50 protein-coding genes and 2 tRNA genes (1 of these 52 running past the window's edge) are annotated in these 57,671 nt (G+C 58.5%); 21 read left to right on the forward strand and 31 right to left on the reverse strand.

Going from position 1 to position 57,671, the window contains the following annotated elements:
* Positions 1 to 173 precede the first annotated feature (173 nt).
* From msrQ to H8S56_RS13840, 6 genes are all read right to left on the reverse strand, one after another.
* Entirely contained in the window at positions 174 to 794 is a 621-nt protein-coding gene (gene msrQ / locus H8S56_RS13815) for a protein-methionine-sulfoxide reductase heme-binding subunit MsrQ (RefSeq protein WP_187518958.1), read from the reverse strand.
* Complete coding sequence (msrP, locus tag H8S56_RS13820) at positions 794 to 1,807, reverse strand: protein-methionine-sulfoxide reductase catalytic subunit MsrP (protein WP_024689075.1); 1,014 nt, start codon at positions 1,805 to 1,807, stop codon at positions 794 to 796. Before msrP ends, msrQ begins: the two co-directional genes overlap by 1 nt.
* A 63-nt stretch (positions 1,808 to 1,870) precedes the next feature.
* Entirely contained in the window at positions 1,871 to 2,728 is an 858-nt protein-coding gene (gene pssA, locus H8S56_RS13825) for a CDP-diacylglycerol--serine O-phosphatidyltransferase (RefSeq protein ID WP_024689076.1), read from the reverse strand.
* Positions 2,729 to 2,875: 147 nt separating this feature from the next.
* Positions 2,876 to 3,892: a ketol-acid reductoisomerase gene (gene ilvC, locus H8S56_RS13830; RefSeq protein WP_024689077.1), complete on the reverse strand. Its 1,017-nt coding sequence runs from the start codon at positions 3,890 to 3,892 to the stop codon at positions 2,876 to 2,878.
* A 46-nt stretch (positions 3,893 to 3,938) separates the two neighbouring features.
* Positions 3,939 to 4,430, reverse strand: a complete 492-nt coding sequence (gene ilvN, locus H8S56_RS13835) for an acetolactate synthase small subunit (protein WP_004879902.1) — start codon at positions 4,428 to 4,430, stop codon at positions 3,939 to 3,941.
* Positions 4,431 to 4,432: 2 nt separating this feature from the next.
* Complete coding sequence (locus H8S56_RS13840) at positions 4,433 to 6,157, reverse strand: acetolactate synthase 3 large subunit (RefSeq protein WP_024689078.1); 1,725 nt, start codon at positions 6,155 to 6,157, stop codon at positions 4,433 to 4,435.
* Between the two features lie 399 nt (positions 6,158 to 6,556).
* Between H8S56_RS13840 and H8S56_RS13845 the strand changes: the two genes are divergently transcribed.
* Positions 6,557 to 6,988: a DUF4124 domain-containing protein gene (locus H8S56_RS13845; protein ID WP_187518959.1), complete on the forward strand. Its 432-nt coding sequence runs from the start codon at positions 6,557 to 6,559 to the stop codon at positions 6,986 to 6,988.
* Between the two features lie 12 nt (positions 6,989 to 7,000).
* On the opposite strand, the gene H8S56_RS13850 is transcribed toward H8S56_RS13845, so the two are convergent.
* The 3 genes from H8S56_RS13850 to mrcB are packed head-to-tail and all read right to left on the reverse strand — an operon-like array spanning position 7,001 to position 10,414.
* The gene (locus tag H8S56_RS13850) at positions 7,001 to 7,330 is read right to left on the reverse strand and encodes a YqcC family protein (RefSeq protein ID WP_187518960.1); all 330 of its coding nucleotides are present in this window, start codon (positions 7,328 to 7,330) and stop codon (positions 7,001 to 7,003) included.
* Positions 7,330 to 8,037 (reverse strand): tetratricopeptide repeat protein, encoded by a 708-nt coding sequence (locus H8S56_RS13855; RefSeq protein WP_214654099.1) that lies wholly within the window; start codon positions 8,035 to 8,037, stop codon positions 7,330 to 7,332. The genes H8S56_RS13850 and H8S56_RS13855 overlap by 1 nt, the downstream gene beginning before the upstream one ends.
* A gap of 55 nt (positions 8,038 to 8,092) precedes the next feature.
* Entirely contained in the window at positions 8,093 to 10,414 is a 2,322-nt protein-coding gene (gene mrcB, locus H8S56_RS13860; protein WP_024689081.1) for a penicillin-binding protein 1B, read from the reverse strand.
* A gap of 131 nt (positions 10,415 to 10,545) precedes the next feature.
* On the opposite strand from mrcB, the gene H8S56_RS13865 reads away from it, so the two are divergent.
* A complete protein-coding gene (locus tag H8S56_RS13865) occupies positions 10,546 to 12,084 on the forward strand; it encodes a bifunctional aminoglycoside phosphotransferase/ATP-binding protein (RefSeq protein ID WP_187518962.1) in 1,539 nt (512 codons plus the stop codon).
* 95 nt (positions 12,085 to 12,179) lie between these two features.
* Positions 12,180 to 12,524 (forward strand): pentapeptide repeat-containing protein, encoded by a 345-nt coding sequence (locus tag H8S56_RS13870; protein WP_024689083.1) that lies wholly within the window; start codon positions 12,180 to 12,182, stop codon positions 12,522 to 12,524.
* A 335-nt stretch (positions 12,525 to 12,859) separates the two neighbouring features.
* On the opposite strand, the gene deoC is transcribed toward H8S56_RS13870, so the two are convergent.
* Positions 12,860 to 13,630: a deoxyribose-phosphate aldolase gene (gene deoC, locus H8S56_RS13875; protein ID WP_187518963.1), complete on the reverse strand. Its 771-nt coding sequence runs from the start codon at positions 13,628 to 13,630 to the stop codon at positions 12,860 to 12,862.
* Positions 13,631 to 13,886: 256 nt separating this feature from the next.
* Between deoC and H8S56_RS13880 the strand changes: the two genes are divergently transcribed.
* Complete coding sequence (locus tag H8S56_RS13880) at positions 13,887 to 14,225, forward strand: Rieske (2Fe-2S) protein (RefSeq protein WP_187518964.1); 339 nt, start codon at positions 13,887 to 13,889, stop codon at positions 14,223 to 14,225.
* Positions 14,226 to 14,254: 29 nt separating this feature from the next.
* Here the strand turns inward: H8S56_RS13880 and sfsA are convergent, their stop codons facing one another.
* Positions 14,255 to 14,968, reverse strand: coding sequence for a DNA/RNA nuclease SfsA (gene sfsA / locus H8S56_RS13885; protein WP_187518965.1), 714 nt, complete (start codon positions 14,966 to 14,968; stop codon positions 14,255 to 14,257).
* The gene (locus tag H8S56_RS13890; protein ID WP_024689087.1) at positions 14,968 to 16,140 is read right to left on the reverse strand and encodes a pyridoxal phosphate-dependent aminotransferase; all 1,173 of its coding nucleotides are present in this window, start codon (positions 16,138 to 16,140) and stop codon (positions 14,968 to 14,970) included. Before H8S56_RS13890 ends, sfsA begins: the two co-directional genes overlap by 1 nt.
* Before the next feature lie 350 nt (positions 16,141 to 16,490).
* Here H8S56_RS13890 and dksA point away from each other — a divergent pair, with 350 nt between their 5' ends.
* The 16 genes from dksA (at position 16,491) to H8S56_RS13970 (ending at position 36,726) form a co-directional block, all read left to right on the forward strand.
* The gene (dksA, locus tag H8S56_RS13895) at positions 16,491 to 16,931 is read left to right on the forward strand and encodes an RNA polymerase-binding protein DksA (RefSeq protein WP_024689088.1); all 441 of its coding nucleotides are present in this window, start codon (positions 16,491 to 16,493) and stop codon (positions 16,929 to 16,931) included.
* 166 nt (positions 16,932 to 17,097) lie between these two features.
* Positions 17,098 to 17,985, forward strand: coding sequence for a tRNA glutamyl-Q(34) synthetase GluQRS (gene gluQRS / locus H8S56_RS13900; protein ID WP_024695672.1), 888 nt, complete (start codon positions 17,098 to 17,100; stop codon positions 17,983 to 17,985).
* Between the two features lie 258 nt (positions 17,986 to 18,243).
* Positions 18,244 to 21,198, forward strand: coding sequence for a sensor histidine kinase (locus H8S56_RS13905; protein WP_024689090.1), 2,955 nt, complete (start codon positions 18,244 to 18,246; stop codon positions 21,196 to 21,198).
* A gap of 22 nt (positions 21,199 to 21,220) precedes the next feature.
* Complete coding sequence (locus H8S56_RS13910) at positions 21,221 to 22,654, forward strand: sigma-54-dependent transcriptional regulator (protein WP_187518966.1); 1,434 nt, start codon at positions 21,221 to 21,223, stop codon at positions 22,652 to 22,654.
* Positions 22,655 to 22,680: 26 nt separating this feature from the next.
* On the forward strand, positions 22,681 to 23,031 hold the full coding sequence (locus H8S56_RS13915) for a hypothetical protein (protein ID WP_187518967.1): 351 nt from the start codon (positions 22,681 to 22,683) through the stop codon (positions 23,029 to 23,031).
* A 323-nt stretch (positions 23,032 to 23,354) separates the two neighbouring features.
* Positions 23,355 to 24,758 carry a polynucleotide adenylyltransferase PcnB gene (locus H8S56_RS13920; protein WP_187518968.1) on the forward strand — a complete coding sequence of 468 codons (1,404 nt, stop codon included), beginning with the start codon at positions 23,355 to 23,357 and terminating at the stop codon, positions 24,756 to 24,758.
* Between the two features lie 4 nt (positions 24,759 to 24,762).
* Positions 24,763 to 25,272 (forward strand): 2-amino-4-hydroxy-6-hydroxymethyldihydropteridine diphosphokinase, encoded by a 510-nt coding sequence (gene folK / locus H8S56_RS13925; protein WP_187519031.1) that lies wholly within the window; start codon positions 24,763 to 24,765, stop codon positions 25,270 to 25,272.
* Positions 25,273 to 25,505: 233 nt separating this feature from the next.
* Positions 25,506 to 26,306 (forward strand): 3-methyl-2-oxobutanoate hydroxymethyltransferase, encoded by an 801-nt coding sequence (gene panB / locus H8S56_RS13930; RefSeq protein WP_024685482.1) that lies wholly within the window; start codon positions 25,506 to 25,508, stop codon positions 26,304 to 26,306.
* Positions 26,303 to 27,154, forward strand: coding sequence for a pantoate--beta-alanine ligase (gene panC, locus H8S56_RS13935; RefSeq protein WP_187518969.1), 852 nt, complete (start codon positions 26,303 to 26,305; stop codon positions 27,152 to 27,154). Before panB ends, panC begins: the two co-directional genes overlap by 4 nt.
* A gap of 7 nt (positions 27,155 to 27,161) precedes the next feature.
* Complete coding sequence (gene panD, locus H8S56_RS13940) at positions 27,162 to 27,542, forward strand: aspartate 1-decarboxylase (RefSeq protein ID WP_187518970.1); 381 nt, start codon at positions 27,162 to 27,164, stop codon at positions 27,540 to 27,542.
* Positions 27,543 to 27,739: 197 nt separating this feature from the next.
* Positions 27,740 to 29,404 carry a glucose-6-phosphate isomerase gene (pgi, locus tag H8S56_RS13945; RefSeq protein ID WP_024685479.1) on the forward strand — a complete coding sequence of 555 codons (1,665 nt, stop codon included), beginning with the start codon at positions 27,740 to 27,742 and terminating at the stop codon, positions 29,402 to 29,404.
* 383 nt (positions 29,405 to 29,787) lie between these two features.
* Positions 29,788 to 30,654 (forward strand): oxygenase MpaB family protein, encoded by an 867-nt coding sequence (locus H8S56_RS13950; protein ID WP_187518971.1) that lies wholly within the window; start codon positions 29,788 to 29,790, stop codon positions 30,652 to 30,654.
* A gap of 124 nt (positions 30,655 to 30,778) precedes the next feature.
* Positions 30,779 to 31,957 (forward strand): acetyl-CoA C-acetyltransferase, encoded by a 1,179-nt coding sequence (locus H8S56_RS13955; protein ID WP_187518972.1) that lies wholly within the window; start codon positions 30,779 to 30,781, stop codon positions 31,955 to 31,957.
* Positions 31,958 to 32,293: 336 nt separating this feature from the next.
* Positions 32,294 to 33,310: a class I SAM-dependent rRNA methyltransferase gene (locus H8S56_RS13960; RefSeq protein WP_187518973.1), complete on the forward strand. Its 1,017-nt coding sequence runs from the start codon at positions 32,294 to 32,296 to the stop codon at positions 33,308 to 33,310.
* Positions 33,311 to 33,419: 109 nt separating this feature from the next.
* Entirely contained in the window at positions 33,420 to 36,392 is a 2,973-nt protein-coding gene (locus H8S56_RS13965) for a DUF748 domain-containing protein (protein ID WP_187518974.1), read from the forward strand.
* Positions 36,352 to 36,726, forward strand: a complete 375-nt coding sequence (locus H8S56_RS13970; protein ID WP_080265946.1) for a DUF2845 domain-containing protein — start codon at positions 36,352 to 36,354, stop codon at positions 36,724 to 36,726. Before H8S56_RS13965 ends, H8S56_RS13970 begins: the two co-directional genes overlap by 41 nt.
* A gap of 137 nt (positions 36,727 to 36,863) precedes the next feature.
* Here H8S56_RS13970 and H8S56_RS13975 read toward each other — a convergent pair whose 3' ends face one another.
* The 16 genes from H8S56_RS13975 to rlmE form a co-directional block, all read right to left on the reverse strand.
* Positions 36,864 to 37,217 carry a BON domain-containing protein gene (locus tag H8S56_RS13975; protein ID WP_024684884.1) on the reverse strand — a complete coding sequence of 118 codons (354 nt, stop codon included), beginning with the start codon at positions 37,215 to 37,217 and terminating at the stop codon, positions 36,864 to 36,866.
* A 288-nt stretch (positions 37,218 to 37,505) separates the two neighbouring features.
* Positions 37,506 to 39,611 carry a polyribonucleotide nucleotidyltransferase gene (gene pnp / locus H8S56_RS13980; RefSeq protein WP_024684883.1) on the reverse strand — a complete coding sequence of 702 codons (2,106 nt, stop codon included), beginning with the start codon at positions 39,609 to 39,611 and terminating at the stop codon, positions 37,506 to 37,508.
* Between the two features lie 175 nt (positions 39,612 to 39,786).
* Positions 39,787 to 40,056 carry a 30S ribosomal protein S15 gene (gene rpsO / locus H8S56_RS13985; RefSeq protein WP_024684882.1) on the reverse strand — a complete coding sequence of 90 codons (270 nt, stop codon included), beginning with the start codon at positions 40,054 to 40,056 and terminating at the stop codon, positions 39,787 to 39,789.
* Positions 40,057 to 40,215: 159 nt separating this feature from the next.
* The gene (truB, locus tag H8S56_RS13990) at positions 40,216 to 41,133 is read right to left on the reverse strand and encodes a tRNA pseudouridine(55) synthase TruB (protein WP_024684881.1); all 918 of its coding nucleotides are present in this window, start codon (positions 41,131 to 41,133) and stop codon (positions 40,216 to 40,218) included.
* Positions 41,134 to 41,136: 3 nt separating this feature from the next.
* A complete protein-coding gene (gene rbfA, locus H8S56_RS13995) occupies positions 41,137 to 41,553 on the reverse strand; it encodes a 30S ribosome-binding factor RbfA (RefSeq protein ID WP_024684880.1) in 417 nt (138 codons plus the stop codon).
* 159 nt (positions 41,554 to 41,712) lie between these two features.
* Positions 41,713 to 44,244, reverse strand: a complete 2,532-nt coding sequence (infB, locus tag H8S56_RS14000; protein WP_024684879.1) for a translation initiation factor IF-2 — start codon at positions 44,242 to 44,244, stop codon at positions 41,713 to 41,715.
* A gap of 27 nt (positions 44,245 to 44,271) precedes the next feature.
* The gene (gene nusA / locus H8S56_RS14005) at positions 44,272 to 45,753 is read right to left on the reverse strand and encodes a transcription termination factor NusA (RefSeq protein ID WP_024684878.1); all 1,482 of its coding nucleotides are present in this window, start codon (positions 45,751 to 45,753) and stop codon (positions 44,272 to 44,274) included.
* Between the two features lie 59 nt (positions 45,754 to 45,812).
* Positions 45,813 to 46,271 (reverse strand): ribosome maturation factor RimP, encoded by a 459-nt coding sequence (rimP, locus tag H8S56_RS14010; RefSeq protein WP_024684877.1) that lies wholly within the window; start codon positions 46,269 to 46,271, stop codon positions 45,813 to 45,815.
* 130 nt (positions 46,272 to 46,401) lie between these two features.
* Positions 46,402 to 46,478 (reverse strand) — tRNA-Met (locus H8S56_RS14015).
* Positions 46,479 to 46,574: 96 nt separating this feature from the next.
* Positions 46,575 to 46,660, reverse strand: a tRNA-Leu gene (locus H8S56_RS14020).
* 45 nt (positions 46,661 to 46,705) lie between these two features.
* The gene (gene secG / locus H8S56_RS14025) at positions 46,706 to 47,086 is read right to left on the reverse strand and encodes a preprotein translocase subunit SecG (protein ID WP_004879981.1); all 381 of its coding nucleotides are present in this window, start codon (positions 47,084 to 47,086) and stop codon (positions 46,706 to 46,708) included.
* 4 nt (positions 47,087 to 47,090) lie between these two features.
* Positions 47,091 to 47,846: a triose-phosphate isomerase gene (tpiA, locus tag H8S56_RS14030; RefSeq protein ID WP_187518975.1), complete on the reverse strand. Its 756-nt coding sequence runs from the start codon at positions 47,844 to 47,846 to the stop codon at positions 47,091 to 47,093.
* Between the two features lie 66 nt (positions 47,847 to 47,912).
* Positions 47,913 to 49,256 carry a phosphoglucosamine mutase gene (gene glmM, locus H8S56_RS14035; protein WP_024688919.1) on the reverse strand — a complete coding sequence of 448 codons (1,344 nt, stop codon included), beginning with the start codon at positions 49,254 to 49,256 and terminating at the stop codon, positions 47,913 to 47,915.
* A 16-nt stretch (positions 49,257 to 49,272) separates the two neighbouring features.
* Positions 49,273 to 50,124: a dihydropteroate synthase gene (gene folP, locus H8S56_RS14040; protein ID WP_187518976.1), complete on the reverse strand. Its 852-nt coding sequence runs from the start codon at positions 50,122 to 50,124 to the stop codon at positions 49,273 to 49,275.
* Positions 50,125 to 50,132: 8 nt separating this feature from the next.
* Positions 50,133 to 52,037, reverse strand: a complete 1,905-nt coding sequence (gene ftsH / locus H8S56_RS14045) for an ATP-dependent zinc metalloprotease FtsH (RefSeq protein ID WP_024688917.1) — start codon at positions 52,035 to 52,037, stop codon at positions 50,133 to 50,135.
* A 193-nt stretch (positions 52,038 to 52,230) separates the two neighbouring features.
* Positions 52,231 to 52,881: a 23S rRNA (uridine(2552)-2'-O)-methyltransferase RlmE gene (rlmE, locus tag H8S56_RS14050; protein ID WP_004879989.1), complete on the reverse strand. Its 651-nt coding sequence runs from the start codon at positions 52,879 to 52,881 to the stop codon at positions 52,231 to 52,233.
* 104 nt (positions 52,882 to 52,985) lie between these two features.
* Here rlmE and H8S56_RS14055 point away from each other — a divergent pair, with 104 nt between their 5' ends.
* Positions 52,986 to 53,294: a YhbY family RNA-binding protein gene (locus H8S56_RS14055; RefSeq protein WP_024688916.1), complete on the forward strand. Its 309-nt coding sequence runs from the start codon at positions 52,986 to 52,988 to the stop codon at positions 53,292 to 53,294.
* A gap of 166 nt (positions 53,295 to 53,460) precedes the next feature.
* On the opposite strand, the gene greA is transcribed toward H8S56_RS14055, so the two are convergent.
* The 3 genes from greA to carA form a co-directional block, all read right to left on the reverse strand.
* Positions 53,461 to 53,937 (reverse strand): transcription elongation factor GreA, encoded by a 477-nt coding sequence (gene greA / locus H8S56_RS14060; RefSeq protein WP_024688915.1) that lies wholly within the window; start codon positions 53,935 to 53,937, stop codon positions 53,461 to 53,463.
* Positions 53,934 to 57,155, reverse strand: a complete 3,222-nt coding sequence (gene carB, locus H8S56_RS14065) for a carbamoyl-phosphate synthase large subunit (protein ID WP_024694647.1) — start codon at positions 57,153 to 57,155, stop codon at positions 53,934 to 53,936. Before carB ends, greA begins: the two co-directional genes overlap by 4 nt.
* Positions 57,156 to 57,291: 136 nt before the next feature.
* Positions 57,292 to 57,671 carry the 3' portion of a glutamine-hydrolyzing carbamoyl-phosphate synthase small subunit gene (gene carA, locus H8S56_RS14070; RefSeq protein ID WP_024688913.1) on the reverse strand. The gene runs 757 nt beyond the window's last position, so 380 of the gene's 1,137 nt are visible here — the last part of the coding sequence; its start codon lies beyond the right edge, outside the window; it ends in the stop codon at positions 57,292 to 57,294.

Here is a 57,671-nt window from a genome sequence, read left to right on the forward strand (position 1 = left end):
TGTCAAACTCTTTTTTCTCACCGCTGCCGATTCAAACAAACTCGACCTACTTCCTCGCTGACCTCATTCGATAAACCCTTGTAACTCATTGAATAACAAGGCTTTTTCGTTTCCGTCTGCGCCGGAAGTGGGGCGAATTATAGACACATCACAGAGCGCGTCAACAGTTAATTTCAGCTTTTTACCGATCGATTCGCCCGGACCGTACCAAGACGGGGGATTCGCCTAGCAATCATTGGGATTCTAAGGATCAGCAGCCCTCCTCCGATTACCGCATATAAGGCCCATTCCTTGAGATCGGCACGGACAATCCAGAACATATGCAGCAAACCCAAGCCTAGAATCACGTAGATCAGCCGATGCAGCTTCTTCCATCGCGCGCCCAATCGGCGCTGACTATAGCGATTGGAGGTCACAGCCAGCGCCAGAAGACAGATAAATGCGAGCGCGCCAACAATGATGTAGGGCCGCTTGACCAGCTCCACACCCAATTGCCCGAAATCCAGCCCCAGAACAAAAAGCGTGTACATGGTCATATGCAACACAACATAGGCAAAGCACCAAAGCCCTAGCTGCCGGCGTACCACGATCCAGAAAGGCCAGCCGCTTAGTCGCTGCAACGGCGTCATGGCCAACGTGATCAGCAACAGTATCAGCGCCCCTAACCCGAAGTTCTCAACCAGCGCCTTGCCCGGATCAGGACCGAGCGCAAATATCCAGGCCTGATAGAGCCAGAGAACGGGCGCAACGCATGCAGCTAGAAATACGCAGAGACGCAGTAACGGATAGCGCATCAATAGTCCTTCCGCAGATCCATGCCGGTATATAAAGAGGCAACCTCTTCCTCATACCCGTTGAACATCTTCGTATCTCGGACATTGGGACTGAACAGACCGCTCGGCAGCCGTCGCTCACGTGCCTGCGTCCAGCGAGGGTGATCGACAGTCGGGTTGACGTTGGCATAGAAGCCATATTCATTGGCCGCAATACTTTGCCACGTGGTTTTAGGCTGCTCACTGACCAGGCTGATGCGCACAATCGACTTCACGCTCTTGAAGCCATACTTCCAGGGCACGACCAATCGTAGCGGCGCGCCGTTCTGATTGGGCAGCTCTCGCCCATACATGCCCACCGCGAGGATCGCCAGAGGGTTCATCGCCTCATCCAGACGCAACCCTTCTACATAAGGCCAGTCGATCAGCGCGAAATCAGAACGCTGCCCAGGCATGGACTTGGAATCCTCCAGCGTTTCGAAACGAATGTACTTGGCCTTGGAGGTCGGCTCTACCTGCTTGAGCAAGGCCGAGATGGGAAACCCGATCCAGGGAATAACCATCGACCAGGCCTCTACGCACCGCAGACGATAGATGCGCTCCTCCAGTTGATAAGGCTTCATGAAGTCTTCGAGGGCATAGCGACCCGGCTTGCCGACCTCACCATCAATCACCACGCTCCACGGCTCGGTTTTCAGGGAGCCCGCGTTTTTCGCAGGATCGCCCTTGTCCGTCCCGAACTCATAGAAGTTGTTGTAGTGGGTCGCATCCTTGAAGGGTGTAATCGCCTCATCTTTGACATTAACCGCCTGCCATTTCGTCGCAGGAAGTTTGTCGGCAAACCATCCTGGCGCTTTGCCTGCTTCGACATCGGCGTAACGCGAGGGGTCGGCAGCACCGGCCCAGCGCGGCAAGGCGCTCACCGCCAATCCGGCAAGGGAGCTTGCCAACAGCGTACGGCGAGAAAGGTAGATGGATTCAGGCGTTACGTCGGACTCTTTGGAGTCGGACGCAGAAGGAAGCTTGATTAGCATGATGACTCCGCAGCCTAGGGGAACTGATGCACCAATAGACTACGGAGTATGGAGGAAATTAGATCAATTTGAGGATTTGTGGCGACGAAGGCGCAACAAATACTGAGCAGGGCCAGATAGCGCGTAACCGAGGAATATCAGCAGCAGAATGCGAGGCGGATCACTGAACACCACCGCGAATACCAGGACTACTGCAAGGATGGCAACGAACGGCACGCGACCTCTCAGGTCCAGCTCCTTGAAGCTGTTGTACTTGATGTTGCTGACCATCAGCATGCCAGCACCGGCAACCAGCAGCGCAACCAGGAACGACAGCTTGGACCCCTGAATGCCGAAGTCACTGAACGCCCAGACAGTACCCGCCACCACACCTGCGGCAGCCGGGCTGGCCAGACCGATGAAGTAGCGCTTGTCGGCCTTGCCCACTTGAGTGTTGAAGCGCGCCAGACGCAACGCCGCGCCTGCAACATAGATGAAGGCAACCATCCAGCCAACTTTGCCCATGTCCCCGAGTGCCCAGCCAAAAGCCAGCAAGGCGGGGGCCACACCAAAGGCGACCATGTCGGACAGCGAATCGTATTCGGCGCCGAAGGCACTTTGCGTATTGGTCATGCGCGCCACACGACCATCAAGCCCATCCAGCACCATGGCCACGAAGATGGCGATGGCGGCAAAGGCAAAGTACTTGCTGGCTCCAGCCGTATCGCCGGCACTTAGAGCACTTTGAGCGCTCATGGAGCTGATGATGGAGTAGAAGCCCGCAAACAGATTCGCGGTAGTGAACAGGTTCGGCAGTAGATAGATACCGCGATGACGGACCTTGCGCCCTTCGGCGTCGTGCCCTTCTTCAACGTGTTCATCGATAGGTAGCAGACTTTCAGCGTCAGAGGCCTTGATCGGCTCTTCAGGACGTTCGCTCATGGACATTACCTTGCAGCGGTTTGAAAAGGTTCGACAGATGTCTGCGACGAGGGTTCGTCCGCAAACGATGCAGCTTTATACCAGAGCCTGACCCCATAACGAAAAAACGCGGCCCATTGGCCGCGTTTTTTCATGAACCGGAAAAGATCAGTTCTTTTCTTTGTCGACGATTTTGTTCGCCGCGATCCAAGGCATCATCGAGCGCAGTTTCTCGCCGATGATTTCGATGCCGTGCGCAGCGTTATTACGACGCTTGGCGGTCATCGATGGGTAGCCGGTAGCGCCTTCGCTGATGAACATCTTGGCGTACTCGCCGTCCTGGATGCGCTTCAGAGCGTTACGCATGGCCTGACGGGATTCGGCGTTGATGACCTCAGGGCCGGTCACGTACTCGCCGTATTCGGCGTTGTTGGAGATCGAGTAGTTCATGTTGGCGATACCGCCTTCGTACATGAGGTCAACGATCAGCTTCAGCTCGTGCAAGCACTCGAAGTAGGCCATTTCTGGCGCGTAGCCAGCTTCAACCAGCGTTTCGAAGCCAGCCTTGACCAGCTCGACAGTACCGCCACACAGAACAGCCTGCTCGCCGAACAGGTCGGTTTCAGTCTCGTCCTTGAACGTGGTTTCGATGATACCGGTACGGCCGCCACCAACGCCCGAGGCGTAGGACAGAGCGACGTTCTTGGCGTTGCCCGATGCGTCCTGATAAACAGCGATCAGGTCAGGAATACCGCCGCCTTTGACGAATTCGGTACGCACGGTGTGGCCTGGAGCCTTCGGCGCGATCATGATCACGTCCAGGTCAGCGCGTGGCACGACCTGGTTGTAGTGGATGGCGAAACCGTGGGAGAAAGCCAGCGTTGCGCCCTTCTTCAGGTTTGGCTCGACTTCGTTCTTGTACAGTTGGGACTGGAATTCGTCCGGGGTCAGGATCATGACCAGGTCAGCAGCAGCAACGGCAGAAGCAACATCAGTCACTTTCAGGCCATGAGCTTCAGCTTTGGCGACAGTGGCCGAACCTTTGCGCAGGCCAACAGTGACATCAACGCCGGAGTCTTTCAGGTTGCACGCTTGAGCGTGGCCCTGAGAACCGTAACCGATGATGGCAACTTTCTTGCCCTGGATGATCGAAAGGTCGCAGTCTTTGTCGTAAAAAACTTTCATGGAATTCCCCTGTTATCTTGGCCGTTCAGGCCATTTGCTTAATGAGTTAAACGCTCAGCACTTTGTCGCCACGGGCAATGCCCGTCACGCCACTGCGTACTGTTTCCAGGATGGCGGCGGTGCCGATGGCCTGAATGAAGCTGTCCAGTTTGTCGCTCGTACCGCTCAACTGCACGGTATAGACGCTGGCGGTCACGTCGACGATCTGCCCGCGGAAGATATCCGTGGTGCGCTTGATCTCGGCACGCTGTGCACCGGTAGCCTTGACCTTGACCAGCATCAGCTCACGCTCGATGTGCGCGCTCTCCGACAGGTCGACCAGCTTGACCACTTCAACGAGCTTGTTGAGGTTTTTGGTGATCTGCTCGATCACCTCATCGTGGCCCACGGTGGTCAGCGTCAGACGCGACAGGGTCGGGTCCTCGGTTGGCGCAACCGTCAGGCTTTCGATGTTGTAGTTACGCTGCGAGAACAGTCCGACGACACGAGACAATGCACCCGGTTCGTTTTCCAGCAGTAGGGAAATGATGTGCCGCATGATTATGTCCGCTCCGTCTTGCTCAACCACATATCGCGCATGGAGCCGTCCTTGATCTGCATCGGATAGACGTGCTCGGTTACATCGACCTGGATGTCGAGGAAGACCAGACGGTCTGTCATGGCAAACGCTTCTTCCATCTTCGGCTTCAAATCTTTCAGGTCAGTGATGCGCATACCGACATGGCCATAGGCTTCGACCAGTTTGACGAAGTCAGGCAGCGATTCCATATAGGAATGCGAGTGACGTGCGCCATAGCTCATGTCCTGCCACTGGCGAACCATGCCCAGCACACCGTTGTTGAGCAGGATGATCTTTACAGGCAGACCGTACTGCAGGCAGGTCGACAGCTCCTGAATGTTCATCTGGATGCTGCCTTCACCGGTCACACACGCGACGTGCGCGTCCGGGAAATTCAATTTGACGCCCATGGCCGCCGGAAAACCGAAGCCCATCGTGCCCAGGCCGCCAGAGTTGATCCAGCGATTAGGCTTGTTGAAACGGTAGTACTGAGCCGCGAACATCTGGTGCTGACCCACGTCGGAGGTGACGTAGGCGTCGCCCTTGGTGACTTCGCACAGTGTTTCGATCACGGTCTGTGGCTTGATTACCGAGCCATCGCCGCGGTTGTAAGGGAACAGGTCGCCACCGGCGCGCCATTCGTCAATCTGCTTCCACCAGGCAGCGACAGATGCCTTGTCCGGGGTCTCACCGATTTCCTTCAACGTGGCGACCATCTCGGTCAATACGCTTTCGACAGGACCCACGATTGGCACATCGGCCTTGATGGTCTTGGAGATCGATGCCGGATCGATGTCGATATGAATGATCTTGGCATTCGGGCAAAACTTGCTCGCGCCATTGATCACTCGGTCATCGAAGCGCGCACCGACTGCCAGGATCACGTCGGTGTGGTGCATCGCCAGGTTGGCGGTGTAGCTGCCATGCATACCAAGCATGCCGACGAACTGACGATCCGTGCCCGGATAGCAACCCAAACCCATCAAGGTATTGGTGACCGGCGCATTGAGCAGTTGAGCCAACTCGGTCAGCGGTGCTGAGCCGTTGCCCATCACCACCCCGCCGCCGGCGTAGATGATTGGACGTTTGGCAGCCAGCAGCATCTCGACCGCCTTGCGGATCTGGCCGGAGTGGCCACGAACCGCCGGGCTGTAGGAGCGCAGCTTGGCTTTCTTGGGGAAAACGTATTCGAATTTCTCGGCCGGGTTGGTCATGTCCTTCGGGATGTCGACGACGACAGGACCGGGACGGCCGGATTGCGCCAGATAGAACGCTTTCTTCAGGACTTCCGGGATTTCCGAAGCGTGCTTGATCATGAAGCTGTGCTTCACGATCGGGCGGGAGATACCGATCATGTCGGTCTCCTGGAACGCGTCGGTGCCCACCAGCGTACTGGCGACCTGACCAGACAGAACCACCATCGGGATGGAGTCCATGTAGGCCGTGGCGATACCGGTAATTGCGTTGGTTGCCCCCGGACCGGAAGTCACCAGCACCACGCCCGCCTTGCCGGTTGCACGGGCATAGCCATCGGCCATGTGCGTGGCAGCCTGCTCGTGACGGACAAGGATGTGGCTTACGGCCGGTTCTTTGAACAGCGCGTCGTAGACATGCAGAAGGGCACCACCCGGGTACCCGTAGATGTGCTCAACGCCTTCGTCACGCAAAAAGCGGACGATCATTTCAGCGCCAGATAAAAGCTCCACGTTGTTCACCTCTAAAACGCCAGAATACCGCCCACTATGGGACGGGTCTTTATAGGTTTACTGCCAAGCAGAGCATGAGCGACGGTGGTCGCCGACTACGTCAGCACTGACTGAGCAAGTATTGGGATGTCCCTGAGTGTTGCGGAACATTCCCACCCAGCGCGAGGTAACGCGTTGCGGGTGTTACAGGTCGGCGCGGGTGTGCGCCTCATGATCTACCGAGAGGGTCTGCTTCTGGCAGTCCTTCTACAGCGAACTTTGGATTGTTGTGATTCGCCCTCCTCAAGTCAAGTCATCGTTGAGCTTTCTTGCGAGCAAGTTCCTGAAATTGCACTGTTTCAGACGCACGCGCACCGTTATGGTAGCGTTTGGGGGGCATAGACATTTCAAGGAAACACCATGCAATGGATGATATTCGCTGCCGCACTGGCAATGTCAGCGAGCGCAACCACCCAGGCCGCGTCCATCTACAAGTGGGTAGACGCCCAGGGCGTGACGCATTTCGACGCCCAGCCACCGACCGGCAAAGACGCACAACAGATCAATGTGCAGACACCTCAGCCTGCCGTGACGCCTGCAGCCCCTTCAGCCCCGACACGGCCGATCGACACGCAGCAACGCGCCGCGGACGAAAAGGTGCGGGCACAAGTGAAAGCCGAGGAAGCGAAACGGGAAGAGAACTGCGCGACCCTGCGCACCAATCTCGCGCAACTGCAAATCAATCCGCGAGTGCGCGAGCAGGTGGACGGTGAAACGAGGCGCCTGACGGACGAAAACCGCAAGACCCGTATTGCCGAGACCGAAAAGGCCCTCTCCGAGTACTGCCATTAAGCAGTAACCCGGTCAACTGGCCTCGGTGATTAAATGGTCGAATCGCGCCAGGCTTTGTTGCAGCAGCCGGGTTTCACCCAGACGCCCGGAATAGACCATCTCGGCCATCTCCAGAATGCCCGAGGCATTGGGCAGCGGAAGATCCCGTTCGAGGATGATTTTCATCCTCGGCAGGAAAATCCATTGCAGCCATTGCGCGAACTCAAGGGTATCCACACAGAACGGCTCCTGACTGGACAGGGCCTGTTCGCTGGGTGGTGTGGTATCCCACCAGCCCAGCACACGCAGCTCTCGCTCGATCAGCAACAACTGCTCGGCAACTTCCGGGAAACGCTTGTCCATTAGCGAGCCTTTTGACGCGCCAGCGCAGCGCCTGCCGAATCACCCTGCTTCTCGCGGGACTGAGCGATCAGCTCCCACAAGCTTGTCTGAAGACTCGCACGCCCGTTGGCGTAAGTCAGACCACGGCGAGCCAACTGCTCAGCCTGAGCGGCGTCGCCCTGGGCCAGCCGCACCTGCGCGAGACGATAAAGCACTTGCGGCTCACGAGGTGCCAAACGTTGCGCACGCTCAAGGCTCGACGAAGCGCCGTTGAGATCGCCACCACTCTGTTGCTGCTGCGCTGTTGTCAGCAAAGCCAGCACCGGGCCATCCAGTTGCTCGTCCTCGGAAAGGCCGCCGCTATTACCGGATGGAATTCCGCTCGGCGCAGAGGCAGCAGGGATGCTGTAACTGTTGTTGTTCATCGGCGCGGAATTGATCGGCGGCTGATTCACAGGTGCTGTGTCGATAGGCTGGCTATCCACGCTGAAAGGCGCCTGACTGGCCGGAGCTGAAAAGCTCTGACCCGAATCGCTGCCGCCTGCACCCGGAACCATCACCACCACACCCGAATCCTGAGGCACGGCCTGAGGTTGCTGGGCCTGTACGGTATTAGTCCGGTTCACGCCGCTACGCGATGCCGAAACACGCTCGCCGTTGGAGACTTTCGAGCTCGAATCCACAACCGGAATCGAGCCGCGTTGCACGCTGGCACAGCCGTTGAGCAATGCCAGAGCCGTTAAAGCGGGTATCCACCATTTATTCACTTCAAACCCTCATTGCTTAGTTCAACCAACCCTTGACCCAGTCCATCACCTCAGTGGCAGGTGCCGGAGTGCCGCCACATGTGGCGCCGGGCTGGGGTTCACTGCCGCGAATATACGGCATCTGTACAGCATTCGGGCAGCTGGCATCGGATCCCTGACCAGTCTGGGCGTTGACCCAGGCCTGAACCACGTTATCCGGCATCGCCATGTCCAGCGGCAGTGGGTCGGCCTTGCGCATGAAACTGGTCCAGACCTGCAAGGCACCTGTGGCACCGGTAAACGGCGTCTTGCCGTTGTCGTCGCGCCCCATCCATACCACGGCCAGCAAGTCCTGGCTGAAGCCTGCGAACCAGCTGTCGCGAGAATCGTTACTGGTGCCGGTCTTGCCCGCCAGGTTCAACGAACTCGGCAATACGCTGTAGACCGACTTGCCGGTACCTTCACGCATGACGCGCTGCATTGCATTCTGGACCAGATAAATGGCACCCGGATCGAAGCGTTGTTCAATCTGGAACGGATAGCGCTTGAGCGGCTCGCCTTCGGCGGTCAGTACGCTGCGAATACCGCGCATTGGCGTGTTGAAGCCGCCACTGGCGATGGTCTGGTACATGGTGGCGACTTCCATCGGGCTCAGGCCGCCAGCCCCCAGCAGCATGGACGGATAAGCAGGCCATTCACGCGTCACGCCCAGCTTTGCAAGGGTCTTGAAGACACTTGGAATTCCCAGTTCGAGACCCAGCTTGGCAGTGGACAGGTTGTAGGAATGCGCCAGTCCCTGATAGAGGAAGATGTTGCCGTGGGACTTGCGATCATAGTTCTGCGGCTTCCAGATCTGGCCATCTGCGCCTTTGACCTGAAACAGCTCGTCGGCGATCCAACTGGTCAGCGTGTACTGGCTCGGGCGCTCCAGCGCAGTCAGATAAATGGCTGGCTTGACCAGCGAGCCAATCGGGCGGACCGCGTCAATGGCGCGGTTGAAGCCCGCGAACCCGGCCTGACGACTGCCGAGCAGGGCTTGAACTTCGCCGGTTTCAGGGTTTGTCACGACCATCGCTGCTTCGACCTCGTCCGCCCCCTTGCGCCCGGACAGACGCTTGAACGTATCGTCCATGGCCGCCTGAGACTTCATCTGCAGGATCGGATCGAAGCTGGTAAAGATACGCAGCCCCTCCTCGGTCAAGTCTTCGTCTCGATAGTCTTCACGCAACTGACGCTTGACCAGATCCAGGAAGCCTGGGAACGAGCTGTCGGCCAGGGAGCCGGTCTTGGTCACGCCCAAAGGCATTTTCTTGGCGGCAGCCACGACGTCGGCCGTGGCAACACCCTGCTGCTCGAACAGGTCCAGGACCAGATTACGGCGCTCAAGCGCTCGTTCGGGGTTGCGACGCGGGTTATAGAAGGACGGCCCCTTGACCAGCCCGACCAGCATCGCGACTTGATGAATCTTCAGTTCCGACAGTGGCTGGCTGAAGAAATACTGGCTGGCCAATCCAAAACCGTGGACCGCGCGCTGGCCGTCCTGGCCCACGAATACCTCGTTGAGGTAAGCCTCCAGGATTTCCTGCTTGCTGTAATGAATTTCCAGCAAGACAGCCATCATCGCTTCAGTCAGCTTGCGCGTGAGGCTGCGCTCGTTGGTCAGGTAGAAGTTTTTGACCAACTGCTGGGTCAGCGTACTGCCGCCCTGACGCATCTGTCCTTGCGAGGTGTTGACCCAGATCGCGCGGGCAATGGACTTGGGCGATACACCGAAGTGGTGATAGAAATCGCGGTCTTCGACCGCCACCAGCCCATCGAGCAGATAAGGCGGGGCCTGGTCGAGCTTGATAAGAATCCGGTCTTCCAGATTTTTCGGGTACAGGCCACCGATCAGCAGCGGCTCAAGCCTTGCCACAGCGAGCTTGCCGCCGTTGCCCGATGACAGGTCAGCGACGTAATCGCCGGAGAAACGCACACGAACCTGCTGGGCCGGGTCCGTCCCTTCATAGAACTGGAAACCTCGGGTATTCAGGTCGACGGTGTTGCCGTTGACCGCAGCCGCGCCAGGACCATTGGCCACGCTTTCGCGACGATAGCCCAGCGCATCGAGTTCGATGAGAAAGTCATCGCGGCTAAGTTTCTGGCCGACGAACAGCTCCAGAGGACGCGCATAGACCTTCGCGGGAATCGTCCAGCGCTTGCCGGAGAATTTCTCCTGAACGATCGCATCAAGGTAGATGGCCAGACCGGCCAGGAGCACCAGGCCGACAATACTGAGCTTCAACGCCCAGCCCAGCCACTTGCGCAGGCTGCCTGACGGTTGTTTTTTTGCGGGACGGGAAGTACGGGATCGAGTCATGGGCGCGGATTATACGCACTTTGCCGGGCTTCGACAGACGCCCAATTAGCCGGTTTGCAGCCTTGCGCCAAGCGGCCATAATGTCGGCATAGAGCAGTTACATTTTTGAATCCATTCTTGAAGGATCGTCCGTGAGCCAGTCTCTCATCGCAGCCCTGCAGAACCCCGCCCTCTTCCCCCATCCGGTAGAAGACTTTCAGGTCATCGAAACGCACATTTCCTGGGTCCTGCTCACCGGGCCTTACGTCTACAAGTTCAAGAAACCAGTCAATTTCGGCTTTCTCGACTTCACAACGCTGGCGTTGCGTGAACACTTCTGCCACGAAGAACTGCGTCTGAATCAGCGTCTGACCGACGATCTTTACCTTGAAGTGATTCCGGTCACCGGCTCGGTCGAAGCTCCACAACTGGGCGGCAGCGGTGAAGTCATCGAATACGCCCTCAAGATGCGCCAGTTTCCGCAGAGCGGCCTGCTCAGCACGCTGCAAGCCAATGGCGAACTGACAACCGGCCATATCGACGAGCTGGCAGCGCAGATTGCCGAGTTCCACCTGAAAGCTCCGCATGTGACCTCAGAATCGGAATTGGGCTCGCCTGAAAGCGCGATGGCACCCGTCGTACAAAATTTTGAGCAGATTCGCCCTTTGATCAGCGAAAAATCTGATCTGACACAACTTGATGCCCTACAAGCCTGGGCCGAGTCGAGCTTCGAACGCCTCAAGCCTCTGCTGACTCAGCGCAAAACGGAAGGCTTCATCCGCGAGTGCCACGGGGACATTCACTTGGGCAACGCGACGCTAATCGACGGCAAGGTGGTGTTGTTCGACTGCATCGAATTCAACGAACCGTTTCGCAAGACCGACGTTTACGCAGACATCGGCTTCCTGGCCATGGACCTGGAAGATCGCGGCCTGAAGTCGCTGTCTCGGCGTCTGATCAGCCAATACCTGGAAAAAACCGGCGATTATGAAGGCCTGGAGTTGCTCAACTTCTACAAGGCTTATCGGGCAATGGTACGCGCCAAGGTCGCGCTGTTCAGCCAGCCTGCCGACGCCGATGGTGTGCAGCGCGCCGCCACCCTTCGCCAATACCGCAACTACGCCAATCTGGCCGAAAGCTACAGCGCCATTCCTTCGCCCTTTCTGGTCATCACCCATGGCGTATCCGCTGTTGGCAAAAGCCACGTCGCGATGCGTCTGGTCGAATCGCTGGGTGCGATCCGCCTGCGCTCGGACGTGGAGCGCAAACGCATGTTCTCCCAGGAAAGCTCGACACTCTATGGCGAGCAAGCCAGCAGCGCGACGTATGACCGCCTTCACGAACTGGCTGGCGAGACGCTGCGCGCCGGGTTCTCAGTGGTGATCGATGCAACCTACCTGAAGCATGAACAACGCAAAGCCGCCGCCAAGGTCGCCGAGACCACGGGTGTTCCGTTTCTTATTCTCGACTGCGAAGCCCCGGATGCGGTCATCGCAGGCTGGCTTGAACAGCGCCAGGCGCAAAACGACGACCCGTCAGATGCGACGATGGACGTCATCAGGGCTCAGCAAGCCAGTCGCGAGCCACTCACCGCCGAAGAAATCGCCTGCAGCAAACCTGTGGCGACCCATCAAAGCGGCGATCTGGATCAATTGATCGAGCAAGTGCGCCAACGCCTTCCAGGGCTCTGAATCGCAGGTTCAGCCGTTGGGCAGGTAATGCTTCACGGCAAAACAATAGTGGCGATACAATGGCGTCATAATTCCAACGCAACCTCGAGGCCATCATGAGCCAGCCCAAACAGATCGACTCACCGCTTTATATGATGTTGCGTAAAGACAACGTCGAGGGCTTCAACCAAGAGAAGCCGAAAACCGGCACGATCGACATGGTCGGCGGCGATTTTCGGGGGCTGGATCTGCGTGAACTGGACACCACAGGCATCGACTTCACCGACGCCTATTTCCGTTCCGCCGATCTGCGTGGCCTGGATCTACGCAATACCCCAATGGAAGGCGCGAGCATCGCTCATGCACAGATTTCAGGGGTATTTTTCCCGGCTGAGCTGACGGCTGACGAGATTCTGATGTCGGTGAATTTCGGTACCCGCCTGCGCTACCGCACCCGCTGAATCTATTCAGTCCTGCCCCGGCATGCGCAACGCATGCCGGGCGGCGATGCGCGAATACCTTCAAACCTGTCTGCTTCAACGCTCCCAGATCCATTACCTGACCAAACCTGTGCTACTGCAAGGGTTTTGAGCTGACGGCTGCGTGCTGGAAAACAGGTGTTGACTTAGAAATGAGAATCGTTATGATTATCACATCCGGTCGCGAGACTGGACGATACCTGAAAGACCTTGGTTCGGACTTTCAGATTATCTCCTCATCAGGCTAATCACGGTTTTTGACCCGGCTTTTTGCCGGGTCTTTTTTTGCCCGCGAAATAGCTTCAGGCCGCTGCGATTCAGTTGGCTGATTGATGCACGCCCAGGTGCACCAGCAGATCATCCAGCAGGCTCGACGCCCCCAGGCGCACGCGATCAGCGCCTGTCCATTGTGCGCCGAAACGTGCCTGGGCTAATTGCATGAAGAGCCGGGCGTCTTCCAGCGTCCGAATGCCGCCCGCCGCCTTGAACCCGGCCTGCCCGCCCACTTCGGCAATGGATTCGAGCATGATCCGCGCCGCTTGAGGCGTCGCGTGAGTGACGGCCTTGCCGGTGCTGGTCTTGATAAAGTTGGCGCCCGCCTCGATCGCCGTCTGACAGGCAGTGCGGATGAGCTGGGGATCACGTAACTCTCCGGTCTCCAGCGTTACCGTCAGTTTGATGCCGTTGGAACACATGGCTTTGCAGGCCGAGACCAGGTCCAGGCCTATTTGCAGATCGCCACTGAGCAGTGCACGAAACGGGTAGACCACGTCAATTTCGTCAGCCCCTGAAACAATAGCCGCACGTGTCTCGGAGGCCACAGACTCGATAAGTACTCCTCCGTGGGGGAAGTTGACCGCGGCCACGACGCTCACTGAGTGAGCCATCAACCGATCCAGCGTCGTGCGCGCCAGGCATACGAAACGCGGAGAAACGCAGACCGCGGCCACTGGCCCCAGAGGCGTCAACGCACGCTGGCAAATGCCCATGACGCGCTGCTCGGTGTCGTCGTTGTTCAAGGCGAACAACTCCAGCAATGCAATGGCCTGACGCGCCAGTTGCTCGTTATCCGTGGTGATCGTATTCATGCCGTTTCACTCTTAAAAACATGAGCGGGACGATATATGACGCACCGCTTGAAAGGCCCGCCGTCCGACCTTAAGAGAGAGGTACTACGCCAACATGAGAAGAGTCCGACTCAATCATTGATCGGGAGCCGCAGCCATGACTTCCGGCTTCTGTTCAGGTCTGGTGGGATAATCCGACAGCGCGACTCGCGCCTTGACCTGCCACACTAACCGGGTAGGTATAAGAAACGTCGATGAACACCGCCGTGGAGGCTGTTTGAAACTACTTTGTCCATCAAGCTATCTGGCCGAGTCGCAGAGCCGAGGCCTGGAAGTCGATGACATCAGGTTGTTGGCGGTGCGTCGGCACGGCGAGGTCTTCGTTTACAAGAACCGCTGCCCACATCGTGGCATCGCCCTAGAGTGGCAAGCGGACCAGTTTCTGGACAGCAGCGCCAGCCTGATCCAGTGCGCCACCCATGGCGCGCTGTTCCTGATTGAAAATGGCGAATGTGTTGCCGGACCTTGTGAGGGACAGTCATTGACAGCGGTGGCGTGCCGCGAAGATGAGCGGGGCATCTGGGTAGCACTGCCCGCGAGCGACGAGGACTCATAAAGCACTCTGAGGACGCGCTCCACGCCGGGTCACTTCGTCCATTGCACCTGCAAACGCCGATCGATGCGGATCGCCTGCGGCGTCAACTGCACGCCATAGGCCAGGATCTCCACGCCGGCGTCGATGGCGTCGCGCAATGCAGCGGCATAAGCCGGGTCGATCTCTTCAGCTGGACGTACCGCTTCGATTCCCGTCAGGTTGCAGCAATACAACAGCACTGCACGCACGCCGTCTCGCGCCAGCGTCGCGAGTTCACGCAGATGACGGGCGCCACGCTGGGTCACAGCGTCCGGAAATGCCGCAACGCCGGTGCCGTCGAAACCAAGCGTTACACTTTTAACTTCAAGGTACAGATAGCCCTCGGGGTATTCGAGCCGAAAGTCCACACGGCTTTTTTCCTGTCCATAGGCCACCTCGCGCTTGAGCCCGGTGAATCCGGCAAGCTCGCTGATCACGCCAGCGCGCAGCGCTTCCTCCACCAATGTATTGGCGCGGCCGGTATTGATGCAGGCAAAACGTCCCTGCGGCGTCTCGCTGATTTCCCAAGTCCCTGGCAGCTTGCGCTTGGGGTCGCTGGAGCGACTGAACCACACACGCCCGCCCGGCATCATGCAATTGAGCATCGAGCCGGTATTGGGGCAATGAATGGTCAGCCGCTCGCCGCTGTCGGTTTCGATGTCAGCGAGAAAGCGTTTGTAACGAACAATCAGGCGACCCTGCTCAAGTTCAGGCGAAAAATGCATCAGGCGCTCCAACTGCGCAGGCCACGCGTGATGCGCTCGACGGCCTCTTGCAACCTGGGCAGGTTCTGCGTGTAGGCAAAACGCACGTGATGCCCGGCCAGATGACGGCCAAAATCCAGCCCCGGCGTGAACGCCACATGCTCGGTTTCCAGAAAGTGCCGGCAGAATGCGAACGCATCGCCACCGAAGGCGCTGATATCGGCGTAGAGGTAGAACGCGCCCTCTGGCTCGACGGCGATACCGAAGCCCAGTTCACGCAACGCCGGTAACAGGAAGTCACGGCGACGTCCGAACTCTTCGCGGCGCTGCTCCAGAATCTCCAGTGTTTGAGGCTCGAAACAGGCGAGCGCTGCGTATTGCGCCATGCTCGGCGCGCTGATGTAGAGGTTTTGCGCCAGCTTTTCCAGATCCGCTACCGCATCGTCGGGCGCAACCAGCCAGCCCAGACGCCACCCCGTCATGCCAAAATATTTTGAAAAACTGTTGAGCACGAACGCGTCGTTATCGACTTCCAGCACGCTGCTTGCATCCATGCCGTACGTGAGGCCGTGATAGATCTCATCCACCACCAGATGCCCGTCGCGCGCTTTCAGCGTCTGCGAAAGCGCCGCCAGCTCGTCGCGGTGCAGCAACGTGCCGGTCGGGTTGGCCGGCGATGCCACCAATGCGCCCACGCTGTCGCCATTCCAGTGCCGCTCGACCAGCTCGGGGGTCAACTGGTAACGCTCCTCAGGGCCTACTGGCACCAATTGCGCACCGCCCTCGACCAGCCGCAGGAAATGCCGGTTGCACGGATAGCCAGGGTCAGCGAGCAACCAGTGCTTGCCCGGATCGACCAGCAGACTGCTGGCTAGCAATAAAGCGCCCGAACCGCCTGGGGTGACGAGAATCCGTTGCGGGTCAATACTGACCTGATAGCGTTGCGCATAGAAACCGGAGATGGCCTCACGTAGCTCGGGCAGGCCCCGGGCAGCGGTGTAGCGCGTCTTGCCGTTTGCCAACGCGGCCTGGCCCGCCGCAATGATCGGGTCGGCCGTGGTGAAATCAGGCTCACCTATTTCAAGGTGAATGACATCGTGTCCCATTGCCTGCAATTCGTTGGCGCGCGCCAACAGCGCCATGACGTGAAAGGGTTCGATGGCACGACTGCGCGCGCTGTAAGGCTGGGCCATGGGTCTTCCTTTATGGAGAAGGCGTGTAGAAATATGTCTGTCATGACAGAGGGGCACGATTCTACCCAACCCCAGACTTGCGGTGCGCTAAATGATCCGCCGGAGGGTATCGATAAATCTTGAATAAAAGAAAGCTACGACGGCCGCCAAAGACTAGAGTTCATTTAAAGCACGGCCAGTTTTGTCAGGGTCGTCCCGGTAACCAGACCGCGTCGTCATGCTCGACAACCGGGAGTAGCGCACTCCGATTTGATCTGGTAAGTTCGCCCGCTTGCAGCTGCAGGGCCGACGGGTGTCGGTGATGGAACAATCCTGCGCAATAGATTAGAAGAGTGAGAGGCGGTCCCTACATGCCCACCCAAGAAAAGCAACAGAACCATCTAATCAGCGGCTTTGAACCCTACGTTGCAACGAAGGGTGAAGAGTACATGAGCGAGCCGATGCGCGCGCACTTCACCAAGATCCTGAACAAGTGGAAACAGGACCTGATGCAAGAGGTCGACCGCACGGTAGACCACATGAAGGACGAGGCTGCCAACTTCCCAGATCCGGCCGACCGCGCCAGTCAGGAAGAAGAATTCAGTCTGGAACTTCGTGCCCGTGACCGCGAGCGCAAGCTGATCAAGAAGATCGACAAGACGCTGCAACTCATTCTTGATGAGGAATATGGCTGGTGCGATTCCTGCGGTGTAGAAATCGGCATTCGCCGTCTCGAAGCCCGTCCGACCGCCGACCTGTGCATCGACTGCAAGACCCTCGCAGAAATCAAGGAAAAACAGGTCGGTAAATGACCTGTCAGGGCCTGCCTTGAATGAAAAAGACGCTTAGGCGTCTTTTTTGGTTTTTGCGGATCATCTGCGTGTTTACGAACGCTTGCCTGTATCGACCGGCCGGCTTCCAACAAACGCCCTACTGCCGCGCTTGATAGCCCAACCTGAGCCCCAGTACCATCCGGCCATGAAAAAATCTGCCTATATCGGGCGCTTTGCGCCAACGCCCAGCGGTTATCTGCACTTTGGCTCGCTGGTGGCGGCGCTCGCCTCGTACCTGGACGCGCGTGCCGCAGGCGGCCAGTGGCTGATGCGCATGGAAGACCTGGATCCGCCTCGCGAAGTGCCGGGCGCACAACTCGCTATTCTCGAAACGCTGGAGCGCTACGGCTTTGAATGGGACGGCGAGCTGATCCGCCAGAGCGAACGCCACGACGCTTACGCAGCCGTTATCAATCGCTGGTTCAGCCATGGCCTGGCCTATGCCTGCACCTGCTCACGCAAACAGCTCGAAGCGTATCAAGGCGTGTACCCGGGATTGTGTCGCAACGCAGGGCATTCGCCCGAGAATGCGGCGATACGCATTCGCGTGCCGGAACTGGAGTATTGCTTCGAAGACCGGGTGCAGGGCACCTTGCGCATGCACCTGGGCAATGAAAGCGGGGACTTTGTGATTCGTCGACGCGATGGCCTGTACGCCTATCAACTGGCCGTCGTCATCGATGATGCCTGGCAAGGCGTGACCGATATCGTGCGCGGCGCGGATCTGCTGGATTCGACACCGCGTCATTTGTATCTGCAGGAATTGCTGGGTATTGCTGCGCCGCGCTACCTGCATGTGCCACTGATTACCCAGCCGGACGGCCACAAACTCGGCAAGTCCTACCGTTCACCACCACTCCCGGCCGATCAGGCCACGCCCCTGCTGCTGCGCGCATTGCGTGCACTGGGCCAGCCGACTGATTCACAGCTGGATTATGGAACACCTCAAGAGGTACTGGCCTGGGGTATTGCGCACTGGAATGCCGATCTGATCCCCAGGCAGCGCAACATTGAAGAAGCCCGGATAGACTGAGCCAGAGCGGTTGCTGAAAACTACTGCTCATGGCTACTTGCAGCTTGTCGCGCATCCGTTACCATGCCGCTCCTCATCTACCAGCGCAGGGAGACCAGATGTACATATACCGGTTGGTTTTGCTTCTGGTGGTAGGTATTTACCTTTTTTCTCCGGCCATCATGGATTGGTGGATCGACGCGACAGGCGCCTGGTATAGGCCCTACTTGCTGTGGCTGATCCTGATCGTGGTGACCTTTATTCTGCAAAGCCAGCGAGATGCCGATGAGCTTTAGCCTGACGCAGATGTTGCTGGTGAGTGCCGGCTATCTGCTGGTGCTGTTTGGTGTGGCCTGGGTCAGCGAACGCGGCCTGATTCCGCGCGCAATCATTCGCCATCCGCTGACCTACACCTTGTCGCTGGGCGTGTACGCCAGCGCCTGGGCGTTTTACGGCACGGTCGGGCTGGCCTATCAGTATGGTTATGGGTTTCTGTCCAGCTATCTGGGTGTTTCCGGAGCGTTTTTGCTGGCGCCCGTCTTGCTTTACCCGATTCTAAAAATCACTCGCACCTATCAGTTGTCATCGCTGGCCGACCTGTTTGCGTTCCGCTTTCGCAGCACCTGGGCAGGTGCGCTGACCACAGTGTTCATGCTGATCGGGGTATTACCGCTGCTGGCGTTGCAGATTCAAGCCGTGGCGGACTCGATCAGCATCATGACCCGCGAGCCCGTGCAGGATCGGGTCGCGGTTGCTTTTTGCGCGATCATCATGCTGTTCACGATCTTCTTCGGCTCACGGCATATCGCAACCCGTGAAAAACACGAAGGGCTGGTCTTCGCCATCGCGTTTGAATCGCTGATCAAGCTGATTGCCCTGGGCGGTGTCGGCCTGTATGCGTTGTACGGCGTGTTCGATGGTCCACAACAGCTGGAACTGTGGCTGCTGCAGAACCAGACCGCCCTCGCTTCTTTGCACACGCCGCTGCAGGAAGGACCGTGGCGAACGCTGCTGCTGGTGTTCTTTGCGTCAGCCATCGTCATGCCGCACATGTACCACATGACGTTCACCGAAAACCTGAACCCGCGCTCGCTGGTCAGCGCGAGCTGGGGCCTGCCGCTCTTCCTGCTGTTGATCAGCCTGGCCGTCCCGCTGATTCTGTGGGCCGGGCTAAAGCTTGGCGCGACCACCAGCCCTGAATACTTCACCCTCGGCATCGGTATCGCCGCCAACAAACCGACATTGGCGTTGCTCGCCTACATTGGCGGGCTGTCAGCGGCCAGCGGGTTGATCATCGTCACCACGCTGGCGCTGTCGGGCATGGCGCTCAACCACTTGGTGCTGCCGCTTTATCAACCTCCGGCCGAAGGCAATATCTACCGCTGGCTGAAGTGGACCCGACGCGGACTGATCGTGGCGATTATCGCCGCCGGGTATGGCTTCTATCTGTTGCTGGGCGCCCAGCAGGATCTGGCCAACCTGGGCATCGTCGCGTTCGTCGCAACGCTGCAGTTCCTGCCGGGCGTGCTGTCAGTGCTGTACTGGCCGACCGCCAACCGACGCGGCTTCATCGCGGGCCTGCTGGCCGGGATCGCGGTCTGGGTGGTGAGCATGCTGCTGCCGTTGATCGGTGGCCTGCAAGGTTTCTACATCCCACTGCTGAACATGATCTACGTGCTGGACGATACCAGTTGGCACATGGCGGCCATTGCGTCGCTGGCCGCCAACGTGCTGCTGTTCACCCTGGTATCGCTGTTCACCAACGCCAGCGCCGAGGAAGTCAGCGCTGCGGAGGCCTGCGCCGTGGACAACGTGCGCAGACCACAACGACGTGAGCTACACGCGGTATCCCCGCAGGAGTTCGCCACCCAACTGGCCAAACCGCTGGGCGCGAAGGCTGCGCAGAAAGAAGTCGAACAGGCCCTGCGTGATCTGTATCTGCCGTTCGACGAACGTCGGCCTTATGCACTACGTCGATTACGCGACCGTATAGAGGCCAACCTGTCCGGCCTGATGGGCCCCAGCGTCGCCCAGGACATGGTAGAAACCTTCCTGCCGTACAAATCGGGCAGCGAAAAATATGTCACCGAAGACATCCACTTCATCGAAAGCCGGCTGGAAGATTACCACTCGCGCCTGACCGGACTTGCCGCCGAACTCGATGCCCTGCGCCGCTACCATCGGCAGACCCTGCAGGAGCTGCCGATGGGCGTGTGCTCGCTGGCCGAGGACCAGGAAATCCTGATGTGGAACCGCGCAATGGAGGAACTGACCGGCATCGTCGCGCAGCGCGTCGTGGGCTCGCGTCTGGAAACCATCGCCGAGCCATGGAAAGGGCTGCTGATCGGGTTCATCAGCGTGCCTGACGAACACTTGCACAAGCAGCGACTGGCCCTGGACGGACAGACGCGCTGGCTCAACCTGCACAAGGCGGCGATCAACGAACCACTCGCACCGGGCAACAGCGGCCTGGTGCTGCTGGTCGAAGACCTGACTGATACGCAGATGCTCGAAGACAAGCTGGTGCACTCCGAACGCCTCGCCAGCATCGGTCGACTGGCGGCAGGCGTTGCCCACGAAATCGGTAACCCTATTACGGGCATTGCCTGCCTGGCGCAGAACCTTCGAGAAGAACGTGAAGAAGACGACGAACTGAAGGAAATCAGCAGCCAGATTCTCGAACAGACCAAACGCGTGTCGCGTATCGTGCAGTCGCTGATGAGCTTTGCCCATGCCGGTGCTCATCAGCACAGTGACGAAGCCGTCTGTCTGGCCGAAGTGGCGCAGGATGCCATCGGCCTGCTGGCATTGAACCGGCGCAATTTCGAAGTTCAGTTCTACAACCTGTGCAACCCCGAACACTGGGTCGATGGCGACCCGCAGCGGCTTGCACAAGTGCTGATCAACCTGCTCTCCAACGCGCGCGATGCATCGCCCGCAGGCAGCGCAGTGCGGGTCAAGAGCGAGGCATCCGAACACACTGTGGACTTGATCGTCGAAGACGAAGGCAGTGGCATTCCCAAGGCAATCATGGATCGATTGTTCGAGCCATTCTTCACCACCAAGGATCCCGGTGAAGGAACAGGACTGGGCCTTGCGCTGGTCTATTCCATCGTTGAAGAGCATTATGGACAAATCACTATCGACAGCCCGGCCGACCCCGAGCACCAGCGTGGTACCCGTATCCGGGTGACTCTGCCACGCCATGTCGACGCGACGTCCACCGCGAACTGAGACCGTCGAGAGAACTGAATCAATGCCGCATATTTTGATCGTCGAAGACGAAACGATTATCCGCTCAGCCCTGCGTCGCCTGCTTGAACGCAATCAGTACGAAGTCAGCGAAGCCGGCTCTGTTCAGGAGGCTCAGGAACGTTTCAGCATCCCGTCGTTTGACATGATCGTCAGCGACCTGCGACTGCCGGGCGCACCCGGTACCGAACTGATCAAGCTTGGCGAAGGTAAGCCGGTGCTGATCATGACCAGCTACGCCAGCCTTCGCTCTGCGGTTGACTCGATGAAGATGGGCGCGGTGGATTACATCGCCAAGCCTTTCGACCACGATGAGATGCTGCAAGCCGTTTCGCGCATTCTGCGTGATCGTCAGACCGTGACCAGCCTGCAGGCTGAACGCAGCGCCATGGGTAAAGCAGGCGCAGCCGAGAAAGGCACCGCACCGAACAGCAATGGCGAGATCGGCATCATCGGTTCCTGTCCGCCCATGCTTGATCTGTACAGCAAGATCCGCAAGGTCGCGCCAACCGACTCCAACGTCCTGGTGCAAGGTGAGTCCGGCACAGGTAAAGAGCTCGTCGCCCGCGCGCTGCATAACCTGTCACGTCGCGCCAAGGCACCGATGATTTCCGTCAACTGTGCGGCCATCCCGGAATCGCTTATCGAGTCCGAGCTGTTCGGCCACGAGAAAGGTGCCTTTACCGGTGCCAGCGCCGGACGTGCCGGACTGGTTGAAGCCGCAGACGGCGGCACGCTGTTTCTCGATGAAATCGGCGAACTGCCTCTGGAAGCCCAGGCGCGCCTGCTGCGCGTGCTGCAGGAGGGCGAAATTCGCCGCGTGGGTTCGGTGCAGTCGCAGAAAGTCGATGTGCGGCTGATTGCGGCAACCCACCGCGACCTCAAGACGCTGGCCAAGAATGGCGAATTCCGCGAAGACCTCTTCTATCGCCTGCACGTCATCGCCCTCAAGCTTCCGGCGTTGCGTGAGCGTGGCAGCGATGTGCTGGAAATTGCCCGAGCCTTTCTGGCACGCCAGAGCGCCAAGGTCGGCCGTAACGATCTGACCTTCGCCCCCGATGCCGAGCAGGCCATCCGTCACTACAGCTGGCCCGGAAACGTACGCGAGCTGGAGAACGCCGTGGAGCGCTCGGTCATTCTGTGTGAAAACCCGGAAATCACCGCCGACTTGCTGGGTATCGATATCGAACTGGACGGTCTGGGCGACGACGAGTACATGGGGCTTTCACCACTGTCCAACGGCGCAGCCTCAACCAACAACGAGCCGACCGAGGACCTGTCGCTGGAGGATTACTTTCAGCACTTCGTCCTTGAACATCAGGACCACATGACCGAGACAGAGCTTGCGCGCAAACTCGGGGTCAGCCGCAAATGCCTGTGGGAACGCCGGCAACGCCTGGGGATTCCACGTCGCAAAGGTGTGGCCAACGAAACCTGAGTGCCTGCGCAAGGCTCTGGCACGCAGTGCTCAGCGATTTTTGCAAACTGTTACCTTCATCGCGTCACGTAACAAAAGCCGGGGCTTACGGTAACGAAGCCCCGGCTTTTTTACGCCTGCTTTGGCAGTCAGAACCCAGCAAGGTCCCGGTTTACGGGGCTTTGCCAAAGTTGGCACAGGTTCTGCTATATCTCTGGTACAAGAAGAACAACAAGCAGTACGACACCCATAACAAGAACAATACGAATCGACTCACGCATAACAAGAACAACACGGCGGAGGCGCAGCTAACTGATTCTTTTGGAGAGGAGTTGTATTTGGGGCTTGCCCCGCAACCAGGCCGAGAACAACAAAAACTACCCTTAGGTAGCGCCTGAACTGGTTGGATCGAACGATCATTGCAACGCAGCGACCAAAGCAATCCGTTTGCTCTTGACTCCCGATTGGGAGGTTTCACAGACGAAAGTCTCGTGGATGGGCACTCAACAAAAACAAGAAGCCCGTACAGAAAACAATAATAAAGAGCACACACTTTGGGGGAGCTTCGGCTCCCCCAGTAGCTTCCACGGTAAAAGCAGACCGTACTTTCTCCCTTCCGCGACAGCTTCCTACACCATCCCTCGACTAAATGCTAGAATCCCCGCCCATCATGCGGTCATTCTACGTTTTTGGCCGAATATTCCTTCAAACAGTGCATCCCATGCTGAAGAAGTTGTTCCAGTCATTTCGTTCCCCACTGCGCAAGCCGCAGCAACACACGCGCACCACGCCTGAAGTGCTCAATAGCAGCCAGCATTCGCTGCAACGCAGCCAGTTCAGCCGCTATGCCGTCAACATCGTCGAGCGTCTGCAAACCGCAGGCTATCAGGCCTATCTGGTCGGTGGCTGCGTACGCGACATGATGCTCAATATCACGCCCAAGGATTTCGACGTCGCCACCAGCGCCACGCCGGAACAGGTGCGTGCAGAATTTCGCAACGCGCGCATCATTGGCCGCAGGTTCAAGCTGGTGCACATCCACTTCGGTCGCGAAATCATCGAAGTCGCCACCTTCCGCGCCAATCATCCACAGGATGACGAAGAAGAGGACAGCAATCAGTCCTCGCGCAACGAAAGCGGACGCATCCTGCGTGACAACGTATACGGCACCCTTGAAGAAGACGCCCAGCGTCGCGACTTCACGATCAATGCCTTGTATTACGATCCAGTGACCGAGCGCGTACTGGATTACGCCAATGGCGTGCACGACATCCGCAATCGTCTGATCCGCCTGATCGGCGATCCAGAGCAGCGCTACAAGGAAGACCCGGTGCGCATGCTGCGCGCCGTGCGCTTCGCCGCCAAGCTGGATTTCGGCATTGAAAAGCACAGTGCTCTGCCGATCCGTCCGCTGGCCCCCATGCTGCGCGATATCCCGTCGGCGCGCCTGTTCGAAGAAGTCCTCAAACTGTTCCTGTCCGGCCACGCCGCATCGACATTCGAGATGCTGGTGGACCTGGAACTGTTCGAACCGCTGTTCCCCGCCAGCTCCAAGGCGCTGGAATACAACCCGACTTACACCCATACCCTGATCAGTAATGCGCTGATCAACACGGACCTGCGCATCAAGCAGAACAAACCGGTCACCCCGGCGTTCCTGTTTGCCGCCCTGCTGTGGCCAGCGTTGCCCGCCAAGGTGCTGCGCGCTCAGGAACGTGGCATGCCGCCGATCGCTGCGATGCAGGAAGCGGCGCACGAGCTGATTATCGAACAATGTCAGCGCATCGCGATTCCGAAGCGTTTCACAATGCCGATCCGAGAGATCTGGGACATGCAGGAGCGTCTGCCGCGCCGTTCGGGCAAGCGGGCCGACCTGTTGCTCGACAACTCGCGTTTCCGTGCCGGTTACGACTTCCTGCTGCTGCGCGAAACCGCAGGCGAACAGACCGACGGTCTGGGCCAATGGTGGACCGATTACCAGGAGTGCAACGAAAGCGAGCGCCGCGACATGATCCGCGACCTGAGCAGCAAGCCTGAAGCGGCCGGAGCAGCGCCACGCAAACGTCGGCGCAGCAGCGGCGCGAAGCGCAAGCGCACAGGTGGCGAGACAGCCGGCGGTGAATAAGATGTTGTCGAATCCTGCATCGTTGACTGCCGAACGCGTCTACATCGGCCTGGGCAGTAATCTTGCCGACCCGGCGGAGCAATTGCGCAGCGCTCTCAAGGCACTGGCGCAATTGCCGGACAGTCAAGTGACGGGGGTCTCATCGTTCTATGTCAGTGACTCGCTGCTTCCCGGTCAACCACGCTTCACCAACGCAGTCGCCGCGCTGGACACCGCCCTTGCGCCACTCGCATTGCTCGACGCTCTTCAATCCATAGAGCTGGACCAGGGACGCGAGCGCCACGAACGCTGGGGGCCACGTACGCTGGACCTCGACATCCTGCTGTTCGGCAATCGCCTGATCGACGAACCTCGCCTGAAAGTGCCGCATTACCACATGCAGGCCAGGCCTTTCGTGCTCTATCCACTGGCCGAACTGACGCCGCAACTGACGCTGGCCGACGGCCGCGAACTGAACCAGATGCTGCATGATTGCCCCTTCGTCGGCCTGGAACGCTTACCCTCTCAGGCGTAGCGTCTTGCTGCCACTCGTTACCCGCGTTGTAACCGCCCCGGCAAACGGGTAACACCTGCAATTGACTTCATGCCCCCTCCTCACGAAGATAGGCCTCCCGCCGCCACACCCGTGGCGAACGGGCGCGAAACAGGCCTTTGCAAAACACCGCGACACGACGGTGTGCCTGCTTTTCCAGGATGACTCTCACGCGCTGAGCGCCGCAATTTTCAGCGCCTGATGGAGGACTTTACATGCCGAACATAACTGTTACGTCGCTGCTGGGTATGAAACAGAAAGGTGAAAAAATCACCATGCTGACCTGCTACGACGCAACCTTCGCCCACGCTGCCAGTCAGGCGGGTGTCGAAGTGCTGCTGATAGGCGACTCGCTGGGCATGGTCCTGCAGGGTCACGACAGCACACTGCCTGTCACCACTGCGGAAATGGCGTATCACGTGGCCTGCGTCAAACGCGGCAATCAGGGTGCGTTGCTCCTCGCGGACCTGCCGTTCATGGCCAACGCCACGCTGGAACAGACCTTCATCAACAGCACCACGCTGATGCAGGCTGGCGCGCACATGGTCAAGGTCGAGGGCGCTGCCTGGCTGGCCGAATCCATCCGCCTGCTGGCAGAGCGCGGCATTCCGGTCTGCGCCCACATGGGACTGACCCCGCAGTCGGTCAATGTGCTGGGCGGCTACAAGGTGCAGGGTCGTCTGGAAACACAGGCGCGCCAGATGCGCGCCGACGCCATTACCCTGGAGCAGGCCGGTGCGGCGATGATCCTGCTTGAGTGCGTGCCGAGCGAACTGGCCGAGGAAATCACCCATGCGGTGAAGATCCCGGTCATCGGCATTGGCGCAGGCAGCGCCACCGATGGTCAGGTATTGGTCCTGCACGACATGTTGGGCCTTTCCATCACCGGGCGAGTCCCCAAGTTCGTGAAGAACTTCATGGTCGGCCAGCCTGACATTCAGTCGGCCATCCAGGCTTATGTAGCGGCTGTCAAAAGCGTCAGCTTCCCTGCACCCGAACACGGATTCTCGGCATGATCACGGTCTCCACTGTCACAGAGCTGCGCGCAGCAGTTGCCCAGGCGCGCCGGGAAGGCAAGCGCATCGGTCTGACGCCGACCATGGGCAACCTGCATAGCGGCCATGCCGCATTGGTTACCCGAGCGACCCAGTGCGCCGACTTCGTGGTCGCGACCATCTTCGTCAACCCACTGCAGTTCGGCGCCAACGAGGATCTGGCCACGTATCCGCGCACATTGGCAGCGGATCAGGACAGGCTGGTACAAGCAGGCTGCGATCTGCTGTTCACGCCGACCGTTGACGAGATGTACCCCAATGGCATGGGCGAGCAGACGCTGGTCAGCGTGCCGGTCGTATCGGAGGGCCTGTGCGGCGCCAGTCGTCCCGGCCATTTCGATGGCGTCGCGACCGTCGTCAGCAAGCTGTTCAACATGGTCCAGCCTGACGTGGCGATATTCGGCGAGAAGGACTTTCAACAACTGGCGGTGATTCGCGCCATGGTGCGTGACCTGAACATGCCGATCCAGATCATCGGCGAGCCGACAGTGCGCGCCGACGACGGTCTGGCACTGTCCTCGCGCAATGGTTATCTGAACGAAGAGCAACGGGCTGCTGCCCCCGCGCTGTACCGGGTGCTTCGCCAGACAGCCGATGCCATCAATGCCGGCGAACAGGACCTGAACGGCCTGCTCCAGCGCGGTCGATCGACACTGGAAGCAGCGGGTTTTCGCATCGACTACTTCGAGATACGCGAAGCCGTCAGCCTGCGTCCAGCCGCTGTGCAGGACCGCGACCTGGTGGTGATCGCCGCAGCGTTCATGGGCAAGACCCGCCTGATCGACAATCTGCACCTGATCAAGGAATAACAACCCGATGCACACCGTGATGCTCAAAGCCAAACTGCACCGCGCCGAAGTCACCCACGCCGTACTCGACTACGAGGGTTCGTGTGCCATTGATGGCGAGTGGCTGGACCTGTCGGGAATTCGCGAGTACGAACAGATCCAGATCTACAACGTCGACAACGGCGAGCGCTTCACCACTTACGCCATTCGCGGCGAAGACGGTTCACGCATGATCTCGGTAAACGGCGCCGCCGCCCACAAGGCAAAAGTCGGCGACCGGGTGATCATCTGCGCCTATGCTCACTACAGCGAGGCAGAGCTGGAGAATTTCAAGCCGCGCATGCTGTACATGTCGCCCGGCAATGAACTAAGCCACACCAGCAATGCCATACCGGTACAGTTTGCGTAACTGAAACCCGACAGCATTCGAGCGAAACGCCCTGCGTACCCGTGTGAAATAGTACCGGGCTCAGGTACGGCGAAGCGCAGACAAACAGGTAGATGAGGGGGTAGTCTGCGTCATGTGGCCGAAGGGTCATTTCGCGACCTCGCTTCATATAGCCTGATAATGTCCAAGACAGACCCAGAGAAAGGAAACCCGCAGCGATGGCGTACTACCGCACTTCTTCCGACGTGACCGCCCTGCCCGCCTGGCAGGCGCTGAGTCAGCACCGCAAAGCCATGCAGGATTTCAGCATGCGCGACGCGTTCATCACAGATCCGCAGCGCTTCAGCCAGTTCACCCTCAGCAGCAGCGGCCTCTTTCTCGACTATTCCAAAAACCTGATTACTGCTCAGACACGCGACCTGCTGGTAAGCCTGGCCAACGAAGTGGGCCTGAAAGACGCGATCAAGGCACAGTATGACGGCGAACTGGTCAACGCCTCCGAAGGCCGCCCCGCGCTCCATACCGCGCTACGACGCCCGGTAGGCGACAAGCTTAAAGTCAACGGCGTCGATGTGATCCCGGATGTACATCGTGTTCTGAACCAGATGACCGAACTGGTCGGGCGCATTCACGACGGCCTGTGGCGCGGCTACACCGAAAAGCCGATCACCGACGTGGTCAACATCGGCATCGGCGGCTCCTTTCTGGGCCCCGAGCTGGTCTCCGAAGCGCTGGTTGCTTACGCGCACAAAGGCGTGCGTTGCCATTACCTGGCGAACATCGACGGCAGTGAGTTCCATGAGCTGTCGATGAAGATTCGTGCCGAGACCACGTTGTTCATTGTGTCGTCGAAGTCGTTCAACACCCTTGAAACCCTGAAGAACGCCCAGGCGGCACGCGCATGGTATCTGGCGCAGGGCGGTTCTGAGAGCGAATTGCATCGTCACTTTATCGCCGTATCGAGCAACAACGCCGCGGCCGTAGCGTTCGGTATTCGTGAAGAAAACATTTTCCCGATGTGGGACTGGGTCGGCGGTCGTTACTCGCTGTGGTCGGCGATCGGTCTGCCTATCGCGCTGGCCATCGGCATGTCCAACTTCAAGGAACTGCTGTCGGGTGCCTACACCATGGACCAGCACTTCCAGAGCGCGCCGTTCGAACAGAACATGCCGGTTCTGCTGGCCCTGCTGGGCGTGTGGTACGGCAACTTCTGGGGCGCGCAGAGCCACGCGATCCTGCCGTACGACCATTACCTGCGCAACATCACCAAGCACTTGCAACAGCTGGATATGGAATCCAACGGCAAAAGCGTGCGCCAGGACGGCACGCCGGTGTCGACCGACACCGGTCCCGTGATCTGGGGCGGCGTGGGTGCAAACGGTCAGCATGCGTATCACCAGTTGCTGCACCAGGGCACCCAGATGATCCCGGCCGACTTCATCGTGCCGATCGTCAGCTTCAACCCGGTGGCCGATCACCATCAGTGGCTGTACGCCAACTGCCTGTCGCAGAGCCAGGCGCTGATGATGGGCAAGACCCACGCTGAAGCCGAAGCCGAACTGCGCGAAAAAGGCATGAGCGAAGAAGAAGTGCAGAAGCTGGCCCCGCACAAGGTCATTCCTGGCAACCGTCCGAGCAACACGCTGGTCGTCGAACGCATCAGCCCGCGTCGTCTTGGCGCGCTGGTGGCCATGTATGAACACAAGGTGTTCGTGCAGAGCGTAATCTGGGGCACCAACGCCTTCGATCAGTGGGGTGTCGAGCTGGGCAAGGAAATGGGCAAGGCGGTGTACCAGCGCTTGACTGGCGGCACTGAAGAGCCGGCTGACGATGCATCGACCCAAGGCCTGATCAACTACTTCCGCGGTCGTCACCGCGGCTGATGGCTTGATCTGACAGCGCCCACGCCGGGCGCTGTCAGAAAGGCAGACTCAATCAAGCTAAAACCCGTGGGAGCAAGCTTGCTGTCACGAGGCGGCCCGGCCGTTGCGCGGGGCGCAGGAAAACGCCAAACCTCCTCTTGTATTGAACCCCTCTCCGCACGCATGACTCCCATTTCTGTGGATCACACCGGTTTCACGCCAACCGCCCTGCACACCATGATGGCCAACCCCCGCCCGCGAGCGATTGCGTGTGCTGGACAGCGTGTGCGATACATCCACACAGGTGATCCGGGCGTTGTGGCCGACCTGATCGACAAACGCTTGAATCGCTGAAGCGCGCAAGGCATGGTCAGCGCCGCACGCTGTATCGAGCATGAGGAAACATGGAATTCATCCGCCGTCGTATCGAAACGCAAGTCATCAGCCTGACCGGCCTGTCACTTGGGCAACTGGACCTGGAAAACCCCAAGGGCGATCCGGGTCTGTTCGGCCCGCAGAGCGTGTGCTGGAGAGTCCATGGCGACTTCACCAGCATGCTGGTCGGCGGCATCAGCGCCTTGATGTTGCAGGCGTTGCATCCACTGGCGCTGGCGGGAGTGTGGGATCACTCCAACTTCCGCGACGACATGCTCGGGCGACTGCGGCGCACGGGGCAGTTCCTGTCCGGCACCACGTTCGGCTCGACGCAGGACGCGAACTGGCTGATCGAGAAAGTACGCACAATCCACCTGAAGGTCACCGGCACCGCACCAGACGGTCGTTCCTATGCGGCCAGCGACCCGGACCTGCTGACCTGGGTGCATGTGGCAGAAGTAAGCAGTTTTCTGGCCGCACACCTGCGTTACCTCAACCCCGAAATGTCATTGTCTGATCAGGATGCCTATTACGCTGAAACGGCCTTGATCGCAGAGCGACTCGGCGCGCGCAACGTGCCCCGCTCGCGTCACGCTGTTGCTGCCTATCTTGAGGATGTGCGTGAACAGCTGGTGTGCGATGCGCGCAGCCGGGAAGTGCTGCGCCTGCTACTGAACGCCCCCGCGCCCAACTGGCTGGCCAAGCCCTTTGGCATGCTGATGATGCAGGCGGGTATCGAACTGCTGCCGATCTGGGCAAGCGACCTGCTCGATGTGCCTCAAGGGCCGTTCAAACGAAAAGCGATCCGCCTGGGCGTGAACCACTGCGCGCCGATCATTCGCTGGGCCGTGCGCGACGGTTCGTCTCATCGGGCGAAACGACGAATGGGGCTTTGACCCGGGCAGAAAGTGACCGTCGGGTTCGCAGTTGGAAGGTTCAGCCCCATCTGTGACACCATGAGCCATGTGATCACGGCAGGCCGACAAGCCTCGCTCTCCAAAAACAATGAGGATCCGCACCATGCAAGACGTCGTTATCGTTGCCGCCACCCGCACCGCCGTGGGCAGTTTCCAGGGCTCTTTGGCCTCTATTTCCGCTGTTGATCTGGGCGCGGCGGTTATTCGCCAGCTGCTGACACAGACCGGCGTGGACGGCGCGCAGGTCGATGAGGTCATCATGGGCCAGGTGCTGACGGCCGGTGCCGGGCAGAACCCTGCTCGTCAGGCCGCGATCAAGGCCGGGCTGCCTTTCGCTGTACCCGCCATGACCCTGAACAAGGTCTGCGGCTCGGGCCTCAAAGCGTTGCACCTGGCCACTCAGGCGATTCGCTGCGGCGATGCCGATATCATCATCGCGGGCGGCCAGGAAAACATGAGCCTGGCCAACTATGTCCTGCCCGGTGCGCGAACCGGCCTGCGCATGGGCCACGCAACCATGGTCGATACCATGATCAGCGACGGTCTTTGGGACGCCTTCAACGACTATCACATGGGCGTCACGGCCGAGAATCTGGCCGAGAAATACGAAATCAGCCGTGAAGCTCAGGATGCGTTCGCCGCCTCATCGCAGCAAAAAGCGATTGCCGCCATCGAAGGTGGACGATTTGTCGACGAGATCACGCCGATCCTGATTCCTCAACGCAAAGGTGATCCGCTGTCCTTCGCCACCGATGAACAGCCGCGCGCAGGCACTACGGCCGAGTCGCTCGCCAAGCTCAAGCCCGCGTTCAAGAAAGATGGCACGGTGACCGCCGGTAACGCGTCATCCCTCAACGACGGCGCTGCCGCCGTGATGCTGATGAGCGCAGCGAAGGCCGAGCAACTGGGCCTTCCAGTGCTGGCACGTATTGCAGGCTACGCCAACGCAGGCGTAGACCCAGCGATCATGGGCATCGGCCCGGTCAGCGCCACCCGCCGCTGTCTGGACAAAGCAGGCTGGACGCTGGAACAACTGGACCTCATCGAAGCCAACGAAGCCTTTGCCGCACAGTCGCTATCGGTCGGCAAGGAGCTGGGACTGGATCCGGCAAAGCTCAACGTCAACGGCGGCGCCATCGCCATCGGCCACCCGATCGGTGCCTCAGGCTGCCGCGTACTGGTCACCCTGTTGCACGAAATGATCAAACGCGACGCCAAAAAAGGCCTCGCGACACTGTGCATCGGCGGCGGCCAGGGCGTGGCGTTGGCATTGGCGCGTTGAACGACGCGTACTCACTGACGCGAGCCTGATCACCAGGGTTTGATTTCACACGACACAGCGCTGGGGCCTGCCCAGATGCCTTCATGGACAAGTCCATTCCCACCTTGGGAATACATCTCAAAGTGGGATGCGGACTTGTCCGCGAAGGCGTCATTCCCAACGATCCATCACGGCGTCTGTAACGGCCCTTTCGTGGACAAGTCCACTCCTACCCCTGGAATACATTTCAAAGTGGGATGCGGACTTGTCCGTGAACGTGACATTTCCAGTGATGCCTCTCCAGCCGGTCAGTAACTGTTAAACTCCCGCGCCTCATTCCAGCCCGAGGCGCGTTGCATGTCTTCCTTGAATCAGGCGCTCAGCGTCGCCCTCGATAATCGTCAGCGTCTGTTAGCCGAGCTGCACGGGCAAGGCACTGACTGCTATCGCCTTTTCCATGGCAGCCAGGAGGGTGCGAGCGGCCTGACCATCGACCGCTACGGTCCACAATTGCTGGTGCAAAGCTTTCATACCTCTCTGGACCGCGACACACTGCTGGCGCTGCACGCGCAGGTCAATCGCCAGCTGGAACTGGATACCCTGCTGGTCTACAACGACCGTTCGCAGGGCAATTCACGCATCGACCGTCAGGACGCCGTGTACAAGGCCGAAGATGCAGCCCTGCAGGATCAGGTCGGTCACGAGTGGGGCCTGAACTATCGGGTTCGTGGTCGTCACGCAGGTCAGGACCCGTTGCTGTTTCTCGACCTGCGCAACACGCGTGGCTGGGTCAAGCAGCACAGCGCAGGCAAGCGTGTTCTTAACCTGTTCGCCTATACCTGCGGCGTCGGCCTGAGTGCCGCGGCCGGTGGCGCGAGTGAAGTGTGCAACCTGGACTTCGCCGAGGGCAACCTGGCCGTCGGCCGCGAGAACGGTGCGTTGAATCCGCAATTGCCGACCATGCAATTCATCCAGTCGGACTATTTTCCGGCGATCCGCCAACTGGCCGGCCTGCCGGTGTCAGCGCGGCGAAGCCAGAAACTACCCGATTACATCAAGCTGCAGCCACGTCAGTACGATCTGGTGCTCCTGGATCCGCCCGCCTGGGCCAAGAGCGCATTCGGTACCGTGGACTTGCTGCGCGACTATCAGAGCCTGCTCAAGCCTGCACTGTTAAGCACGGCAAAGGACGGTGTGCTGATCTGCTGTAACAACCTGGCCAAGGTCAGCATGGACGACTGGCGCGAACAGGTGCTGCGCTGCGCCACGAAAGCAGGTCGTCCGGTGCGTGAGTGGCAGGTGATGCGGCCGGCCGAGGACTTTCCTTCCATGGATAACCAGCCGCCCCTGAAAACCCTGATTCTGCAATTCTAGCTCGCACTCGATACCAGAAACTTCCTACGAGCAAGGTCGGCACTGCCTTGGGAACCGAACAGGCATGCCATACTCCAAGGACCTCCAAAAGAGCGAGATGTCGTAGCCCATGTCCAGAGGTTTGAAAATCACACTCGGCTCCCTGCTGACCGTGGTCGTGCTCTACAGTTTGTTGGGGTTTTTCATCCTCCCGGGGATCGCCTTGCGGGTCGCGAACCAACAGTTGGCCAGTTATTCGACAGCACTCGCGAAAATCGAGCGACTTGAGTTCAACCCCTACACGCTGGAGGTGACCCTCTGGGGCCTGAACATCGGCACGCCCGGCAAGGAGCAGATCGCCTTCGAGAAGCTTTACGCCAACCTCCAGCTCGACAGTCTCTGGACCCGCGCCTTGCACCTGCAGCGCATTGAACTGCTCCAGCCCAAGACCGAGCTGCTGTTCGACAAGCAAGGCAAGCTGAACCTGACGCAACTGTTCACCTTACCGGCCAGCGAGCCCGTCAAGGACGAGCCGCCGAGCAAACCGTTCCCGCTGCGTATCGACGAAATCAAGCTGGCAGGCGGTTATCTGCACTTTCGCGACCTGCGCCCCAGCGAGCCCATTGAATTCCTCTACGACAAGCTGAATTTCGAGCTGAAAAACCTCAGCACCCTGCCTGAAGACAATGCAGACATGACGCTGGTGGCGGCAGGCCCCGATGGCGGGCAGATCGACTGGGTGGGACGTATCAGCTTGGTGCCGATCACCTCCGAAGGCACCCTGAAGATCACCGACGGCAAGATGAAGCTCTGGTGGCCGTATGTACGTGACGCGCTGCCGCTGGCTCTGCAGGATGGCGTACTGAATTTCAGCACCGCCTACTCGCTCAATCTGACCAAAGAAACCGAGCTCAAGTTGACCAACCTGTCGGCCAGCGTTGCACCTTTCGGCCTTAATGCGCCCGACGGCCGCCCACTTGTTCGCCTCAAACGCCTGGATGTCAGCGAAACAACGGTTGATCTGGCCAGGCAGCATGTCAACGTCGGCAAAATCCGCAGTCAGGGCCTGGAAACCTGGGCCGCCCGTGAAGCAGACGGTCAACTGGACTGGCAGAAGCTATTTGCCAGCAAGCCCGGCAAGGCTGCGCCTGCGCAAAAACCCCCGGTGGATGAGAAAGCCGCCGAGTCCGCGCCGATTACCGACACATCAGCCAAGGCGACAGCAAGTTCCGAAAAACCCGGAAAGCCTTGGCAAGTCGTGCTGCGCGACGTGCAACTGCGCAACTATCAGGTTCATCTGGCCGACCGTGTCCCTACAGAGCCGGTGACTCTGGATGTCGGTCCACTGAATCTGGACGTGCAGAACTTCGACAGCCTGAACACATCACCCTTCACGCTCAAGCTTGATACCGGCCTGGGCAAGCAAGGCAATCTGACGGCGGCTGGCGAGGTCAACCTCAACCCTGTCACTGCACGCCTGAATGTCACCACGCGCGACATCGACCTGCGACTGGCCCAGGCTTACATCAGCCCGTTCATAAAGCTTGAGATGCGCAGCGGCATGCTGGGCAGTGACATTGCGGTCAACCTCAAAAGCACTGAGCCACTGGCGTTCAGCGTGACCGGCAAGGCGCAGGTCAATCAGCTTCATACGCTCGATACCCTGAAACAGCGTGACTTCCTCAAATGGGAAAAGCTTGAGCTGGAAGGCCTGGACTATCAGCACGGCGCCACGCTGTCGATTGCCAGGGTCAACATGCAGCAGCCCTATGCCCGTTTCATGATCAACGACGACCGCACCACCAACGTCGACGACCTGCTGATCCCGCAGCAAGACGATGGGAAACCGGCTGCAAAGACCACCACCAAAAACACGCCCAAGACTGCCAAAGAGAATCCGCTGGGCATTTATGTAGGCGAGGTCAACATCAAGGACGGTTCGGCCAACTTTGCCGACATGACCCTGACGCCGAACTTCTCGACGGCCGTGCAGCAACTCAACGGGCGTATTGGCACCATCGACAACCGCCAGTCAAAACCGGCTCCGGTCAACATCGAAGGCAAGGTCGATCGCTATGCGCCGGTTACGATCAAAGGCAGTCTCAACCCATTTGATCCGATGGCCAGCCTGGACATAGCGACCAGCTTCAAACGGGTCGAACTGACCACACTGACGCCTTACTCGGGTAAGTTCGCCGGTTTCAGGATTCGCAAGGGCCGACTTAACCTTGACCTGCACTACCTCATCACCAACGGCCAGTTGAAGGCACAAAACAAGGTGCTGGTTGAGCAGTTGCAGTTGGGTGAGAAAGTCGACAGCCCGGATGCGGTCGATCTGCCAATTAGGCTGGCGGTCGCGCTGCTCAAAGATACCCAGGGACGGATCTCCCTCGAGCTGCCCGTGGAGGGCGATCTGAATAACCCGCAGTTCAGCGTCATGCCGATTGTCTGGCAGACCCTGCGCAACCTGGTCCTGCGTGCAGCACAGGCCCCCTTCAAGATGCTGGGCGGCCTGGTATCGGGTGGCGGCTCAGAGGACCTCGGTAACGTAAGTTTTGCGCCCGGCTCCAGTGAGCTGAGCGTTGACACCCAAAAGGCACTGGACAAGCTCTCGGCGGCCCTCAAGGAGCGCCCTACCCTCAAGCTTGAGATCGAAGGCACCAGCGCGGCCAGTAGCGACGGTCCGCTGATCGCCCAGCGGCGACTGGAGCGGGAATATCAGACCACGTACTACAAAATTCTTCAGCGTCGTGGCGACAAGGTGCCGGCCCGGGCAGCGCTGCTGCAAGTACCGGATGACGAGAAGCCGCCGATGCTGGAAGGCATCTATAGAGCGCGTTTGAAGCAGCAGCCGCCCGCTGAGTGGGCAAATCTGGGCAAGGAAGAACGCAGCAACCAGATGCGCGCCGCCATGCTGAAATTCTGGAGCGGCAATGAAGTGCTATTGCGTGAGCTGGGCCAGGACCGGGCGAGCAGCATCAAGGATTATCTGGTCGATAAAGGCAAGCTGGAGGACGAGCGCGTCTACTTTGTCGATGCCCGATTGGGTCAGGCTCAGCCGGATGGTAAAGTCGTCAGCCCATTGCACCTGGATAGCGAATAACTCATTGGCCTTTTTCCGAAGCAAAGCGCTTGTCAGCCTGACCCTCGCCGTCGTTGCCGGGTCAGCGGTCCTCAACGTACAGGCGGCCTCCACATTGCGCTGTGGTAGCCAGCTGGTCAGTGCAGGCGACAGGGCATTCGAGGTTCAGCAGAAATGCGGTGAGCCTGTCAGCCAGCAAGTGCTGGGCTCCAAAGAGACATTCAACAATAACTACCGGCGCTCGGAGTCGGTCAACATTGAAGAGTGGATCTACGGCCCGAACAACGGCATGTACCAGTACCTGCGCTTTGAGGGCGGCCGCCTCATCAGCATCGAGAGCAAACGCGGCAACTGAGCCCTTGCGCACATTTCCTTCCTCACAATAGAACAGGCCCCGACTCAAGAGCCGGGGCCTGTAATGGCTACATCCTTGTAGCCTCGCATGAACTTTCCATCGGTCAGATGACTGGGATGCTCATGGGCGAAATCCTGTTACTCGGCTTTCAGGCCAGCGGCCGAAACGTCACGAACGCCTTTGATTTTCTTGGTGATATCAACAGCCATTTTCTTCTGGCTCTCGGTCACGGCAACTGTCGAGGACAGGGAAACCACACCTTTGTTGGTCTCAACCTTGATGTCCGAACCTGGGATGCCTTTCTCGGTCAGCAGATCTGCTTTGACCTTGGTGGTGATCCAGGTATCAGAAGTGTCTTCTTTCACTTCTTGGGTGGTGGTGTTAGCTGCCAGAACCATTGGGGACTGAACGGCGGTCTGAGCGAATGCAGCGCCAGCCATGGTCAGAGTCAGGGTAGTAGCGGTAGCAGCAGCGATAACGAACTTCTTCATACGATAACTCCTGTTTTTCTCGAAATCTGCGCCAGCATCGTGGCTGCAGGGTTAATAGGTATATCGCAAGCGCTGTGCCAACCTATGCCCAACAAAAAAATCCAATAAAATCATAAGGTTATGATTTTTCTCTTTTTCCGGAATCGTGCAGATTGCCCGCTTGAGCGTGATAGCACATGCAAGATGCATGTTTATGCCGTGCGCTCTGGAGCGCCTCACCTAACCCATTAATTGCGCTCATAAAAAAAGGACCCCGAAGGGTCCTTTTTCATACTGCTGGCGAATCAATCAGACACCGGATGCTTTCGCAGCGGCTACGTCTTTGATCGACAGCTTGATACGGCCACGGTTGTCGACGTCCAGTACCAGCACTTCAACTTCCTGACCTTCTTTCAGAATGTCAGTCACTTTCTCGACGCGGGCATCGCTCAGCATGGAGATGTGAACCAGACCGTCCTTGCCAGGCAGAATGTTGACGAATGCGCCGAAGTCGACGATGCGCTCAACCTTGCCGACGTAGATCTTGCCGATTTCCGCTTCTGCAGTGATGCCCAGAACGCGCTGGCGAGCTGCCTCTGCCGCTTCCTTGGTTTCGCCGAAGATCTTGATCGAGCCGTCGTCTTCGATGTCGATCGAAGCCTTGGTCTCTTCACAGATAGCACGGATGGTCGCGCCGCCTTTACCGATAACGTCACGGATCTTGTCGGTGTCGATCTTCATCGCGATCATGGTCGGAGCGTTGGCCGACAGCTCGGTACGCGACTGACCGATGATCTGGTTCATCTGACCGAGGATGTTCAGGCGAGCTTCCAGGGCCTGGCCCAGGGCGATCTCCATGATTTCTTCGGTGATGCCCTTGATCTTGATGTCCATCTGCAGCGCGGTAACACCTTTCGAGGTACCGGCTACCTTGAAGTCCATGTCGCCCAGGTGGTCTTCATCACCCAGGATGTCGGTCAGAATGGCAAACTTCTCGCCTTCCTTGACCAGACCCATGGCGATACCGGCAACTGGTGCCTTCATCGGCACACCGGCGTCCATCAGTGCCAGAGATGCACCGCAGACCGAAGCCATGGAGCTGGAACCGTTGGACTCGGTGATTTCCGATACGACGCGGATGGTGTACGGGAAGACGTCAGCGCCCGGCAGCATGGCCTGTACGCTGCGACGCGCCAGACGGCCGTGACCGATTTCACGACGACCCGCGCCGCCCATGCGACCACACTCGCCCACCGAGAACGGAGGGAAGTTGTAGTGCAGCATGAAGGGGTCTTTCTTCTCGCCTTCAAGGGTGTCGAGCAGCTGTGCATCACGTGCAGTACCCAGCGTGGCAACGACCAGTGCCTGGGTTTCGCCACGGGTGAACAGGGCCGAACCGTGAGTCTTCGGCAGAACACCGACTTCGATGTTCAGAGGACGTACGGTGCGGGTGTCACGACCATCGATACGCGGCTTGCCGTTGACGATGTTTTCGCGAACGGTGCGGTATTCGATTTCACCGAAAGCGGCTTTGACTTCGCTGGCAGACGGGCTGCCTTCTTCGACAGCCAGCTTGGCAACGATCTGCTCACGCAGCTCGCCCAGACGCGCGTAACGGTCAGCCTTGATGGTGATGGTGTAAGCCTGGGAGATCGCTTCGCCGAACTCGGCACGGATCGCGCCCAGCAGCTCAGTGGCTTCAGGCTTTGGCTGCCAGGTCCAGGTTGGCTTGGCGGCCTCGGCAGCCAGCTCCTTGACGGCGTTGATCACGACCTGGAACTCGTCGTGGGCGAACAGCACAGCGCCCAGCATCTGGTCTTCGGTCAGTTCCTTGGCTTCCGATTCAACCATCAGAACGGCTTCGGAAGTACCGGCTACAACCATGTCCAGGCTCGACGCCTGAAGCTGCTCGTAAGTCGGGTTCAGCAGGTAGCCGGTGCTCTCATGGAAAGCAACGCGCGCAGCACCGACCGGACCGTCAAACGGAATACCGGAGATAGCCAGGGCAGCCGAGGTACCGATCATCGCAGCGATGTCCGGATCGGTTTTCTTGCTGGTGGAAACGACGGTGCAGACAACCTGCACTTCGTTCATGAAGCCTTCGGGGAACAGCGGGCGGATCGGACGATCGATCAGACGCGAGGTGAGGGTTTCTTTCTCGGAAGGACGGCCTTCACGCTTGAAGAAACCGCCAGGAATTTTGCCGGCAGCGTAGGTCTTTTCCTGATAGTGCACAGACAGGGGGAAGAAGCCTTTGCTGGCGTCGGCTTGCTTGGCGCCGACGACAGTCACCAACACGCTGACGTCATCGTCAACGGTGACCAATACTGCGCCGGAGGCCTGACGGGCGATACGGCCTGTCTCGAGGGTTACGGTCGATTGACCGAACTGAAACTTTTTGATTACCGGGTTCACGGTTTCCTACCTTTCTTTGTGGCTCTTGGGGAACTGGTTTCTTGCGAATTCTTGGGCAGCGTGGGGAATCGGCCCCTTCCACAGCCCAGATAAAACTTGAGGCTGGGAGCCTGCCCGAACCGCCGGGTAAACCCGATGATTCGCGACAGACAACCAACCTCTAGCAACGTCGTTATTAGCGACGCAGACCCAGACGACCGATCAGGGTGCTGTAACGGCTAACGTCCTTACCTTTCAGGTAATCCAGCAGCTTGCGACGCTGGTTTACCATACGGATCAGACCACGACGCGAGTGGTGGTCCTTACCGTTGGCCTTGAAGTGGCCTTGCAGTTTGTTGATGTTGGCGGTCAGCAGTGCAACTTGCACTTCTGGCGAACCAGTGTCACCAACAGCTTGCTGGTAGTCGGTTACGATCTGAGCTTTTTCTTCAACGCTGAGTGCCATGTGGGCAATCCTTATCTTCAAGGAAACGCTTCAAAAGAAACGTTTCCAACAGGCCGAGGACAAATCCTCGTATTAAAAAATGAGGCATGACCGTGCCTGTTGACAGCCATCCTCGTTCCACCTCACCTGCAGGCTAGCCTACGGATGAACTGGTTCCGGTCACTCTGACCGAATCAAGCGACGCGGCGCAATACGCCCGTCCTCACTGACTTCACCGATACCGATGAAGCGACCTTCATGATCCTGCACCCGCACCATGCCGAACTTCGGCGCGTCCGGTGCTCTGACTGGCTGACCGTGCAACCAGTAGAACGAACTATGCTCCGAAAACTTCAAGAGCGGCCAGTCCAGCAATCCGCTGTCCGATGGCATGAGGAAACGGTCAACCGCCTCATTGCCGCCGTCGGCGTGTACCTGCTCCAGCTCTTCCAGCGTGACCGTCTGGGCCAGGCTGAACGGTCCGGCCTGGGTACGGCGCAGTTCTGCGACGTAAGCACCACAACCGAGCTGCTCACCGATATCCTCGACCAGGGTCCGGATATAGGTGCCTTTGCTGCAATCGACCGACAAACGTGCCGTGTCGCCCTCGCAGGCAAGCAATTCCAAGCGCGCAATAGTAACAGAACGAGGCTCGCGCTCCACTACTTCCCCTGCACGTGCCAGCTTGTAAAGAGGCTGCCCGTCACGCTTGAGGGCCGAGTACATCGGCGGTATCTGACTGATTTGTCCACGAAAAGCGGGCAATGCAGCTTCGATATCGTCACGACCAACGGTCACTGGGCGCGTCAGCAAAACCTCGCCTTCGGAGTCGGCCGTGGTGGTGGTCTTGCCGAGTTGCATCAGGGTTTCGTAGGACTTGTCCGAATCGAGCAGGTACTGCGAGAACTTGGTGGCCTCACCAAAGCACAACGGCAATACGCCGGTTGCCAGAGGATCAAGGCTGCCAGTGTGACCCGCCTTCTCTGCGTTGAGCAGCCAGCGGACCTTTTGCAAGGCCGCGTTGGAGGTGAAACCCAGCGGCTTGTCGAGCAGGATGATCCCACTGACGTTGCGGCGTATACGCTTGACCTGAGCCACCCTTTACTCCTCGGTACTTTCAGGCTTTACGCCTTGTGGCGCAGAACCTTCCTTGTGCTGCCCGTCTTCGGCCACTGCCCGCTCGATCAATGCCGAGAGATGGGCGCCACGCACGACGCTTTCGTCATAGTGAAAGTGCAACTGCGGCACGCTGCGCAGCTTCATTTCGCGTGCCAGCTGCATGCGCAGGAAACCTGCGGCTGCGTTGAGCACCTTGATGCTCTGCGCGATTTCTTCAGCGCTGTCCTGCCCCATGACGGTCATGAAAATCTTGGCATGACCGACATCGCGGCTGACATCGACTGCTGTGATGGTAACCAGACCCACGCGAGGGTCCTTGATTTCACGACGGATCAGCTGCGCCAGCTCACGCTGCATCTGATCGCCAATACGTTGGGTGCGGCTATATTCTTTTGCCATGCTTGTTACCTGTTACTGATCCGGGACCAAACCCTGACAGTCTGAAAGCGGCAAACGCCCGGCCTGACAAAAGCCAGACCGGGCGTTGCGTTGAGAGCCCATGATGAAGACAGCGGCATTTGCATGCGATGTTTCACCATGGCTCCTGAAGCTCGCGATTTAGAGGCTGCGAGCCACTTGGACCTTCTCGAAGACTTCGATCTTGTCACCGACCTTGACGTCGTTGTAGCTCTTGACGCCGATACCGCATTCCATGCCGGCACGCACTTCGGCAGCGTCGTCCTTGAAGCGGCGCAGGGATTCCAGCTCGCCTTCAAAGATAACGATGTCTTCGCGCAGTACACGGATTGGACGGTTACGGTGCACAACGCCTTCCAGAACCATACAACCTGCGATCGCGCCGAATTTCGGCGAACGGAACACATCGCGGACTTCGGCAATACCCAGGATATTTTCCCGGACGTCGCTGCCAAGCATGCCGGTGAGGGCCTTCTTGACGTCTTCGATGATGTCGTAGATCACGTTGTAGTAACGCATATCCAGGCCTTCCTGCTCGACGATCTTGCGAGCGCCAGCATCGGCACGCACATTGAAACCGAACAGTACAGCGTTGGAGGCCAGTGCCAGGTTGGCGTCGCTCTCGGTGATACCACCGACACCGCCACCGACTACGCGCACTTGCACTTCATCGTTACCCAGGCCGCCGAGGGCGCCCTGCAATGCTTCCAGAGAACCACGGACATCGGATTTGAGGACGATGTTAAGCGTCTTCTTCTCTTCCTGACCCATGTTCTCGAAGATGTTTTCGAGCTTGCCGGCATGCGCGCGAGCCAGTTTGACTTCGCGGAACTTGCCTTGGCGGAACAGAGCGACTTCACGGGCTTTCTTCTCGTCAGCCAGTACAGACATCTCGTCGCCAGCGTCCGGCGTGCCATCAAGACCCAGGATTTCGACCGGAATCGAAGGCCCTGCTTCTTTGACCGGCTTGCCGTTCTCGTCGAGCATGGCGCGGATACGGCCGAAGTTCGAGCCGACCAGCACCATGTCGCCCTGACGCAGCGTACCGTCCTGAACCAGAACCGTCGCAACAGGGCCACGGCCCTTGTCCAGACGGGACTCGACAACCACACCACGGCCAGGGGCCGATGGGGTTGCTTTGAGTTCCAGAACTTCGGCTTGCAACAGGACAGCTTCGAGCAGTTCGTCGACGCCGGTACCCATTTTCGCGGAAACCGATACGAACGGCGTATCACCGCCCCACTCTTCAGATGTCACGCCGTGAACCGACAACTCGCTGCGGATGCGATCGAGATCAGCGCCCGGCTTGTCGATCTTGTTCACTGCAACCACCAGAGGCACGCCAGCAGCAACAGCATGCTGAACCGCTTCAATGGTCTGTGGCATCACGCCGTCGTCTGCCGCAACCACCAGGATCACGATGTCGGTCGCCTTGGCACCACGGGCACGCATTGCGGTAAACGCGGCGTGACCCGGGGTGTCGAGGAAGGTGACCATGCCGCGCTCGGTTTCTACGTGGTACGCACCGATGTGCTGGGTGATACCACCGGCTTCGCCAGCAGCTACCTTGGCACGACGGATGTAGTCGAGCAGGGAAGTCTTACCGTGGTCAACGTGGCCCATTACGGTCACGACTGGCGCACGGGAGAACGTCTCACCTTCGAACTTCAACGATTCAGCCAGGGAATCTTCCAGGGCATTGTCGCTGACCAGCGTGACCTTGTGGCCCAGCTCTTCGGCGATCAACTGGGCAGTTTCCTGATCCAGTACCTGGTTGATGGTCACCGGGGTGCCCATCTTGAACATGAACTTGATGACTTCAGCTGCCTTGACCGACATCTGCGCAGACAATTCGCCGACAGTGATGGTCTCGCCGATGGCAACGTCACGAACCACAGGACCGGTAGGGCTCTGGAAACCGTGTGCATTGCGCTTCTTCAGCTTGGACTTGCCACGACCGCCACGACGGAAACCATCGCTTTCTTCATCGGTGGTGCGAGGGGCAACGCGTGGAGCCGGCGCCTTCTCTTTGACCGAAGCGCGATGAGGCGCGTTTTTACGCTCGCCGTCGCCACCACCGCTGCGACGATTGTTATCGTCGGCGCGCGGTTTGTCCGGACGGCGCTGTTCGTTCTGCTTGTTGCGAACGTCAGCAGACGGTGCTGGAGCAGCAGCCACAACCGGGGCGCTTTCACGCACTGGCTCGGCTACTGCAGCAGGCGCTGCGACAGCGTCGTTAGTCGTGGCTTGTGCAGCAGCAGGCTGGCGAGGCGCTTCTTCTTCGGCGCGACGCTTGGCTTCTTCTTCAGCCTTTTGACGAGCGGCATTTTCTACCGCACGGCGTTCATCCATCTCGCGCTTGCGCTCGGCTTCGATTTCTTCCGGGCTACGCTGCACGAAGACTTTCTTCTTGCGCACTTCAACGCTGATGCTCTTGCTGCCAGCAACGCGCAGGGTGCTGGTGGTCTTGCGCTGCAAAGTGATCTTGCGCGGCTCTTCCACCTTGGCCTTGTGACCGCTTTTCAAATGCGTCAACAGGGCTTGTTTTTCGTTATCGGTCACAACTTGCTCGGCGGCGGTGTGCGGCAGACCTGCCTCACGCATCTGCTGTAACAGGCGCTCTACCGGTGTGTCGACCACTTTGGCCAGTTCTTTCACCGTGACTTGCGTCATGCACTTCTCTCCTCAGGCCGCGCCTACTTACTCGAACCAATGGGCTCGGGCGGCCATGATCAACTTGCCGGCACGATCATCGTCAATGCCGTCGATGTCGAGCAGGTCATCTATAGACTGCTCGGCCAGGTCTTCGCGGGTAACTACGCCGCGCACCGCCAGTTCCATCGCCAAATCCTTGTCCATACCCTCAAGCGAGAGCAGGTCTTCGGCCGGATGGGCGTCTGCCAGCTTTTCCTCAGTAGCGATGGCTTTAGTCAACAAACGATCCTTGGCACGAGCGCGAAGCTCGTTGACGATGTCCTCGTCAAAGCCGTCGATGTTGAGCATTTCTTCCAACGGTACGTAGGCAATCTCTTCCAGGCTGGTGAAGCCTTCATCAACCAGAACCTGTGCCAGTTCTTCATCGACTTCCAGCTCGTCGATGAAATTGCGCAGGATGTCGCCGGTTTCAGCTTGCTGCTTGGCCTGGATGTCCGATTCGGTCATTACGTTCAGGGTCCAGCCAGTCAACTGACTTGCCAGACGCACGTTCTGACCGCCACGACCAATCGCCTGGGCCAGGTTGTCCGCGCCAACCGCGATATCCATTGCATGCGCATCTTCATCTACGATGATTGCCGCTACTTCTGCAGGGGACATTGCATTGATCACGAACTGTGCCGGGTTATCGTCCCAAAGCACGATATCCACACGCTCGCCACCCAGCTCGCCGGAAACAGCCTGAACTCGCGAACCACGCATGCCGATGCAGGCGCCTTGCGGGTCGATTCGTTTGTCCTTGGAGCGAACAGCGATTTTTGCACGCGAACCCGGGTCACGGGAGGCAGCCATCACCTCGATCAGACCTTCGGCAATTTCCGGTACTTCGATACGGAAAAGCTCGATCAGCATCTCTGGCGCAGTACGCGACAAGATCAGCTGAGGGCCACGGTTTTCGGTGCGAATTTCCTTGAGCAGCGCACGAACGCGAACACCCACCCGGAAAGTCTCCCGGGAAATGATGTCTTCACGAGCCAGCAGTGCTTCGGCATTGTTGCCAAGGTCAACGATGACATTGTCACGTGTAACCTTTTTAACAGTACCGGAAATGATTTCGCCCAGACGCTCGCGGTAGGCATCGACAACCTGAGCGCGCTCAGCTTCACGAACCTTCTGCACAATGACTTGCTTGGCGGTCTGTGCGGCAATACGGCCGAACTCGATGGAGTCGATTTTTTCTTCGATCAGATCGCCTGCAACGGCACCCGGCTTTTTGGCCTGGGCCTGATCGACGGCCAACTCGTAAGCCGGATCGTCCAGATCTTCGTCTTCGACCACTGTCCAGCGACGGAAAGTTTCGTAGTTACCCGTGTGACGGTTGATTTCCACACGCAGTTCAACTTCATCTTCAAAACGTTTCTTGGTAGCAGTGGCAAGAGCCAGCTCCAGCGCTTCAAAAATTACACCTGCCGGAACGCCCTTTTCATTGGACACCGACTCAACAACCAGCAGTACTTCTTTGCTCATCGTACGCCTCGCCTTTCGCAAGCCATTGGATCCGCGGGATCCGCAGTATCTGGCACGTCTCAGTCAAACGTGGGAATAATGTTGGCCTTGTCGATCAAGTCGATCGGCAACAGGAATTCATGGTCTTCTACCTGCACCACGACATCCTGCTCCTCCACCCCGCGGAGAAGGCCTTGAAAGTTGCGTCGGCCTTCAAAGGGCGAGCGCAGCTTTATTTTCACTTGTTCCCCAGCGTGCAAGGCAAACTGTTCAAGAGTGAACAGTGGGCGGTCCATGCCGGGAGAAGACACCTCAAGCGTGTATTCGGCAGCGATTGGATCTTCTACGTCCAACACACCACTGATCTGGCGACTGACTATTTCGCAGTCCTCCACCAGAACACCACCTTCCTTGTCGATATAAATGCGCAGCAGTGAATGTCGGCCCTGGGAAAGAAACTCTATTCCCCAGCATTGATAGCCAAGAGCCTCGACCACCGGGGCCAACAAGGCCTGCAACTGTTCTAGCTTGCTCGACACCTGAACCCCCTCGTGCATGCTTTAAAAATAAAAAAATGGGCAAAAGCCCATCCATGAGAACGCCGCTGAACATCGACGTCATGTACTGTCCAGCTAACAAAAAGCCCCTGAAAAGGGGCTCCGCTAAAACTGGTTGCGGGGGCTGGATTTGAACCAACGACCTTCGGGTTATGAGCCCGACGAGCTACCAAGCTGCTCCACCCCGCGACAAAGCTGGGGCGGAAGTATACGACCGATCCATCTATGGGTCAATCGAACATCCACCTACAAGAAAGCCCGCTAATGCGGGCCTTCTTGTTAATTTGGTACCGAGAAGGGGACTCGAACCCCTACACCCTACGGGCACAACCACCTCAAGGTTGCGTGTCTACCAATTCCACCACCTCGGCATTACAACTCTTTTTGGCGACCTCATTAACATCGCCTGAATTCTTTTACTTCTGCTCTGGAGCTTGAGGTACGTCAGCTGGAACAACCGCTGGCTTTTGCCCTTCGAGCACCGGAACATCATCTGCTGCCGGCTTTTGCTTGACTTCCAGTACCGCTGGATCTGGCAACCCTACCTGAGTCAGCTGTTGAGCTTTCTCTTTAGCAAAGTAACCTAACCCTAAGCTGGTTATGAAGAAACAGGCGGCAAGTATAGCAGTAAACTTACTAAGAAAGGTAGAGGTTCCTTGCCCTCCGAAGACAGTATTTGATGCACCTGCTCCGAAAGACGCACCTGCGTCCGCACCTTTACCCTGCTGCAGCAATACCAAGGCAACAACGCCCAAAGCGCCCAACAGATGAAAAACGACTACGACTGTTTCCAGCATTTTTTCAGTTTCCCGCGGCGCGACAGATCGCACCGAACTCATCTGCATTCAGGGAGGCACCACCAATGAGCCCCCCATCGATATCCGGCATGCTGAATAGTTCGACCGCATTGGCCGACTTCACGCTGCCGCCATAAAGAAGACGCACGCCTTGTGCGACTTCAGCATTCTGTTTCGCCAGTTGCGCACGAATGGCTGCGTGCACTTCCTGCGCCTCTTGAGGCGAAGCGGTCAACCCGGTGCCGATGGCCCAGACTGGCTCGTAAGCAATGACTGCTTTCAAAAACACATCAACGCCCAACTTGGCGATAACGCTATCGAGCTGCTGCCCAACGACTTCAAGTGTCCGTCCCGCCTGACGCTCTTCAAGGGTCTCGCCAATGCAGAGCACCGGCGTCAAACCACTTTCCTGAATAGCGGCAAACTTGCTGTTCAGAACATCATCACGCTCGCCAATCAACTGACGACGTTCGGAGTGCCCGACCAGCACCAGCTTGCAACCGGCATCAGCCAGCTGACTGGAAGCGATTTCGCCTGTCAGCGCGCCCTGCGCAGCCTGTATCGCCGCATCCTGAGCACCGACGATGATCGAAGTGGCTTCAAGCCCCTTGACCGCCTGCTCGATGAACAGACTCGACGGCATCACCGCAACATCGACATTACCCGGCATCGTTTGCAGGGCAAGACCCTTGATCAGCTCAGCGACGCTGGCGCGGGTACCGTGCATTTTCCAGTTACCAGCTACCATTGGGCGACGCATGCTACACCTCGTGGGTCAAAGTGGGCGCAGATGTTACCCAACAGTTCAGACACTGGCAAGCCGAAATCAGGCGCAAACGTCAGCAACGAGTTTGGCGAGCTCTTCTGCGTAGGCCTTGACCTGCGCTTCGTCCTCGCCTTCGACCATCACACGCACCAACGGCTCAGTCCCGGACTTGCGCAAAAGAACCCGGCCACGACCCGCCATTTGCTCGGTAACCCGCGCACAGGCCTCTTGCACCGAAGGGTGTGAAACCGGGTCGACACCCTCACCGCCGAACCGCACGTTGATCAGTACCTGCGGGCATTTACGCAATCTCAGGCGCGCCTCTGCCAGACTGATGCCGCTGCGACGCAACGCCAGGATCACCTGCAACGCCGCAATAATGGCATCGCCAGTGGTTGCATGCTGGAAGCACACGATGTGCCCCGAGTTCTCACCGCCGATCTGCCAGTTACGCTCAAGCAGTTCGGCAATGACGTAACGATCGCCTACATTGGCGCGCACGAACGGAATGTTCTGCTCGGCCAACGCCAACTCAAGCCCCAGGTTACTCATCAGCGTTCCAACCACTCCGCCCTGCAAGCGACCTCGCTCATGCAGGTCGCGCGCAATGATGTAGAGCAGCTCATCGCCATCGACGATGGTGCCCGTGTGATCGACCATCAGGACGCGATCGCCATCACCATCGAAGCCGATACCCATGTCTGCCTTCTCGGCCAGCACGGCAGCCTGCAGCGCCTCCATGTGGGTAGAACCGCAGTTCTTGTTGATGTTGAGCCCGTCTGGCTGCGCGGAAAGCACAACAACCTGCGCGCCCAGCTCACGAAACACGTTGGGCGCAACCTTGTAAGTGGCGCCATGCGCGCAATCGATGACCACCTTGAGCCCGGCGAAGTCGGTACTGGTCGGTACGCTGCTTTTGCAGAATTCGATATAACGACCGGCAGCATCGTTGATACGCGAGACTTTGCCCAGGTTCTCGGACTCGGCAACGGTCATCGGCGCATCGAGCAACTCCTCGATCATCATTTCGATTTCGTCAGGCAGCTTCGTACCCTGACCGGAAAAGAATTTGATGCCGTTATCGTAATGCGGGTTGTGCGAGGCGCTGATCACGATGCCCGCTTCGGCGTGAAAGGTTCGCGTCAGGTAGGCGATGGCAGGCGTAGGCATCGGGCCCAGCAGCATCACGTCAGCGCCAGCAGCTGACAATCCAGCCTCAAGGGCAGACTCGAACATATAACCGGAGATACGCGTGTCCTTGCCGACAAGGATCCGGCAGGTGCCCAGCTTGCGGAAGGCCATGCCTGCCGCCCAGCCCAGCTTGAGCATGAAATCAGGCGTAATAGGGAACTGCCCCACGCGACCGCGAATGCCGTCGGTTCCGAAATATTTTCTGGTACTCATGGATGCCCCACTGTTGTTATTCAGCTGCTTCGACAGCTGCAATCATGCGCACCACGTCAACCGTTTCGGCGACATCGTGCACACGCAAGATTCTTGCACCTTTGGTCATGGCCAATGCAGCCAGCGCCAGACCACCATACAAACGCTCACCGACCGGGCGACCCAGCACGGCACCAATCATGCTCTTGCGTGACACACCGACAAGCAGCGGGCGACCAAGGGCATGCAGGTTTTCCATGTGCCTGAACAGACTCAGGTTATGGTCGAGGGTTTTCGCAAAGCCAAACCCTGGATCAAGAATGATCCGGCTGCGGTCTATGCCGACGGCTTCGCACCGCTCGATTCGCTCCACAAGAAAAGCGCTGACCTCACCGACGAGATCTTCATAGCGTGGATTATCCTGCATATCGCCAGGCTCACCCAGCATATGCATCAGGCAGACAGGCAAGCCCGTTGCGGCAGCCGCCTCCAGCGCTCCAGGACGCCGCAGAGAGCGAACATCATTGATCAGACCCGCTCCCAGCCTGGCAGACTCGAGTATGACGTCCGGTGTGGACGTATCGACCGAGATGATCACATCCAGCTCGCGAGCGATAAGCTCCACCAGCGGCGCGACGCGCTCCACCTCTTCAGCAGGAGAAACCGGAAGAGCCCCGGGACGCGTTGACTCCCCGCCGATATCGATCAGCGTGGCGCCCGCAGCGACCATGGACTGGGCATGACGCAGCGCAGCATCGAGCTGACTGTAGCGACCGCCATCAGAGAACGAGTCGGGGGTAGCGTTCAGGATGCCCATCACGTGCGTACGGGCCAAATCAAGAACCCGGTTGCCGCAAGGCAACCGGGTTGGGTACAGCGCAGAAGTCATGTCAGGCCTTAGTGTTCAGCAGCAGGGCCGCCGATCGGCGCTTCCGGGCGAGGATCTGGAGTGATCGGCGTACCCTTGGTACCCGAACCACCTTCCCAGTCACGCGGCTCACGCGGTGGACGACCCGACATGATGTCATCGATCTGATCCGCATCGATGGTTTCATACTTCATCAACGCGTCAGCCATGGCATCCAGCTTGTCACGGTTATCCGTCAGCAGCTGCTTCGCGGTCCCGTAGCAGAGGTCGATGATGCTGCGAACCTCGGAGTCGATCAGCTTGGCTGTCTCGCCAGAGAAGTTGGAGTTCTGGCTGCCGCCACGACCCAGGTAACCGGAATCTTCATCCTCGGAGTACATCAGAGGACCCAGTTTTTCCGACAAGCCCCATTTCGTCACCATGTTCCGCGCAAGCTGACTGGCACGCATGATGTCGTTGGAAGCGCCCGTGGTGACACCGTCAAAACCCAGGGTCATTTCTTCTGCGATACGGCCGCCGTACAGCGAACAGATCTGACTGATCAGTGCGCGCTTGGACAGGCTGTACCGATCCTCTTCCGGCAGGAACATGGTCACGCCGAGGGCACGGCCACGAGGAATGATCGAGACCTTATAGACCGGGTCATGCTCAGGCACCAGACGACCAACGATAGCGTGACCCGCTTCGTGGTAGGCGGTGTTCTGCTTTTCCTTCTCGGACATGACCATGGATTTGCGCTCGGCGCCCATCATGATCTTGTCCTTGGCCAGCTCGAACTCTTTCATCTCGACGATGCGTTTGCCTGAGCGAGCCGCAAACAACGATGCTTCGTTGACGAGGTTGGCCAGATCGGCACCGGAGAAGCCAGGCGTACCGCGAGCGATAACACCAGGATTGACATCCTCCCCCATCGGCACCTTGCGCATGTGAACCTTGAGAATCTGCTCGCGACCGCGAATGTCAGGCAGACCTACCACGACCTGACGGTCGAAACGGCCTGGACGCAGCAGCGCAGGGTCGAGTACGTCAGGACGGTTGGTTGCGGCGATGACAATGATGCCGTCATTCATCTCGAAACCATCCATCTCGACCAACAACTGGTTGAGGGTCTGCTCGCGCTCGTCGTGACCACCGCCCATGCCGGCACCACGATGACGACCGACAGCGTCGATTTCATCGATGAAGATGATGCAAGGTGCGTGTTTCTTGGCCTGTTCGAACATGTCACGGACGCGGCTTGCACCGACACCCACGAACATTTCGACGAAGTCGGAACCGGAGATGGTGAAGAACGGTACTTTCGCCTCGCCAGCAATCGCCTTGGCGATCAGCGTCTTACCGGTACCAGGAGGACCGACCATCAATACGCCACGAGGGATGCGGCCACCCAGGCGCTGGAACTTGCCTGGGTCGCGAAGGAACTCAACGAGCTCACCCACTTCTTCCTTGGCTTCGTCACAACCTGCGACGTCAGCCAGGGTGGTCTTCACCTGGTCTTCGGATAACAGACGGGCCTTGCTCTTGCCAAAGCTCATCGGGCCGCCTTTACCGCCGGCTCCGCCCTGCATCTGGCGCATGAAGAACATGAAGACGGCGATGATCACCAGGATCGGGAAGCTGGCGACCAGCAACTGGGTCCAGATGCTTTGCTGTTCAGGCTGCTTGCCTTCAACGACCACATTGTTGTCGACCAGATCACCGATCAGACCGTTGTCCTGGATAGCCGGACGAATAGTCTTGAAGGTGTCACCATCGCTGCGCTTGCCAGTGATGACGTAGCCGTCGACGGAGACCTTCTCAACCTTGCCATCCTTAACCTGCTGGATGAACTCGGAATAATTGAGGGTCTGCGGCTCGTTCGGGCTGGAGAAGTTGTTCATCACCGTCACGAGGACAGCCGCGATGATCAACCACAGGATCAAATTCTTTGCCATATCGTTCAATTAGCTACCCTCTGAAGCAAGCTCCACGCAGCAAGCGTGCCTCGCATGATATTCACCGGCCTAACTTACTACAGAACCTACAGATGTGGCAGGCACCGTCTGTAACCCTTTGTGAAACTTTGACTACGCGATGTTCGAACATGCTGCATCGATAACGCCATTTAAAAAAAGCTATCGCCTTGCATCAAAGACGCTCATCGCTGGCCGCACCTTCAATACCCTTGAAGCCACGACCCAGCAGGTACTGCTCACGGGATCGATCACGCGACGACAACGGCTTGCGCATCTGCACCTTGTCGAACAGCTTACGGATGTCCTTGTGATACACGTCGAAGCCTTCACCCTGGAAGACCTTGATGAGGAAATCGCCACCCGGACGTAAAACCCGGCCAGCCAGATCAAGCGCCAACTCACAGAGAAACATTGCCCGCGGCATATCCACCGCGCTCAATCCACTCATATTGGGGGCCATATCGGAAATCACAAGGTCTACCTGCGTATTACCGACAGCTTCCAGAATTTGCGCGAGCACGGCATCTTCAGTGAAGTCACCCTGAATGAAGGTCACGTCAGGGATGCTATCCATTTCGAGGATGTCGGAAGCAATCAGACGCCCTTGACCGCCAATCAGACGACTGGTCACCTGCGACCAGCCTCCAGGCGCAGCACCGAGGTCGATCACGGTCATGCCGGGACGGATGATCTTGTCCTTTTCCTGGATCTCGAGAAGCTTGTAACTGGCACGCGAACGGTAACCGTCCTTCTGCGCCATTTTGACGTACTTGTCGTCGAAGTGTTCTTTGAGCCAGTTATGGCTTGTCTTGGAACGGGCCACGGGGCACCTCAAAAATAAACGAGTCGTGATTAACTGGGCGGTCCCGGACTCGCTCGGGTAAACTGGCCGCCGCTTTTTACAAGATCAGACGCAGAGGTCAGATTATGCCGCTCACTCAAGAGCAGAAGAAACAATACAAATCCATTGGCCACCACCTGAAGCCGGTATTGATCGTGGCTGACAATGGTTTGACTGAAGGTGTGCTGGCAGAGCTTGAACGCGCACTGAGCGATCACGAGCTGATCAAGATCAAGCTCAACATCCTCGACCGCGAAAGTCGCTTGCAGGCCATTGCAGAAATCTGCAAAGCCGGCTCGGCGGATCTTGTTCAGGTCATCGGCAAAATGGCGTTGATCTACCGCAAGAACCCAAAGGTAAACAAGCTGTTGTCCAACGTCCACCGCGCGAACTAAAAAAACAGAAGCCAGGGCCGCAGATTGCGCGCCCTGCTCCTTTTTGCGCAACTTCGCTCGCCGTGCGAGTCATTCAGACCCGCTATCGAACACACGACCGCCAGGATCCTCAAGGCATACGCCGAAAGGACCAGGCAGTTGCGCCCGCCAGAAGCGGGCTCCCGCGTCAGACGTGGCGAACTTCGACGATCTCATACTCGATGACACCGCTAGGCGTCTTCACGACCACGACATCGCCTTCTTCCTTGGCAATCAAAGCGCGAGCGATGGGCGATCCCACCGAAATCTTGCCTTTCTTGATATCCGCCTCATCCTCACCAACGATCTGATAAGTGACGCTCTCATCCGTTTCGACGTTGGCGATTTCAACGGTCGTGCCGAAAATCACCTTGCCCGTATGAGGAATGGTGGTGACGTCGATCACCACGGCGTTCTGCATACGGCCTTCGATATCACGGATACGCGCCTCGACCATGCCCTGCTGCTCTCGCGCTGCGTGGTATTCGGCGTTTTCCTTCAGGTCACCCAGCTCCCGCGCCGTACCGATATCCTGGCTCAGCTTGGGACGGATCACCTTGGTCAGGTGGGTCAATTCTTCTTCCAGGGCGCGAGCGCCCTGGACAGTCATTGGGTATTTGATCATGCCTTCAATCCTGCATGGAGGTCCTGCAAGCGACGTACAGTCTTCTCTGGACCGAACTTGAGCGCTTCGCAGATGGCTTCGCCTGCTGCAATAGTCGTGGTGCAGTAGATCTTGTGCTGCAGGGCGTTGCGACGAATGGAGTAGGAATCCGCAATCGACTGACGACCTTCGGTGGTGTTGATGATCAGCGTGACTTCGTCATTCTTGATCATGTCGACCACGTGAGGACGACCCTCGGTCACTTTGTTGACGCGGCGTACTTTCAGGCCAGCCGCTTCGATCAGCTTGGCAGTCCCCGCCGTAGCAACGATCTCGAAGCCCAGACCAATCAGGTCACGTGCGACACCCGCCACCAGCGGCTTGTCATCATCACGGACACTGATGAACGCGGTGCCGCCGGTAGGCAGCACTTCGCTGGCGCCCATCTGGGCCTTGGCGAACGCTTCACCGAAGGTATCGCCAACGCCCATCACTTCACCGGTCGACTTCATCTCTGGGCCGAGGATCGGGTCAACGCCCGGGAACTTGGCGAACGGGAACACCGCTTCTTTCACGCTGTAGAAATTCGGGATGATTTCCTTGGTGAAGTTCAGCTCTTTCAGGGTTTTGCCTGCCATCACGCGCGCTGCGATCATAGCCAGAGAAACACCGATGCACTTGGACACGAACGGCACGGTACGCGATGCGCGCGGGTTCACTTCGATGACGTAGATGTCTTCGCCCTGCAAGGCCAACTGCACGTTCATCAGGCCGACAACCCCCAATTCCAGAGCCATTTTCTTGACCTGCTCGCGCATCTCGTCCTGGATGTGAGCAGGCAGCGAGTACGGTGGCAGCGAGCACGCGGAGTCACCGGAGTGAACGCCCGCCTGTTCGATGTGCTGCATGATCGCGCCGATCACCACGTCAGTGCCGTCGCAGACTGCATCGACGTCCATTTCGATTGCGCAATTGAGGAAGTGATCCAGCAGCACAGGGCTGTCATTGGAAACCTGAACCGCTTCACGCAGATAGCGCTTGAGCTCGTCTTCCTGGTAAACGATTTCCATCGCACGGCCACCCAGTACATAGGATGGGCGCACGACCAGCGGGTAACCGATCTTCGCGGCGGCACGAATCGCTTCGTCTTCGCTGCGCACGGTAGCGTTTGGTGGCTGACGCAGATTCAGGCGCTCGACCATTTGCTGGAAGCGCTCACGGTCTTCAGCACGGTCGATGGCGTCAGGGCTGGTACCGATGATCGGCACGCCAGCGGCTTCCAGCGCACGCGCCAGTTTCAGCGGGGTCTGGCCGCCATACTGAACGATCACGCCCTTCGGCTTCTCGACACGCACGATTTCCAGCACATCCTCGAGCGTAACCGGCTCGAAGTACAGACGATCGGAGGTGTCGTAGTCAGTGGAGACGGTTTCCGGGTTGCAGTTGACCATGATGGTCTCGTACCCGTCGTCACGCAGCGCAAGCGCGGCGTGTACGCAGCAGTAGTCGAACTCGATGCCCTGGCCGATACGGTTAGGACCGCCACCCAGAATCATGATCTTGTCGCGAGTCGAAGGATTGGCTTCGCACTCTTCTTCGTACGTGGAGTACATGTACGCAGTATCGGTCGCGAACTCGGCCGCGCAGGTGTCGACGCGCTTGTAGACCGGGAACACTTCAAGCTTGTGACGGTGCGTGCGCAGGTTCTTCTCGGTCACGCCCAACAGCTTGGCCAGACGCGCATCGGAGAAACCCTTGCGCTTGAGACGGAACATCAGGTCGCGGTCGATGGACGACAGGCCCAGTGTCTTGACCTTCTCTTCGTCCTTGATCAGATCTTCGATCTGGACCAGGAACCAAGGGTCAATCATGTTCATGGCGAAGATTTCTTCGACACTCATGCCGGCGCGGAACGCGTCAGCGACGTACCAGATACGCTCGGCACCCGGCACAGTCAGCTCGCGCTTGAGCGTGCTCATGCTTTCCGGATGGCTCAGGTCGAGCTTGGGATCCAGACCGCAGACGCCGACTTCCAGACCGCGCAGGGCTTTCTGCAGGGATTCCTGGAAGGTGCGACCGATGGCCATGACTTCACCCACCGACTTCATCTGAGTGGTCAGGCGAGCGTCGGCCTTGGCGAACTTCTCGAACGCGAAGCGTGGCAGCTTGGTGACGACGTAGTCGATGGACGGTTCGAAGGAAGCCGGGGTCTTGCCGCCGGTGATGTCGTTCGACAGCTCGTCCAGCGTGTAACCAACAGCCAGCTTGGCAGCGACCTTGGCAATCGGGAAACCGGTGGCTTTGGAAGCAAGGGCCGAGGAGCGCGAGACACGCGGGTTCATCTCGATCACGACCATGCGGCCGGTGTCCGGGCAGATGCCGAACTGAACGTTGGAACCGCCGGTTTCAACGCCGATCTCGCGCAGTACCGCCAGGGAGGCGTTGCGCAGGATCTGGTATTCCTTGTCGGTCAGGGTCTGCGCGGGTGCGACGGTGATGGAGTCACCGGTGTGCACACCCATCGGGTCGAAGTTTTCGATGGAGCAGACAATGATGCAGTTGTCCTTTTTGTCACGGACAACTTCCATTTCATATTCTTTCCAGCCGATCAGCGATTCGTCGATCAGCAGCTCTTTGGTTGGCGAAAGATCCAGACCACGGGCGCAGATTTCTTCGAACTCTTCACGGTTGTAAGCGATACCGCCACCCGTGCCGCCCATGGTGAAGGACGGACGGATGATGCAAGGGAAGCCAAGCTTTTCAAGAACAGCGTTGGCTTCTTCCATCGAGTGGGCAATGCCGGAACGCGGGCAATCCAGGCCGATGGACTTCATGGCCTTGTCGAAGCGCGAGCGGTCTTCGGCCTTGTCGATGGTGTCGGCGTTGGCACCGATCATCTCGACGCCGAACTTCTCCAGAACGCCTTCGCGCTCAAGATCCAGTGCGCAGTTCAGTGCAGTCTGACCGCCCATGGTCGGCAGCAGCGCGTCCGGACGCTCTTTTTCGATGATCTTGGCAACGGTCTGCCACTTGATCGGCTCGATGTAAGTAGCGTCGGCCATGGCCGGGTCGGTCATGATGGTGGCCGGGTTGGAGTTCACCAGGATGACGCGGTAGCCCTCTTCGCGCAGTGCCTTGCAGGCCTGGGCGCCGGAGTAGTCGAATTCACAGGCCTGGCCGATCACGATGGGGCCGGCGCCGAGAATCAGGATGCTTTTAATATCTGTACGTTTTGGCATGGGTTGTCACTCAAATCCGCAGGTCAGTCGGCAAGCCGTCTTGAACATTTCATTGAGGTGACCTGGGTGGCAGCAACCGGACGTATCGTCCGGGTCCAGCCAGGTCACCTGCTTACTACATTCTCAAGGCAACCGGTCAGCGTCGCTTGGCCATGGCTTCGATAAAGCGATCAAACAGAGGGGCGACGTCGTTAGGGCCCGGGCTGGCCTCAGGGTGACCCTGGAAGCTGAAGGCGCTCTTGTCGGTGCGCTCGATACCCTGAAGGGTGCCGTCAAACAGCGACTTGTGGATGGCGCGCACGTTGGCCGGCAACGTGGCTTCGTCAACCGCAAAACCATGGTTCTGGCTGGTAATCATGACGACGCCGGTGTCCAGATCCTGAACCGGGTGGTTGGCACCGTGGTGGCCATGGCCCATTTTCAGGGTCTTGGCACCGGAGGCCAGCGCGAGCAACTGGTGGCCCAGGCAGATACCGAAGACCGGGATTTCAGTTTCCAGTACATCCTTGATGGCCT

The organism is Pseudomonas triticifolii (genome assembly GCF_014358015.1).
GTDB lineage: Bacteria > Pseudomonadota > Gammaproteobacteria > Pseudomonadales > Pseudomonadaceae > Aquipseudomonas > Aquipseudomonas triticifolii.

Excerpts from the sequence above, each read along its gene's own strand:
- msrQ (WP_187518958.1), bottom strand. The coding sequence starts at position 794 with ATGCGCTATCCGTTACTGCGTCTCTGCGTATTTCTAGCTGCATGCGTT.
- msrP (WP_024689075.1), bottom strand. The coding sequence starts at position 1,807 with ATGCTAATCAAGCTTCCTTCTGCGTCCGACTCCAAAGAGTCCGACGTA.
- pssA (WP_024689076.1), bottom strand. The coding sequence starts at position 2,728 with ATGAGCGAACGTCCTGAAGAGCCGATCAAGGCCTCTGACGCTGAAAGT.
- ilvC (WP_024689077.1), bottom strand. The coding sequence starts at position 3,892 with ATGAAAGTTTTTTACGACAAAGACTGCGACCTTTCGATCATCCAGGGC.
- ilvN (WP_004879902.1), bottom strand. The coding sequence starts at position 4,430 with ATGCGGCACATCATTTCCCTACTGCTGGAAAACGAACCGGGTGCATTG.
- H8S56_RS13845 (WP_187518959.1), top strand. The coding sequence starts at position 6,557 with ATGCAATGGATGATATTCGCTGCCGCACTGGCAATGTCAGCGAGCGCA.
- H8S56_RS13850 (WP_187518960.1), bottom strand. The coding sequence starts at position 7,330 with ATGGACAAGCGTTTCCCGGAAGTTGCCGAGCAGTTGTTGCTGATCGAG.
- mrcB (WP_024689081.1), bottom strand. The coding sequence starts at position 10,414 with ATGACTCGATCCCGTACTTCCCGTCCCGCAAAAAAACAACCGTCAGGC.
- H8S56_RS13870 (WP_024689083.1), top strand. The coding sequence starts at position 12,180 with ATGAGCCAGCCCAAACAGATCGACTCACCGCTTTATATGATGTTGCGT.
- deoC (WP_187518963.1), bottom strand. The coding sequence starts at position 13,630 with ATGAATACGATCACCACGGATAACGAGCAACTGGCGCGTCAGGCCATT.
- sfsA (WP_187518965.1), bottom strand. The coding sequence starts at position 14,968 with ATGCATTTTTCGCCTGAACTTGAGCAGGGTCGCCTGATTGTTCGTTAC.
- H8S56_RS13890 (WP_024689087.1), bottom strand. The coding sequence starts at position 16,140 with ATGGCCCAGCCTTACAGCGCGCGCAGTCGTGCCATCGAACCCTTTCAC.
- dksA (WP_024689088.1), top strand. The coding sequence starts at position 16,491 with ATGCCCACCCAAGAAAAGCAACAGAACCATCTAATCAGCGGCTTTGAA.
- gluQRS (WP_024695672.1), top strand. The coding sequence starts at position 17,098 with ATGAAAAAATCTGCCTATATCGGGCGCTTTGCGCCAACGCCCAGCGGT.
- H8S56_RS13905 (WP_024689090.1), top strand. The coding sequence starts at position 18,244 with ATGCCGATGAGCTTTAGCCTGACGCAGATGTTGCTGGTGAGTGCCGGC.
- H8S56_RS13910 (WP_187518966.1), top strand. The coding sequence starts at position 21,221 with ATGCCGCATATTTTGATCGTCGAAGACGAAACGATTATCCGCTCAGCC.
- H8S56_RS13920 (WP_187518968.1), top strand. The coding sequence starts at position 23,355 with ATGCTGAAGAAGTTGTTCCAGTCATTTCGTTCCCCACTGCGCAAGCCG.
- panB (WP_024685482.1), top strand. The coding sequence starts at position 25,506 with ATGCCGAACATAACTGTTACGTCGCTGCTGGGTATGAAACAGAAAGGT.
- panC (WP_187518969.1), top strand. The coding sequence starts at position 26,303 with ATGATCACGGTCTCCACTGTCACAGAGCTGCGCGCAGCAGTTGCCCAG.
- panD (WP_187518970.1), top strand. The coding sequence starts at position 27,162 with ATGCACACCGTGATGCTCAAAGCCAAACTGCACCGCGCCGAAGTCACC.
- pgi (WP_024685479.1), top strand. The coding sequence starts at position 27,740 with ATGGCGTACTACCGCACTTCTTCCGACGTGACCGCCCTGCCCGCCTGG.
- H8S56_RS13950 (WP_187518971.1), top strand. The coding sequence starts at position 29,788 with ATGGAATTCATCCGCCGTCGTATCGAAACGCAAGTCATCAGCCTGACC.
- H8S56_RS13955 (WP_187518972.1), top strand. The coding sequence starts at position 30,779 with ATGCAAGACGTCGTTATCGTTGCCGCCACCCGCACCGCCGTGGGCAGT.
- H8S56_RS13960 (WP_187518973.1), top strand. The coding sequence starts at position 32,294 with ATGTCTTCCTTGAATCAGGCGCTCAGCGTCGCCCTCGATAATCGTCAG.
- H8S56_RS13965 (WP_187518974.1), top strand. The coding sequence starts at position 33,420 with ATGTCCAGAGGTTTGAAAATCACACTCGGCTCCCTGCTGACCGTGGTC.
- H8S56_RS13970 (WP_080265946.1), top strand. The coding sequence starts at position 36,352 with ATGGTAAAGTCGTCAGCCCATTGCACCTGGATAGCGAATAACTCATTG.
- H8S56_RS13975 (WP_024684884.1), bottom strand. The coding sequence starts at position 37,217 with ATGAAGAAGTTCGTTATCGCTGCTGCTACCGCTACTACCCTGACTCTG.
- rpsO (WP_024684882.1), bottom strand. The coding sequence starts at position 40,056 with ATGGCACTCAGCGTTGAAGAAAAAGCTCAGATCGTAACCGACTACCAG.
- rbfA (WP_024684880.1), bottom strand. The coding sequence starts at position 41,553 with ATGGCAAAAGAATATAGCCGCACCCAACGTATTGGCGATCAGATGCAG.
- infB (WP_024684879.1), bottom strand. The coding sequence starts at position 44,244 with ATGACGCAAGTCACGGTGAAAGAACTGGCCAAAGTGGTCGACACACCG.
- nusA (WP_024684878.1), bottom strand. The coding sequence starts at position 45,753 with ATGAGCAAAGAAGTACTGCTGGTTGTTGAGTCGGTGTCCAATGAAAAG.
- secG (WP_004879981.1), bottom strand. The coding sequence starts at position 47,086 with ATGCTGGAAACAGTCGTAGTCGTTTTTCATCTGTTGGGCGCTTTGGGC.
- tpiA (WP_187518975.1), bottom strand. The coding sequence starts at position 47,846 with ATGCGTCGCCCAATGGTAGCTGGTAACTGGAAAATGCACGGTACCCGC.
- glmM (WP_024688919.1), bottom strand. The coding sequence starts at position 49,256 with ATGAGTACCAGAAAATATTTCGGAACCGACGGCATTCGCGGTCGCGTG.
- folP (WP_187518976.1), bottom strand. The coding sequence starts at position 50,124 with ATGACTTCTGCGCTGTACCCAACCCGGTTGCCTTGCGGCAACCGGGTT.
- ftsH (WP_024688917.1), bottom strand. The coding sequence starts at position 52,037 with ATGGCAAAGAATTTGATCCTGTGGTTGATCATCGCGGCTGTCCTCGTG.
- H8S56_RS14055 (WP_024688916.1), top strand. The coding sequence starts at position 52,986 with ATGCCGCTCACTCAAGAGCAGAAGAAACAATACAAATCCATTGGCCAC.
- greA (WP_024688915.1), bottom strand. The coding sequence starts at position 53,937 with ATGATCAAATACCCAATGACTGTCCAGGGCGCTCGCGCCCTGGAAGAA.
- carB (WP_024694647.1), bottom strand. The coding sequence starts at position 57,155 with ATGCCAAAACGTACAGATATTAAAAGCATCCTGATTCTCGGCGCCGGC.